The sequence below is a fragment of the Alteromonas sp. MmMcT2-2 genome (assembly GCF_022348305.1).
Lineage (GTDB): Bacteria > Pseudomonadota > Gammaproteobacteria > Enterobacterales > Alteromonadaceae > Alteromonas > Alteromonas macleodii.
Genome location: NZ_JAKRFA010000015.1, coordinates 1 through 57,671 on the forward strand (window position 1 = coordinate 1; position 57,671 = coordinate 57,671).

Genomic DNA, 57,671 nt, shown 5'->3' on the forward strand with positions numbered 1-57,671 from the left:
TGCCTTTTCTGTAACTGCGTGTATCTCGGCCTGCACTTCACTAAAAGCTTGTTGAGAATTAGATAATAAAGCTTTTAATTCCGCTTTATCACTGTCTGCTCGCTGGTTAACGCTCTCTAAAGTCTTCAACTGTGCGCTCAAACTTTCGATTTGGCGCTCTAGTGACAATACTTGTAGTGCTGCAGCCGCTTTATTCGCTTTTAGTTCTTCGTTCTCTAAGCAAAGCTGCTGTGAATTTTTCTGCTCTGCAAGCAATTGCCCTTCTTGCTTATGTATAGTGGCGTTATGTTGCTCAATTTCTTTATTGGCTTCGATTAATTGCGCACTCAACTCATATTTTTCGTTTTTAAGTGCACTGATTTGGGTTTCACTATTTTGCGCCTTTTCAGCAGCCTCGTGTATCTCGGTCTGCGCTTTACTAAAAGCTTCTTGAGAATTGGATAATAAAGTTTCTAATTCCGCTTTATCACTTTCTGCTTGCTGGTTAACGCTTTCTAAAGTCTTCAACTGTGCGCTCAAACTTTCGATTTGGCGCTCTAGTGACAATACTTGTTGTGCTGCAGCCGCTTTATTCGCTTTTAGTTCTTCGTTCTCTAAGCAAAGCTGCTGCGAACCTTTCTGCTCTGCAAGCAGTTGCTCTTCTTGCTGATGTATAGTGGCGTTATATTTCTCAATTTTTTTATTAGCTTCGATTAATTGTGCATTTAGCTTATCTTTTTCGTTTTTGAGTGCACTGATTTGGGCTTCACTATTTTGTGCCTTTTCTGTAACTGCGTGTATCTCGTGGCTTTCTAATAATGATATCTGTTGTGCTGTAGTTTTGTTTTCTTCGGTTAATTGTGCATTTAGCTCATCTTTTTCGTTTTTAAGTGCACTGACTTGGGCTTCACTACTTTGTGCTTTTTCGGCAGCTACCTGCAATTCAGTCTGTACGGCTTGCAATTCAACCCGTATTTCACGGAATGCTACCTGCGAATTAGATAATAGCGCCTCCATTTCTTCTTTATCACTTTCTACTTGTTGGTTAGCGCTTGCGACTAATTTTAACTGTGCAGTTAAATCTAGAACTTCATTCTGTAAAGCTGCGATTTGCTGCAACATAGGATTAAAAACGAATCTATATGTACATATATCTTCATCTTCACCAAGATCTTCCGTAAATTCGTAATATTCACTTGTTAACTTTTCTACTACCACTTGGATGTCGTTTGAATTCGCATATAAAGGTTTTTTACCAGCACTTACCACAATTGAGTTGAATAAGTTCAGTATGCCCTTTGATTTCAACTCATCAAGAAGGTCGCCAGACAAGCACGGCAACTCTAGAACTAATGTATTTGCGTTACCTGTAACATTATATTCTTTCACGATATCAGTAATAGTCGTGGTTTCTACACCTTGAACTTCTTCTAATGCTAAGTTTGGGTATAAGTTTTTTAATCCCTTGGGCTCTAAGAAGGAAGAGAACTCTTCATTGTTAAAAACTGTAAATGGCTTAACTTCAAACACATTTGGCGTTACTGCTTTATTTAGAAAAACAAATTTTTTTTCATCACCTAGGTTGCTGAAAGAACTCACACGCAATAAGGGATCAACGAAAATTACTTTGTTGAAGTCAGCGTAATTGAAGTTAAGGGATAGAGCCTCGCCAGCTCCAATCCATAAAAGGAATTTAGACATTGAAGCGCTCTTTTACTTTTTTTTGTTATGGGTAATCATTACAGGAGAAATGGATCTATTCTCTGCGCGACCAAACTTAAGGTAGTGAATTAATGGGTTCCTATTTTCTTTCGCAACATCAGGGTTTGCTTTTAAGTACCACTTCCCATCAAATTGAGGTGAGGGCTTCCTTCCCTCTTTTGCCCCGTACAACAAGTAATGCTCTGCTGGATCTAATCCGGCACCTGATACATCGGGATATGTATCTAAATACCAATCTGCATCGAAGAGGTCACTCGTGTACAAGAGCCCCATATCTTGCGACAACTTCTTGCGCTTTGCACCGTACTTATCAACAACATTTGAGAATTTTTCAACCTTACTAGAAATTTTCCAAAGTTTGGTAGACTTGATTGCTTTGAGTTCAGCAAGCTCAGCCCTCAACTGTTGCTCAGTTGCCTGCTTTCGTTCAAGTTTTGCCTCTAACTGCTTTATCTCGCGGTTTTTTGTTTTTTCATTTATCGTTGCTTCTTTTTTACTGGAATGAACAAAAGCCTCAAATTCTTTTTCTTTAGCAACAAACGCGTTTTGAACCGAAAGTAACTGTTCAGACAACACTGACATTTCCTTTTTCGAAGACTTGAGCTTATCATCTACATACTTCATATCTTGAGCATGCTGCGCTATTAAGGCTTGATTAGCTTCATTGTGTTTCTTCGTTAGTTTGGTCTTGGCTTCTTCATACAGTTTTTTTGCTGCACTTAGTTCTTCCACGTGTTTCTTGGCTGTTGAATTTAATTCAACCTCCTTACCCTCTAAACCCTCTAGCAACAAAAAGCTTTGCTCTATTACCTTGTCATTTTCTAGCTTTAGTTCTTGCCGCTCTATTGCTTGACGAACAAGCATTTCGTTTAACTTATTTAAATTTGGGTAGAAAACAGAGTCTTCATCCTTTAATTGAAAACAAGACTGCAATTTTTTATAGGCCCTAATTAGGTCAATATTTTGATTGTATAAACTATGGCTAATTACCGCGCCGATATTAACTTCTACTTCATTTTCATCAATAAGTTGTTCACACCAACCTGCAGTCTCGCTCTGCGCAGTGTATTGGCTACAAAACGCAGATAAAGGCACTAAACTAAGTTTATTTTTGTGCTTTTTATATAGGCTGTATAAGTCTTGAATTTGTTGAGTCAAACGATGTATTGACTCGCTTAAGTCGCTGTCATCGTAGGATTGAAGGGATAAAAAAGGTGGCGCTACTGCAACAATTACGCTATCACGCTGACTTAGAAGTGACCCTAGATCATCGATTAACAAGCTGTTCTTAACGTAAACCGTATCGATTAGCTTGTCTTTGAGGTCTTTATAGCTCTCTACAACACCTTTAGCGCTTTTTTTGCATAACTGCAGCCAGTATTCCGAACTATCCACTGTGCAAATCACAGACATCCGTTGCTCCAAACTTTTTAGTCTTATCTACTACCCAAGAAGGTATTTTAATATACGTGGATATATTATCAGACAGCAAAAAATATCTCACTTCCCAAAACGAGGTTAATTTTAGTAATCATGCCATTGACATAAAAAAGCGACTTTTTCGAAACACACAAATCGAAACCTAGTCGTTCAACAGATGTTCAGCGGAGAACAAGTTGGCCTCTACTGCGCAGAACTGGTTACGTTTCATAAAGGCTTGACACAACAACACAGCTACTTTTTCAAAGCGGAAGTTACCAAGAAAAATGGTGGAATAGCCTGGCTTTTCTAAGTTTATCCCAATACCGAATGGCATATTGAGCGGTGTGATATTTAAGTGCTGCGTTAAACGCAGAATCAGGTTTAAGTGACGAGCGAACAGTCTAGCTACGGTAAAGTTGTTTATACAAAAAAAGGGGCCTGAGTTTTCACTCAGGCCCCTTTTTCTAATCGAGTATTAATTACTCTTCAGTTGCTTCTACTGCTTCTTCTTCAGCTTCTACAACCGGACGGTCAACTAGCTCAACATATGCCATTGGGGCATTGTCGCCAGCACGGAAACCGCATTTAAGAATGCGAGTGTAGCCGCCTGGACGAGCTTCGTAACGAGGACCAAGCTCGTTGAATAGTTTACCTACAACCTCTTTGTCACCAGTGCGGGCGAAAGCTAGACGGCGGTTTGCAACGCTGTCTTCTTTAGCCATAGTGATTAGAGGCTCGATTACGCGACGTAATTCTTTCGCTTTTGGTAACGTAGTTTTGATCACTTCGTGCTTGACCAAAGAACCGGCCATGTTTTTGAACATAGCTTGACGATGGCTGCTGTTGCGATTCAACTGACGACCACTCTTACGATGGCGCATAGTTTTATCCTTCTCTACAAATCAGTTTGATAAAAACCTGATTAATCTTTTTCAGCGATGCTCTCTGGCGGCCAGTTTTCTAGGCGCATACCTAGAGAAAGACCACGAGATGCTAGAACATCTTTGATTTCAGTTAGCGATTTCTTACCAAGGTTTGGCGTTTTAAGTAGCTCAACCTCAGTGCGCTGTACCAGGTCACCAATGTACTGGATAGCTTCTGCTTTCAAACAGTTTGCAGAACGTACTGTTAGCTCTAGGTCATCTACTGGGCGAAGCAGAATCGGATCGAATTCTGGCTTCTCTTCTTTCGCTTCTGGCTCAGACACATCACGTAGGTCTACGAATGCATCTAGCTGTTCAGCTAGGATAGTAGCAGAACGGCGGATCGCTTCTTCAGGATCCAAAGTACCGTTCGTCTCCATGTCGATGATTAGTTTGTCTAGGTCTGTGCGTTGTTCAACACGAGCAGACTCTACACTGTAAGCAATACGTTCAACTGGGCTGTATGAAGCGTCTACTAACAAACGACCAATTGGACGATCATCTTCTTCAGAGGAGCGACGGGTAGAAGCTGGTACATAACCGCGACCCATTTCTACTTTAATGCGCATGCTGATTTCAGCTTCGCCAGTTAAAGTACAAATAACGTGGTCAGGGTTTGTAATTTCTACGTCGCCATCATGCTGAATATCACCAGCAACAACAGGGCCAGCGCCAGATTTCACTAGAGTTAGGGTTGCCTCAGTTTTACCTTCAAGGCGAACCGCTAAACCTTTAAGATTTAGCAAGATTTCAATTACGTCTTCCTGAACACCTTCTTTGGTGCTGTACTCGTGAAGAACGCCGTCAATTTCTACCTCGGTAACTGCACATCCTGGCATAGATGACAGTAAAATACGACGTAGGGCGTTACCTAGAGTATGGCCAAAGCCGCGCTCTAGTGGTTCCAAAGTTACTTTGGCACGAGTAGGAGAAACGTTTTCGATCTCAACTAATCTCGGTTTTAGGAATTCAGTCACAGAACCCACAATGCTTCCTCTTTAGTTAGCTTTACTTAGAGTAAAGTTCGACGATCAACTGTTCGTTAATTTCCGCAGACAGGTCAGTTCTTTCAGGAACGCGCTTGAAAGTGCCTTCCATTTTGCTGCTGTCTACTTCAATCCAGGTTGGCTTCTCACGTTGGTCAGCCAGTTCCAAAGCAGCAACGATACGCGCTTGCTTCTTAGCCTTTTCACGAACAGAAACCACGTCTTCGGCAGAAACGTTAAACGATGGGATGTTCACAACTTGACCATTTACCATGATCGCCTTGTGGCTAACTAGCTGACGTGCTTCTGCACGAGTGCTAGCGAAACCCATACGGTAAACTACGTTATCAAGACGCTGTTCTAAAAGCTGTAGCAAGTTTTCACCTGTGTTGCCTTTTAGACGTGCAGCTTCTTTATAGTAGTTGCGGAATTGCTTTTCCAGAACGCCGTACATACGACGAACTTTTTGTTTTTCACGCAGCTGAACACCGTAGTCAGACAGACGGCCACGACGGGCACCGTGCTGACCAGGCGCTGTATCGATTTTACATTTAGAATCGATTGCGCGAACGCCGCTTTTTAGGAACAGGTCTGTTCCTTCGCGACGGCTAAGTTTGAGTTTTGGACCCAAATATCTTGCCATGATCTTTCTCCAACTGTCCGTCGATTAAACGCGACGTTTTTTCGGTGGACGACAACCGTTGTGAGGAATAGGGGTCACATCGGTAATGTTTGTGATCTTATAACCTGTAGCGTTAAGAGCACGGATCGCAGACTCACGGCCTGGACCTGGACCTTTAACGAAAACTTCAAGGTTCTTAAGACCGTATTCTTGTGCAGCAACACCTGCACGCTCAGCAGCTACCTGTGCAGCAAATGGGGTAGATTTACGTGAACCACGGAAACCTGAACCACCAGATGTCGCCCATGCTAGTGCATTGCCTGAACGGTCTGTAATAGTCACAATTGTGTTGTTGAAAGACGCATGGATATGAGCCATACCGTCTGCAACCTGACGTTTAGCGCGCTTACGCGTGCTACGAGCTGGTGCTTTAGCCATAACTTACTCCCCGTTTACTTCTTAATTGGCTTACGAGGACCTTTACGGGTACGCGCATTAGTTTTAGTGCGCTGACCACGTAGAGGCAAGCTACGACGGTGGCGAATACCACGGAAGCAACCCAGGTCCATCAAACGTTTGATGCTCATAGAGACTTCACGGCGTAGGTCACCTTCAACGGTGAATTTAGCCACTTCGTCACGAAGCTTATCAATAGTAGCTTCGTCTAGCTCTTTGATTTTTGTATTTTCTGCAACACCAGCACCCGCACAAATGCTTTTCGCACGTGTGGGACCAACGCCATAGATCGCTTGGATAGCGATTACAGCATGCTTGTGCTCAGGAATGTTAATGCCAGCGATACGGGCCATTAACAGCACTCCTCTTGTTTATTTGTCGACGACCTAAAAAGCCCGATAGGATACTTACCCGTCGACTAAATTGCAAATTAAGGTTCAAAATACTTTAAAACAAAACTAGCAGAACCAGACAAGTACTATCTAGGTTCTGCTTACTTAGCTTTGCGAATATCTTGTTCCGCTTAGATTAGCCCTGACGCTGCTTATGCTTTGGGTCAGAACTGCAAATTACACGCACAACACCGTTGCGCTTGATAACTTTACAGTTACGGCAAATCTTTTTTACTGATGCACGAACTTTCATTACATCTTTCCCCTTTCTATCAATATTAAGGGGCTAACTTATCGGCCGTAGCCTTTAAGGTTAGCTTTCTTCAGCACAGACTCATATTGACTAGACATCAAATGTGTCTGTACTTGTGCCATAAAGTCCATGATAACTACTACGATAATGAGAAGCGACGTACCACCGAAGTAGAACGGCACATTCCAAGCAATTAGCATGAATTCAGGCACTAAACAAATAAAGGTTATGTACAGTGCGCCAGCCAGTGTAAGGCGAGTCATTACCTTGTCAATGTATCGTGACGTTTGCTCACCCGGGCGGATGCCTGGGATGAACGCGCCAGATTTCTTCAAGTTATCTGCTGTATCACGCGGGTTGAAAACCAACGCCGTGTAGAAGAAGCAGAAGAAGATAATCGCAGCTGCATATAACATCACGTACAGCGGTTGACCAGGAGATAGCATAAGCGCTACATCTTGCAACCACGCTGTTGATTCATTCTGTCCGAACCATCCTGCGATGGTACCCGGGAACAGAATTATGCTAGAAGCAAAGATTGGTGGAATTACACCAGCAATGTTGACTTTCAGCGGTAAATGGGTGCTTTGTGCAGCAAAAACCTGACGGCCTTGCTGACGTTTTGCGTAGTTTACCACAATTCTGCGCTGTCCGCGCTCTACAAATACAACTAGGTATGTAAGAGCGATAACAATCACGCCAATCAACAGTAGGAACAACAAGTTAATGTCGCCCTGCCTTGCTTGTTCCGCAGTCTGACCTATCGCTGTTGGCAGACCGGCAACAATACCAGCAAAAATCAATATAGAGATACCGTTACCAATACCTCGTTCGGTAATTTGCTCACCCAACCACATAAGGAACATAGTTCCTGTGACTAGGCTCACTACTGCCGTAAAGTAGAATCCGAAGCCAGGGTTTATCACCAATCCATTAATCAGGTTAGGCAAACCAGTCGAAATTCCAATTGATTGGAAGATAGCCAATACAAGCGTTAGATAACGCGTGTACTGACTAATTTTACGACGGCCTGCTTCGCCTTCTTTTTTAAGCTCCACCATCGGTGGGTGAACCACCGAGAGCAACTGCATGATAATGGATGCAGTAATGTATGGCATAATGCCCAAAGCCAGAACGGATGCACGCTCAAGCGCACCACCAGAGAACATGTTAAACATTTCTACAATGGTGCCTTTTTGTTGCTCGAACAAGTCAGCAAGTACAGCTGGATCGATGCCAGGGATAGGAACGTAAGAACCTAGTCTGAATACAACAATCGCACCAAGTACGAACAACAATCTTGCCTTAAGCTCACTCAAGCCGCTTTTAGCGCCTGAATCCAATCCTGGTTTAGCCATCTAGCTTATTCCTCTACTTTACCGCCAGCAGCTTCAATCGCTTCTTTAGCGCCTTTAGTAACCTTTAACCCGCTTACTGTAACAGCGCGTGAAACTTCACCGCTCTTAACAACTTTAACGAACTGGATTTCTTTCTTAACGATACCAGCTGCTTTTAAAGTCTCAAGAGACGCAGTATCACCATCAACCTTCGCGATTTCAGCAAGAGTTACTTGATCAGTAACAAAGCTCTTGCGTGAAGTGAAACCGAACTTAGGAAGACGACGCTGGATAGGCATCTGACCACCCTCGAATCCTGGCTTAACGCGGCCACCTGAACGGCTTTTTTGACCTTTGTGACCGTGGCCACTCGTTTTACCAAGACCTGAGCCGATACCACGACCAGAACGCTTACCAGTAGGCTTTGAACCTTCGGCTGGAGAAATTGTATTTAAACGCATGTCTTACTCCTCCACTATCTCAACCATGTAATATACACGGTTGATCATGCCACGAACGGCTGGGGTATCTTCCAGTTCACGAACATGGTTGATTTTACGAAGGCCTAAACCTTTAAGCGTAGCTTTGTGCTTTGGCAGACGGCCAATTGCACTTTTAGTTTGCTTTACTTTAATCGTTGCCATGTCTGATTACCCCAAAATTTCTTCTACAGACAATCCACGCTTCGCAGCAACTTTCGCCGGGCTGTTCATTTCTGTCAGCGCGTTGATTGTTGCACGTACAACGTTGATTGGGTTTGTAGAGCCGTAACATTTTGAAAGTACGTTTTGTACACCAGCTACTTCAAGTACTGCACGCATCGCACCACCGGCAATAATACCGGTACCTTCAGATGCTGGCTGCATGTAAACTTTAGAGCCAGAGTGACGACCTTTAATCGGGTGCTGTAACGTGTGACCGTTAAGGTCTACGTCAACCATGTTGCGACGTGCCTTTTCCATTGCTTTTTGGATTGCAGCAGGTACTTCACGTGCCTTACCGTAACCAAAACCAACGCGACCGTTACCGTCACCCACTACTGTCAATGCAGTGAAACTAAAGATACGACCACCTTTAACCACTTTAGATACGCGGTTTACGGCGATCAATTTCTCTAGAAATTCACCATTTTGAACGTCTTGTTTAGCCATTATAAACTCCTAGAACTGAAGACCAGCTTCGCGAGCTGCATCAGCTAATGCTTTAACGCGACCGTGGTATTGGAAACCACTGCGATCGAAAGCCACTGTTTTAATGCCTTTCTCAAGCGCGCGCTCTGCGATTGCTTTACCGACTACCGTCGCTGCTTCAGCGTTACCTGTAGACTTAAGATCTTTTGCAAGATCTTTCTCAACAGTTGAAGCCGCTGCCAACACTTCAGAACCGCATGGAGCGATTAGCTGAGCGTAGATGTGGCGAGGTGTACGGTTAACTACCAAGCGATGCGCGGCCAGTTCACGAATTTTTGCTCGTGCGCGAGTAGCGCGACGAATGCGAGCTGTTTTCTTATCCATCGTATCACCCACCTACTTTTTCTTAGCTTCTTTACGACGTACGTGTTCGTCAGCGTAACGTACACCTTTACCTTTGTAAGGCTCTGGTGGACGGTAACCACGAATGTTCGCCGCAACCTGACCAACCACCTGCTTATCGGCGCCTTTAACGACGATTTCAGTTTGGCTAGGAGTTTCAACCGTAATGCCTTCAGGCATTTCGTATGCTACAGGGTGAGAGAAACCTAGTGTAAGGTTTAGTTTGTTACCTTGTGCTTGTGCACGGTAACCAACACCTAACAACTGAAGTTTTTTCTCAAAACCTTCTGAAACACCTTGAACCATTGCGTTAAGGATAGAGCGCGCAGTACCAGCCTGTGCCCAACCGTCAACAAAGCCTTCACGTGGAAGTGCTTTAAGTTGGTTCTCTTCCTGTGCAACTTCTACAGCGTCGTTGAAAACGCGGGTCAAAGTGCCTTTACTACCTTTAACAGTAACTTCTTGACCAGAGATAGAAACTTCTACACCTGATACAACGTCTACTGGGGCTTTTGCTATACGTGACATTTCAACTCCTCCGTTATGCTACATAACCGATGATCTCACCGCCCATGCCAGCGTTACGCGCTGCACGGTCAGTCATCACACCTTTAGAAGTCGACACGATAGCTACGCCTAAACCACCCATAACCTTTGGAAGCTCATCTTTTTTCTTATAGATGCGCAGACCAGGACGGCTTACACGTTCGATAGTGTCAATTACTTGCTTGCCTTCGAAGTACTTAAGCGTAACTTCTAAAACAGGCTTAACGTCACCAGAAGCAGCGAAGTCAGTAATATAACCTTCAGCTTTCAATACTTCACAGATTGCAACGCGAAGTTTTGAAGAAGGCATAGTTACAGAAACTTTCTGTGCCATCTGGCCGTTACGGATGCGGGTAAACATATCCGCGATAGGATCTTGCATGCTCATTATCAGCTACTCCTTACCAGCTGGCTTTCTTAAGGCCAGGGACTTCACCGCGCATCGCTGCTTCGCGAAGCTTAATACGGCTAAGACCGAATTTGCGTAGGTAACCATGTGGACGACCAGTAACACGACAACGGTTACGTTGACGAGACTTACTAGAGTCACGTGGCAGTTGTTGTAGCTTCAGAACAGCGTCCCAACGCTCATCTTCAGAAGCGTTAACATCGCTGATAATCGCTTTAAGTGCGGCGCGCTTTTCAGCATACTTAGCTACTAGCTTAGTACGCTTAGCTTCACGTGCCTTCATTGATTCTTTTGCCATAACCCTACACCCCTACTTTTTGAATGGGAAGTTAAACGCGTCCAGCAGAGCACGTGCTTCTTCATTTGTATTCGCACTGGTAGTGATAGTGATATCCATACCGCGAACCTTATCCACTTTATCGAAATCGATTTCAGGGAAAATGATTTGCTCACGCACGCCCATGCTGTAGTTACCACGTCCGTCGAATGATTTAGGATTCAAACCACGGAAGTCGCGAACACGTGGGATAGCGATTGAAATCAAACGCTCTAGGAATTCCCACATACGCTCGCCGCGTAGGGTTACTTTACAGCCAATCGGATAACCTTCACGGATTTTAAAACCCGCTACTGATTTTCTAGCAACTGTAACAACAGGCTTCTGACCGGCGATAGCCGTCATGTCAGCTTGAGCATTCTCAAGTACCTTTTTGTCAGCAACTGCTTCACCTAAACCCATGTTTAGAGTGATTTTTTCAATCCGAGGGACTTGCATGACGCTTTTGTATCCGAACTGCTTAGCAAGTTCAGCTACTACTGTTTCTTTATAGAAATCATGCAGTTTCGCCATCGTACTCTCCAATATAATTAAACAAGTTCGCCGTTAGACTTGAAGAAACGTACTTTCTTCTCATCTTCGAAACGGAAACCAACGCGATCTGCTTTGCCCGTTGCCGGGTTAACAATCGCAACATTAGAAACGTGAATAGAAGCTTCTTTCTCAACGATGCCACCAGCTACGCCCAGTTGTGGGTTTGGCTTAGTGTGCTTCTTAACGAGATTAACGCCTTCTACAATTACACGGTTATCAGCAATAAGCACTTTAAGGACTTTGCCTTGTTTGCCTTTGTCTTTACCCGCTAATACGACTACTTCATCATCACGACGAATTTTATTAGCCATTATCGTGACTCCTTATAGTACCTCTGGGGCCAATGAGATGATTTTCATGAAGTTTTCACTTCTCAACTCACGGGTAACCGGGCCAAAGATACGCGTACCAATTGGTTGCTTGTTAGCATTAAGCATAACAGCCGCGTTACCGTCAAAACGAATGGTAGAACCATCTGCACGACGAACGCCTTTTCTAGTACGCACCACCACTGCATTCAGTACGTCACCTTTTTTAACTTTACCGCGAGGAATTGCTTCCTTAACAGTAACTTTGATGATGTCACCGATACCTGCATAACGGCGATGCGAGCCACCAAGAACCTTAATACACTGAACCCTGCGAGCGCCGCTGTTGTCTGCAACGTCCAGGTTAGTTTGCATTTGGATCATGTTAGTGCTCCGCTCTTAAAATTAAGACTCTCCCGAGTCGTTAGTGCTGCTAAAAACAACTGGATGTCGTTGCTTTTATGTACATACCCCCATAAAAAGGGCGCGAAATAATAACAGAAAACATTTGGAAGTGATAGCGGTAAATTGAATTATTTTTAAACTATGTGAGCAATAAAAAAGCCCCGACTAAAAGTCGGGGCTGATAACCACGTCATAGGTTATCAAGCAGGATCTTTTAGGCGATTTTCATTGCTTACAAGCTGCTTACTCAAGTGCCTGTAAAGGCACTCTTTCAACCGGCTTACACCAACAGGTTTTGATATGAAGTCATCCATGCCGGATTTCAAGCATTTTTCTTTGTCGCCGGTTAACGCATTTGCGGTTAATGCAATTATTGGGATGTCCCGTGCCTTGTCTCCCATTGACCTAATTAGCTTCGTCGCCTCTAATCCATCCATTACAGGCATATGGCAGTCCATCAAAATGATTGTGTAGGGTGACTTTCCTTTTAATGCGCCTTTAACTTTTTCTACTGCCTCTTCACCGTTTTCGGCTAAATCGGCGGTAATACCTATCTCTTTTAGTTGCTCTTTAATGACAAGCTGATTTATTTCATTGTCTTCAACTATTAGTGCTTTAAACGCGCTCAGTTCCTGTTTAGAAGGGATATAAACAGCATTATGGCCACATGCTTTTTCGGCTACCGTGCCAGCGTTAGCATCGTCTAGCATGAGGGTTACGATAAATCGCGCCCCCACGCCTAAATCACTGCACACCTCAATTTTACCACCGTAATGCTTCACGATTTGACTGACTATAGACAACCCTAAGCCTGTGCCACCATATCTTCGCTGCGTCGAGTTTTCTGCTTGAACAAACGGCGAGAAAATGAGCTTTTGCTGTTGCTCGCTAATTCCGATCCCTGAATCAGTCACGATTAGTTTTACTCTGAACCGCCCTTTTCCGTATCGGGTGCTTTTAGTTTCAACCGTTACCTTCCCCTCTTTTGTGAATTTAATGGCGTTATTCAATAGGTTAATCAGAATTTGCCCAATTCTTAGTTTGTCAGCTATGAAGGTTTTGCCCTCAACCCCCTTTGTGCTTACTGAAAGTTCTATACCTTTCTCGTGAGCTAGCCGCGTGAACATCGGCACTTGCTCTTCTATGGTGTCGGCAAGGTTGGTGGGCGATTCTTCAAACGACATGTTGCCAGAGTCGATTTTAGAAAAATCCAATATATCATTCACGATGTTGAGTAATGAATCTGCACTTTTCATAGCAATAGTGGCATGTTCTAGCTGGGTAGAATTTAGCGAGGAACTAATAAGTGCCTCAAGCATGCCCTGAACCCCATGAATTGGTGTTCTTATTTCATGGCTCATATTCGCAAGGAACTCACTTCGCGCTTTCAAGGCGCTTTCTGCCATATCCGTTTTTTGCTGCAGCATTGCCTTGTCCATGTGAAGCTGCGTAATATCAACTGTAGCACCAATTACCTTAACGCAACGGTCATTCTCCATGACCGGATGAGCGCGACTTTGTAACCAACGGGTTTCTCCCGCATCGGTGCGAACTTCAAGTTCATAGGAAAAGTCTTCGCCGGTTTTTATCATCTGATTGAACTGGGCGACGTATTTATTCCGCTGGTCTTCATCAACCACGAATTTGATCACGTCTTCTGGCTTTACTACTTTTTCACCATGCACATGCAGCATTCGCTTCAGTGCACCAGACCAAATCAATGCTCCGGTATCAATATTTAATTCCCATGTACCTACACCGGCAAGATTAGTCACTTGGTGTAATAACGAGTTTCTCTCTTCTAATATCGCTTTTTGCGCATTGAGATTACTTATCGCTTGTTGACGCTCTAATTCGTTGCCTATCCACGAAGCAAGCAAAAGTAAATAATCCATCTCTAATGGCGTAAAGGGTGTGTCCCGTGGACCGAGAGATGAGAAGTTTACTGTACCGAAAAATTCACCATGTACTCGCACTGGTGAAGCGAGATAACTCTTTAATGTGTATTTTTCAAAACACGGATGCGAGGCACCTGGCGCAGTATCTATATTGTGATAAGCCACAACAGCATCGCTGTTCACCACGTCTGCACAGTAAGTGTCTGGTAATGCGAAGGTCGTATTTAATGGTATGTCGTTGTCGGGCGTAATAACGCTAAGCACACGGTAATTATCGCCTTGCATGTTACTTACAATCCCTGTTTCCAACCCGAGTATTTCCGTACCTATGCTTAGCAAGCTCTCGAGCTTTTTATCAAATGAAAGTGCTTTGTCATTTGATATGGTTTGTAGATCTTTAATGATACTCATGAGGATTTTCGCCCTCCCGGACAGCAAGTAAAAAGGCCAACGTTTTTAGCGTTGACCTTTTAAACTTACGTGAAATACACGCAGATGAAAGTTTTCACCCTTATCAATTAGTATAATAAATGTACTAACCGATTAATAAAGCACGTTAATTTCATATCCCGTTGGTGTATCCGCTGGCTCAACAGTAACTATGTAGTTTTCTTCCTCTGTAAAGCCAAACAGCGCGGTTCTATCAAGCAGCACCTGCTCCTCGTTGTCATCTTCGTATACGGCAATCACTTCATAGTAGTCTGACGGCAGCACTTCACTGGTACTTTCAGCAAATTCAAGATTCTGTATATCGTACTCAGCAGTATCAATGGTTTCGTCATTTCTTACCAAGTAGAAGTCTACGTCATCAAAATCGCTAACTAGGTTGATGAAGTTTACTGTCTTATCGTAGGCCTGAGGCAAACCACTTTCTACAAAGGTTGCTGCGCCTAATTTATTGTTAGTGTTGTAGATGAGAATAGCCTTACTCTCACCCTGATTAAGCGTAATTAGCTTGTTGCTCAGTGACGCCACTGTACCTGATGGGTCGGTTACGGTAACGCGATAATCGCCATAGCGGATAGTACTAAACTCAGACAACTCGCCCGCCGCGAGTGTAAAACTGACGTCCTCTTCATCAGTGTTTCCACCAAAGGTAACCTGAAGCTCTGCATCCAGATTCGTAGAGTTGTAAATACGATACTGTGAATCTGCTTCTACATCTGTAAGCGCCGTAACTGATGAAGAGTTAAGAATAGTGTCTACAACTAGCCCTTCTTGAATGGCGCCACTGACATCGCGCAGTGTCATTAGATACTCAGTTTCGTATACAAAATCGATGGTTTGTGATTCAAAGACAACATCGTCACTTCCTGGTTCGGTCAAATAAATCGTGTACTCGCCCTCATCAAAGTATTCACTGTCATCATCTGCATCCCAGAAGTCAAATTCAATCATGTCGCCCGTTGTAACCGTGCCAAGGAAGTTGGCTGCTTCAAACGGGTCGCCAGACTCACTCATGTAGAAATCATAAGAAGATTCATCTACTGCTACCGACAAAGCGAATAGGCGGAAGTGATCTTCCAATGTTTCGCGCTTATAGGAATAGGTGGTAAAAACGGGGTTACTAAAGTCACCACTCATAACAACAATGGTCTTATAACCGGTTTTTAAGTTAACGGTAATCTCGTCAATAAATACTTCTTGGTCGTCTGAATCAGTTCGAATGAACTCGAGTTCTAATTCTCCATCATCCATAGAGTACATTGACGTAGTGTCACCAAATTGAGCAGAGCCAAAGCTATCGCCATCAACTTCACGCATTTCTACATTGGCACCGTTAGGCGAAGCGTTGTAAAACTGAATGTAAGCATACGAATAATCTGAGCTACTGCTGCCTGAGCCACCACAAGCGGTAAGCCCAAGCAGTGCAATAAGCCCAATTGCCACTGTTTGGAACCATGTTCCACGAAGCAAAGATTGAGAGGTCAATTGCATAAATTGAATGTCCTTTGAAGTTGTTCTTGGTTGGATAAAGCCTGCGTAAAAGCAAATAGGCACATGTAGAGAGTGCTGATCTTGGCACGCACAATACAGCGATATGGCTATGTGAATAGGGCTTAGTTCGCAGCTTTACGTCAACTTTGCAAAGCTGACCTTTCTTTATGGAAACTTGACATTCAAGCTTCTAAAAATGCTGGTAAAAGGCATAGATGTGCGAATAAACGTAAGCAAACCGCGCACAAAACTGAAACAAAAAAAAGCCTGCATAAGCAGGCTTTAACTGTGTCTTAGGGAGACGGGATTACTTACTCATATGAGTATGATAGTGTCACACCGCTGTATGACGAATAAGCGCGAATACCAATGTGCCATGTGCCTGACGCTGGCGCGTCGAATGTACATACTTCGCTGTTGCCATTTTGATAAGGACGACAATCATAGCTATTCGTTTCTGGCTGTGAGCCAAACTTCACGTATAGATCAGCATCGCCTGAACCACCAGAGGTACGAATAGTCATCTGCGTTACACCTTCAGGAATCGTCCAAGTGTAGCGGTCCCAGTTTCTGCGCGTACCAGAAAGGTCGGTTAGCTGACCTGATACTGGTTCTACGCCAGGCTCAGAGCCGCCACCGCCACCAGTACCGCCACCGGCACAACCGTTGGTGTTAAGGTAGTTGTAGGCATCAGCAAGCTGCATTAAGCCATAACCGTAGAAGTTATCACGACCCGCACTGCCTTTATCTTCTGCCGTTGCATTAAGTGCACTACGAATTTGGTTGTTTGAACACTGCGGGAAGTAACTCCATACTAGTGCTGCACCACCAGCTACGTGTGGCGTCGCCATGGATGTACCGCTGAGCGAAGCGTAGGTATTTGTTGGATAGGTAGACTGAACTGCACTGCCTGGCGCGGCAATTTCAACCTGATCGTTATATTGGCTGTAGCTTGCACGATTTTCGTTTGAGTCTACTGCGGCAACTGACATTACTGCATCATATGAAGCAGGATAAGACTTCGCACTGTTACCATCGTTACCTGCCGCCGCAACTAACAACATGCCTGCATCTGTGAAGCTCTGCATTGCATTTCGCTCGGTAGTTGACGAACTGCCGCCACCTAAGCTCATGTTAACAACGTTCGAGCCGGCATCCTGACATTGGGTGATAGCATCGATAAGGTCAGATGCGTAAGTCCATTGGCCATTGTCGTTAAAGATTTTAACGATATGCATATCCACGCCAGGATACACACCAACTACACCTTCGTTATTATCGTATGCTGCAATGGTGCCCGCTACGTGGGTACCGTGACCGTTACCATCGTTATACCAGTTACCTACAGCACTATTGTTTGCCTGACCTGTAACGCCATCGTTTGTTCCAGGCAAATCTGGGTGACCCAGGTTGTAACCTGTATCGATGATACATACTTTGCGAGCCGTAGTATCTGACTGTGCAAATTGATTAGCCTGAACCATGGTGTAGCCGTAAGGCGTGGTCTGCGCCATAGGCTTACGACGAACATCCACTTCAATACTTTCTACGTTTGGATTTTTACGAAGCTTGTTCAGCGCTGACTTACTCATTGTAGCCGCTACCATTTTATGCTTCTTAAGCTCTTTCTTAATTGCACCACCTGCTTTTCTTACTTCTGATTTAGCAGACGCGATATCGAAAGGCTTTTTACCTTTTACTTTGGCACTTGAGATTTGACCTTTACCTTTTAATGCACTCACTTCAACCGTTTCACTGGTCATCTCGTCTTTGAACTTGATGATGTAACGCTCTTGGTCAGTGGTGACAAGACGATCGACAGTCAATCGCTTACCTAGTGCTTGTTTTAGGGTTTGAGGCTTTTCTTTAACTTTTACCAGACCTTCGCCTGCTGCCATTGCAGAATTACCCATTAAGCCAAGTGATACAGCTAGAGCAGCTGCTGTTAGACATGTGTGTTTCTTATTTAATTTTGAGTTCAAAATTTATTTCCTGTTTTATCTGTCTTATTAACTTCAACACTGTTTTATTCCGTGCTTTGGAAGCTATTTGTTATTAAATGACATACAGGTATAACCATTACCTCATACGAAAAGCTCATCCATGACAACCGACGCAACTGCGTTGCAACGACCTACCCGTTTGTCAGGTATGCAAATAAACGGTATTACCAAATTATTTACAGAGCTCATATTAGGCGGCGAATCAGGCTGTTGAGTATGTTGCCTTAACCCTGGTGAGCATTTTTAATACCTTTAAAAATGCACAAAAAAACAACACAACTTATGAAGAGCGCGCCAAATGTGTATTACGAGCAGATTCATGGTAGGAATAAAAAACTATAATTAACATTAATTTCACAAACTCAAATGTAACAAAATATTAAACTCTTTATAAGTTTTACTTAAATATAAAAAAAGCGTGTACCCAAAGGTACACGCTTTTTTAAAAACCAATTGAAAACTCATTAGAGGCTCAATTCTAGCAACTTAGTCTCATAAACTGCGCTGTCTTACGATCTCGTATAAGCACACGCCGGTTGCTACCGACACATTTAAACTTGTCACACTGCCAGCCATAGGAAGCTTCACTAACTCATCGCACGTTTCTTTGGTAAGCCTACGCATGCCCTTACCTTCAGCCCCCATTACTAATGCAGTTGGGCCTTTCAGGTCTACATCATAAAGGGTCTTATCGGTTTCACCGGCTGTGCCAACAATCCAAAGGCCCTTATCTTGAAGGTGCTTCAAGGTTCTGGCCAGGTTCGTGATTTGAATAAGTGGAACCACTTCAGCTGCACCACAGGCCACTTTTCTTACTGTGCCGTTTAAGCTTGCTGATTTATCTTTCGGTACTACTACCGCGTGCACCCCTGCTCCATCTGCAGTACGCAGGCACGCACCTAGATTATGCGGGTCGGTAACGCCGTCTAATACCAAGATTAAGGGCTGCGCTTCGCTTTCTAAAATTTTGTCTAAGTCAGCTTCATCTAGCACGCGGGCTGGTTTCGCTCTTGCTACCACGCCTTGGTGTTGCTCACCGCTTACTTTGTCATCTAGCGCTTTGCGCTGACAAAACTGAACTGAAATACCGAAACGACGGGCTTGGTTAACAATGTTGGTTAGGCGCTCGTCATTGCGACCTTTTAACACTAGCACCTCCATTACACGCTCGGGTTCTTTTTCAAGTACCGACTGCATGGCATGTAAACCGTATAACCATTCTTGCTGCGCCATTTAACGCTTACCTCTTTTATTCAATGACAGTGTTTTGCCGCTACTACCGCCTTTGGCGCTGCCGCGACTTGACGATTTTCCACCGCTACGACTAGACGAGCTTGAGCCGCCTTTGCCTTTGTTCCCTTTTTTATCAGAACGCGAGCCTTTATCAGAGCGTGATTTGTTATCAAAACGAGTAGGTTTATCTGAAGCCTTTTTCGCAGACCTCACTTTTACCTTCTTACCCTTAGTGCCGCGCAGCATAGACTTATCGAGTAATAAATCAATCTTTCTTTCATCAAGGTTGACCGCTGCTACGGTTACTTCAACCGTATCACCCAATCTGAACTGGCGGTGGCCCGACTCACCAACCAGCGCTTGTTTTACGTCGTCATAGTGATAATAGTCATCATCTAGCGATGTAATGTGTACTAGGCCGTCGATGTGGTATTCGGTAAGACGAATAAATAAGCCAAAGTTTGTAACCGAGCTGACCACACCTTCAAAAGTGTCGCCGACGTGGTCGAGCATAAACTCGCACTTGAGCCAGTCAGCCACGTCACGGGTGGCATCATCGGCGCGGCGCTCTGTCATTGAACACTGCTCGCCTAACTGTTCAATTTCATCAACGGTGTAGTTTTTCGCGCCACTGACTGCTTTTTTGCCCTGCTGTTTAGCAATAATGCCTTTTAGCGCACGGTGCACGACCAAGTCTGGGTAGCGACGGATAGGTGACGTGAAGTGCGCGTAAGCTTCTAGCGCCAACCCAAAGTGACCTACGTTGTCACCGTCGTAAACCGCTTGCTTCATTGAGCGCAGCAGCATGGTTTGAATTAGTTCTTCGTCCACTCGACCGCGGGTTTTAAGCACCACATCGGTAAACGCGGCAGGCTCTGCGTCTTCAACTATGCGATGAGGAATACCGATTTCACTTAAGTAACTGGTAAATGCGGTAAGCCTGTCGGCGTCTGGTTTGTCGTGCACACGATATAGCGCTGGCGCCTCATGCTTTTCAAGCATAAGAGCCGCACTCACATTTGCCATGATCATGCACTCTTCAATAAGCTTGTGCGCGTCGTTACGCACCAGCGGCACAATATTTTCAATCTTGCGCTGGGCGTTGAATACAAACTTCACTTCTTGGGTTTCAAATTCAATCGCCCCACGCTTAGCACGGGCTTTTTTAAGCGCGCGGTACAAGTCGTGAAGATTACGTAAATGAGGTACATGAGGCTCGTAACGCTGATGAAGTTCTTTGTCGCCCTGCAGAATACTCCACACTTTAGTGTAGGTTAAACGGGCGTGTGAGTTCATGACCGCTTCGTAAAACTGGAATTCTTCTAGTTTGCCATTTGCACTGATGGTCATTTCACACACCATACATAGGCGGTCGACTTCAGGGTTTAATGAACACAAGCCGTTTGACAGCACTTCCGGTAGCATAGGAATTACTTGGTCAGGGAAGTAAACCGAGTTACCGCGCTGCTGCGCTTCATCATCAAGGGCTGAGCCTGTTCTTACATAGTGACTTACATCGGCAATGGCTACCCACAGCTGCCAGCCGCCATCGTCTAGCGGTTCACAATATACTGCGTCATCGAAGTCGCGGGCGTCTTCACCATCGATGGTGACCAGCGGAAGCTGGCGTAAATCGATGCGACCTTTTTTGGCTTCATCGGGCACCTGATCGGTAAGCTTTTCCACTTGTTTGGTTACGCCATTTGGCCACTGGTGCGGAATATCAAACGTGCGAAGTGCCATTTCTATTTCCATACCTGGCGCCATATGTTCACCAAGTACTTCAACAATTTTGCCCACCGGACTCATTTTACGGCGTGGACGCTGGGTAAGCTCTACCACAACCACCTGCCCCATTCGAGCACCGTGTGTGCTCTCTGGTGGAATGACAATTTCGTGCTGCAACCGACTGTCATCTGGCACGACCATGCCAAAACCTTGCTCAACAAAATAGCGGCCAACTATTGGCTCGCTGCGTGGCTCAATGACTTGCGTAACAAACGCTTCTTTTCTTCCACGGCGATCGGTACCACTAATACGTGCTTCTACCACATCGTCGTGAAGGAACAGGTTCATTTGCCCAGCACTGATAAATAAATCACCGCTTTTATCTTCAGGACGCAAAAAGCCGTAGCCATCACGGTGACCAATAATTCTGCCTTTAATGAGTTCATCACGGTTTTGGAGAATGTATTTTTTCTGCTTGGTAAATTGCACCTGACCTTCGCGCTCCATGGCACGTAGTCGGCGCTGAATTCCAATTCGCGCTTCTTCGTCGAAGGCGTTCACCAAGTTACAGATATCAAGAAACGACAACGGCTTGTCGTGCTCTTTTAATAAACTCATTAAATATTCGCGGCTGGCTACCGGATTTTCGTACTTCTCTTTCTCGCGCTGATAATGCGGATCATCACTCATGTATTTTAAATTTACCTTTCGTTTTTTGTTCAACGTGTTTTCGTTTGTGGCTTAGTTCTTTAAATCCCTGTAGAAAACATAAATATGATTGTTTAGACACACAAACCATTTTTGGTTCATGTGGTTATTTGCTGCACAGTATAACAGTATTTGCAGTAAAACATTGACTGTTATTATGGATTCTCAGCCTGACATCTCTATGTCACAAACACTCAGTATAAAAATGGGTTTTCGTTTTTGTTGCATGAGCGTTCAACAAAACAATACATCATCGGATACCTTACAAACCTTATAAAGAGCAGGCATATGGATAGAAGATCGTTTATAAAGCTGTCGTCACTCGCAGGCGCGAGCGTAGCAGTGTCTACAGGGCTAGCAGGCTGTACCGTTAGCACTTCAGCAAACAGCCAACCACAAACTAACGCAACCTTTACCCATGGTGTGGCGAGTGGAGACCCATTAAAAGACGCCGTGATTATTTGGACGCGCGCCGTGCCCACAGCAAATTTGGGCTCAGGTTCGGGCTCAAAGTCAGGTTTAGCCAAGGCCGATATTTTATGGGAAATGGCAAGCGATGCTGATTTTGCCAATGTGATAAGTAGCGGTATTGTTGAAGCCAAAGCAATCCATGATTTTACCGTAAAAGTCGATGTAGCAGGACTTAGTCCGGCTAACCGTTATTTTTACCGTTTTAAAAGTGCCAATAATATAAGCCCTGTGGGCGAAACCCGTACGCTGCCTGAAGCCGATGTGTCTGACGTTACGTTCGGCATATTTTCCTGTTCTAACTACCCTGCTGGCTTTTTCACGCCATACATGGAGGCAGCGAAAAACGATAACATCGATTATGTATTGCACCTTGGTGACTACATTTATGAGTACGATGGCGAAGGCTACGCAACTGAGCACGCCAAGGAAATTGGCAGGACCTATGCGCCTGATAACGACACCGAGCTTTACACTCTCACTGACTATCGCAACCGCTACGCGCTATATCGTACGGATGAAGGCTTGCTGTCGTTACATCAATATAAGCCATTTATTGTTGTGTGGGATGATCATGAAATTACTAACGACACCTACAAAGACGGTGCTGAGAATCACCAAGAGGATGAAGGAGATTTTTATGCCCGTCGTGCAGCGGCCGTACAAGCTTTTTATGAGTGGCTACCCATTCGCCCACCTTTTGGCACCGAGCGCTTAGAAATTTATCGTCAGTTTACCTTTGGTAAACTTCTTGACTTATATATGCTCGACACCCGCGTTCTTGCCCGCGACAAACAGCTTGAATACGCCAACTATCGCGATGCTGAAACTAAAGCATTTGACCAAGCACGCTTTATGAAAGACATCGGCAACCCTAACCGCGGTTTACTCGGTGAAACCCAACGCAACTGGCTACATTCGTCTATGCGGCAAAGCCAGGCTAAATGGCAGGTGTTAGGGCAACAGCTATTAATAGGCCGCATGCTTTTCCCTGTATCTATTTTTAACGGCGTTGAACGCAAAGCAATACCTGATCATGTACATAGGCTCGCGAATATCAAACGCAAACAAAAGCAAGGTGGTGCACTTAGTGAGCAAGAGCTTGCGCTTATCAATACCGTAATGCCTTACAACTTAGACGCATGGGATGGCTACCCTATTGAGCGGGAACAGGTTCTGATGCAGCTTAAATCTGTCGGCAAGCCAGTTATTGCCCTTGCAGGTGATACACATAACGCATGGCATAACAAATTAACCCTGAAAGATGGTACAGAGGTAGGGGTTGAACTTGCCACACCAGGCGTGACGTCACCCGGTATGGAACATTACCTAAGTATGGATGATGACATGGCAGAAACGCTTGCCAACGATCTTCCGCTTCTAATTGAAGATTTGCAGTACTGTAATCTGCACAAGCGCGGCTTTATGACATTGACCGTCAGCGAAGACAGCGCAAAAGCCACGTGGCACTATGTGGATGCAATTTTAACCAAAGCTGGAAAAGTAGTTAACACGCATAGTTTTGAGATTGAGACATAGCGTTCTACAAGTTTATAAGCGTGTATAGGCTCTAGCCTATGCACGTTATTTATAAAGTTAAAGGCTACAAACGCTACCTTACAAGTCTGACAACGAGCTTAGTGCTTTCCACAAATAGTGTGTTTTTAATCTGCGCTGGGCCATTGCTGTGCATCATGAAGAACACGTAGTATTTCGATGCAATTTGTAATGATGTTTTCTCGATATATAACGATAAACGGCAGGCCATTAATCACAAGTTCCCGCGTATTCTTCAATCGGCCATGACGGCCCGCTCTAGGATGTTCTGATAAGACTAGGTGCGAACTATCAATAATGTTCATTATAACGTCGATAGCTACAGAGGGGCCATTTTCTTGCGCAATATGAGCTTCAATTTTCTCTAAATCGGTACCTGCAAGATCAGTCCATTTGAGCTGCACGCTTAGCCTCCCATTTAGCTTTGACATCAGCATGGTCGGTCAAACGTCCCTCATCAGCGGACTTCACTCCTTTTTCCACCTCTTGGATAAACCACTCTTCGCGAGCAACAAACTGCTTGATAGCTTCGGCCATCAGCCAAGCCCTAGGCCTGTCCATCGCCTTAGCCATCTCGCCTACACGTGCAAGTGTTTCGTCATCTAATCTTACTGAGGTAGCTTTTAAAGGCATGTAGATTCTCCGAGGTTCTTTGAGAATCTTTATTGTAGCTGCACTAGCATTAAATGTCTTCTTTTGCTTTTCATCACCAAAGACAGAGTGCAAGACGTTATAGTTAAATCGCACCGAATAAAATCAGAGTCTCTGATACTCCTTCTTGTGACCCATACAATTTAAGTTACGTCCTATTCCCATCAAGATAGGGGCATATTGACGGGAATAGGTACTCTCTTATTCTTTACTTCTAAAACTCGTAATAAACACGCACACCAGCAATGCGTGGCATGCCGAGTACGAAGGTAGGTATACCCAATCCACCGCCCGTATTACCAGCATCAATCAAGAATTCTTTATCAAACAGGTTGTTCACGTAAAGCTCATAGGCAAACTTGCTGTTGTCTTGAAGCAGCTTCACCGATACATCAGTCAGTGAGTAAGTATCTTGAGAAAGACCAGGGTAATTGCTGCTTTCAAAAAACACTTCTGACTGGAAGCTGGTAAGCCAGTTAACATCAATGTCAAAACTGTCCATATTGAATACTTTGTTGATGTTTATCGCGCCGCTAACCTCTGGCGCTAAGCGGAACTTATTGCCACCGTATTGGAACTCAGACCCATCAGCAGTATTGTCGGCAAATTCAGCATCAAGGAAACCAAGGCTTGCTGTTAGCGTCAGCGTTTCGCTGTAGTTATAGGTCGCCATGCCTTCAATACCCGACATGGTCGAGTCGCCTACCGTTACAGTAATAGACTGTAAGGTTTCTGCGTCGGTAAAGCTTTGCTGATAATCGCTGTATTCGTAGGTGAAAATGGCACCTGAGAACAGGAAGTTCGCGCTTTGGTATTTAATACCTAAATCGTAACTGTCTACTATTTCAGGTTTAGTCACATTAACGCCACCTGCATTAGCATCCACAACTGGTGAACGTCGTCCCCTAGCGTAGTTCGCGTATACGTTCCAGTTGTTATTAACATCATAGCTTACGGCAAAGCGCGGCAGGGTATCGTCAAAGTCGCGCTCGGCATCGAACGTAAATGCACCATCTGCAGTAGTATAAGTATTACGGGTATAACGTGTTTCGTCGATATAGCGAATGCCAGCAGTAATGTTGATGTCGTCGGTAACAAAATACGACACCTCAGCAACATAAGACGCTATATCAAGTTCAGCTTCAAATATAAACGGCCCTTGTATCAGAATAGGCGGCAATGCAGGATTAGAAATAGGAGAGCCATCTTCATTAAACAGTTGCGACACTAACATCGCACGCAGTGCTTCTATTTCTTCTAACGATGCGCCGGTAGCGATATTCTGATTTAGTGGAATATTCGAACTAGCCTCTAACTGTGCTTTTACTGCATCAAACGTTCCGCGTATAAAGGGGTCTACCATTACATAGTAAGGCAAAATCGATTCGTCTTGAGTAATGGATGCGCCAACAAAAGCTGCCAGCTTGTCTCCAGAATCAAATACCAAACGCATTGATGCGCCTTGAAGCGTAGCGTCGTTATCAAAATAAGCATCTTGAATACGCAACGCTGAACCATCAGCATCAAAACCTTCGCTTACTTCTACATCTTTATAGTAGGCATCGGCATGTAGGCTAAGCATTTGGTTGAAATCGTAGTTTACGGTTAAGTCATAGGCTTGAAGCGTACGCTCAATACCTAATTCACCACCCAAGCTGAACTCAGCATCGGTAAAAGGGCTAGTATCTCCACCGTTTGGTGCGATAGAGCCAGATTTGAAAGCGATGCCCGGCTGGTCGTTATACTCCATGGCTGCGCGCGCAATGATTTCAAGCTGATCGTAATTCGCTCGCCATGTTGCACGTAGTGCTTGTACTGAAACACCCTGAAGATCTTCGCTGTTGCACGGCACTTCTTCACCAAGATGGTTGTACATATTTGCATTACCGTAATAGGAGTCAGCACTACAGGCATCGTTTTCTACAATGCCGTCCATTTCGCGATAAAGACCTGCTATACGAAAACTGTGGTTGTCGTTAATAGGCTGGTTATACATGAATTCAAGTTCTTGCCCTTGCTCTGAGTTATAGCCAACCTGTACCTTGCCTTCTTGTTCGAAGGTGGGAAGATTAGAATGAATACTTACCGCACCATTGGCTGCCGCCACACCAAACAAGGTTGGCTGGGGGCCTTTTAAAACCTCTACGCGCGCAATATCAAAAAGCGCGACGCTGGCTACCGTCTTTTTACTGATATCAAAGCCATCTTGATATACAGAGATGCGAGGCGTTGCCGACACCGAAGATACGTCGTCAGTCACGCCCCGAATATTAAAAGACGGTAAGCTTACGGCCTGCTCTTGAATTTGAACGTTAGGTAAAATTCGAGAAAGCTCATCAAGTTCCATGATATTTGTGCGCTCTAAGAACTCGCTACCTATTACATCCATAGTAACAGGCACATCCATAACGGACTGCTCACGCATTTGTGCGGTTACCGTAATCTCTTCTATATAGTTATGTTCGTTTTCTGTGTCGGGCGCTACTTCTTGTGCAATTGCGGCGCTTGATAGTGCAAATGCAATTGTTGTGGCAAGCAGAGAGCGTGGATAAACCGTTCGTGGGTACAGAGGACGCATCAAATCATTCCTTTTGTGTGCTTATTGGGTGTTTTATGTATTTTTTTAAACATTTCGCCGACAGATTGGCGACATTGCCTAGTGTTTAGAAATATCAAAGCCCAAAAATGTAGAATCCTTTTGAGACGGTTCGATGAACTATCCGTGACATGTCGGAGGCAATTTTATGACAAGTATTCTGTGCCCCGTTATGAAACCAAACAGAACTCAATTCTGTACAACAAAGTTGTGCAACCTCTATGCACAAAAGAACAATGTCAGTACAATATTTAAGTAGGATAGAAAGAACTTTTAAATAAAAAGCGAAACGGAGACTGCAATGAAAAAACTAATGATGGCTACTGCTATTGGCGCCGCGACCTTATTAAGCGCATGTAGTGCAGAGCACGGCACCACTCAGTGTACTACTGCGCCGGAAGCTGAATGGCAAAACCAAGATGCGTTTCAGGCTCAGCTGTTAGCGCAAGGCTACAAAATCAACGAATTTAAAGTGACAGGCGGTAACTGCTACGAAATCTACGGCTTCGATAAAGAAGAGAACAAAGTAGAGATTTACTTTAACCCTGTTGATGGCAGCATTGTTAAAAAAGAAATGCACTAAATTCTGTTTAGCAAACGGTTCATCGAACGTTTGCTTTAAAACTTGATAAAAACGCTGCAAACTATTGCAGCGTTTTTGTTTTACCCTGAGAAAGTCACGTAATGCACAAAGCTAAAGACACGGGTTCAGATATTTATGTTTGGGATTGGGTAGTGCGCGTATGCCACTGGGGCATTGTTGCAAGTTTTATCACCAACTACTTTATTGTAGAGCCGGGCCGGCTTTTTCATGAAATAGCGGGCTATGTGGGCGTAGCGCTTATATCTATGCGCGTTGCTTGGGGCTTATATTCAGCTAATACCAACAAAAAGGGCTCCACAGCTTACGCTAGCTTCTCCACTATTTCGCTAAGCAAACAGGCCTTTAGAGAACATCTTCAGCACTTAAAGCATAAACAAATCCCACGTACTAATGGCCACAATCCTTTTGGCTGGCTTATGGTGATGGCAGTTATTGCCCTTTTGCTTGGGTTAGGTATTACCGGTTTTATGATGGAAGAAATAGACGCACTGTTTGGAAATAGCACGCTGGAATGGATACACAGTATTATGGCTGATGTATTGTACGGCTGTGTGTTGGTGCATATTGCTTCCGTGTTTGCTGTACAACGTATGGGTAACATTCAGTTAGTTCGCCCTATGCTTACTGGCTGGCGTAAGCGTTAAGCCTACGTAAAGACATAGATGTGCTACGGACATAAATACGCTTTTGCCGAAGCTGGCTTATTGTGTTTGCCAGCCTTTCTGCCCTTAAGATTTTAGTTGCCTGCAGGTGTTCGTTATCACCTCGCCGCTTGTAGCTTTTAACTATCCAAAGGCCGCTTTGCCTCTCGCACGGCTTTCGGGTGCATTAATTTTTCCAAACGAGCAAGATATGACGCTATTTTCTGATGCTGCTTTTTATCGTTGGTTACAGAGTTATACAGCCAGTGGTAGGCGTCTTCATAATCGTAAGGGCTGCCATAACCGTCCAAAAACAACTCAACCAAGTGAATTTGCGCTTTTAGGTTTTTAAGCGCAGCGGCTTCTCGTAAATACACTACGGCGCGAGATTTATCTTGCTGTACCAGTGTGCCTTTTGCGTAATAACGTCCAAGCTGCTCAAGTGCTGCAGGCAAACCTTGATTCGCGGCATCTTCCATATAGCCAATTCCACGGACAGGTTCAGCATCTACGCACACGCCCCACGCCAGCATATCTCCCCATAAAAACTGGTAGGCCGGTACTTTCAACACGTTGGCACGCGCTTCAATGTCTTGCACTAATTGGCATCGATCAGCCACTACTTTGTCTAAATGCGTATTAGCATTAATCATATCGATTAAGGCATCTTGGCTGTAAAGCTGAACTGCGCGAAGCTCTTCAATCGTTTCCCCTTCAAGAGCATGAGCGCAAAAACCCGTGACAGTCGCGCAGATAAATAAGGCTGTGTGTAGAATACGTTTCATAGCAAAAGAGTATGTGTTGATTACAATGTCTTAGTTAAGGTATCGACTAATTATAGATTATCTTAACCAAGACATGCTTTTCTTTACGAATGGACACATGAGCGTCTGCGGCCAGCTAATATCTACTTTCAACTTTATGCTGACCACATGCATTTAACCGTACGCTAGCATCTTGCTTTTAGTGGCTACTTTTTCTTGGGCACATGGCCGATTGGATATGGCGGGCGTGATCGGCTAGGTCAATACCTAGATCAGTTAGGTAACCACCGTCTGGCTGGGTGATTAGGCCTTTGGAGTATAGCCTGGATGCTGCGTTCACCATGCTTTGGCTGGCATCGTGATGAATTTTTAAACCTTGAAGTAGGCTGTCTGTTGGAAACTTCAGTAACAAATTTAATTCGTCTAACATGTCCTGATCGAATGAACTCATGTAACCACCTTAGGCAAAAGGGTTAGTAGGGATTTAGCACGCTGGCCACTGTAAAACACCTCAGCAAAGCACTATGGTAACAACCTATACCGAAGCGCACACACCAAAGCACTATTAGCCCTAGATTTGTTAATATTTTTAACGCTTTCTTATATCACACCCAAATGGCACCTCTGTAAAGCGTAATTTATCTGTAAAACGTTTAATCGTGTAAACACAGCGCTTACTGATCGGACTTTGGCGCTAAATAGTATATTCTTGCCATAAATTGAGTTTGTGGATGCACCTGCACTGATGAAGTACAAAGATTTACGCGACTTTATTCGCCAGCTAGAAGCTAAAGGTGAATTGGTACGCATTACCCAGCCCATTGATACCGACCTTGAAATGACAGAAATTGCCGACAGGACGTTGCGTGCCGGCGGCCCTGCACTGTTATTTGAAAACCCTAAAAATCACGACATGCCCGTATTGGCAAATTTGTTTGGTACACCAGAGCGCGTAGCTATGGGCATGGGTCAAGAGTCTGTTGAAGCACTGCGTGAAGTAGGCAAGCTACTGGCTTATTTGAAAGAGCCAGAGCCGCCTAAAGGGCTGAAAGATCTTTGGGAGAAGCTGCCAGTATTTAAGCAGGTGCTTAATATGCCTGCCAAAGTCCTTAAAAAAGCCCCTTGTCAGGAAGTGGTGCTTACCGGTGACGACGTAGACTTATCGAAAATTCCGGTACAGCGCTGCTGGCCGGGTGACGCTGCGCCGTTGGTAACATGGGGTTTGAGTGTTACTAAAGGGCCGCATAAGAAGCGTCAGAATCTGGGCATTTACCGTCAGCAGGTTATCGGCAAAAACAAACTTATAATGCGCTGGTTATCACACCGTGGTGGCGCCCTTGATTTTCGTGAGTGGTGTCAAACCCATCCGGGCGAGCCTTACCCTGTCTCTGTGGCACTTGGCGCAGATCCCGCTACTATATTAGGTGCGGTTACTCCTGTACCAGACACCCTTTCCGAGTATGCTTTTGCAGGTTTACTACGTGGTGATAAAACCGAAGTAGTTAAGTCTATTAGTAACGATTTACAAGTACCTGCCAGTGCCGAGATTGTGCTTGAAGGCTATATTGCACAAGATGAAACTGCGCCTGAGGGCCCTTATGGAGATCACACCGGTTACTACAATGAAGTCGACGACTTCCCTGTATTTACCGTTACTCATATTACCCATCGTAAAGATCCTATCTATCATTCGACCTATACAGGCCGTCCACCAGATGAGCCAGCTATTTTAGGTGTTGCGCTAAACGAAGTGTTTGTGCCCATTTTGCAAAAGCAGTTCCCTGAAATTGTCGACTTCTACTTACCGCCTGAAGGATGTTCTTATCGCATGGCAGTGGTGACGATGAAGAAACAGTATCCAGGGCATGCGAAACGGGTGATGATGGGTGTGTGGTCGTTCTTGCGCCAGTTCATGTACACCAAATTTGTGATAGTGTGCGATGACGACGTCAACGCGCGTGACTGGAACGATGTTATTTGGGCCATCACCACCCGTATGGACCCAGCCCGCGACACGGTAATGATAGAAAATACGCCTATCGACTACTTGGATTTTGCGTCCCCCGTTTCAGGGCTAGGCTCTAAAATGGGCATGGATGCAACAAACAAGATGCCGGGCGAAACCGACCGAGAATGGGGCGTACCTATTGTAATGGACGAAGACGTTAAAAAACGCGTTGATGATATTTGGGACAGTCTTGGTATTATGTAGCGACTATTTTTAGCGCTATTTATTTTGTATTGAAGCATGCGCTTTTTTTTAAGCGCATGAAAAGGCGACACGCTAAGCAAGAAGGTTAGAAGAGAATACATGTCAGAAATTAAGTGTAAGGTTGCAAGCATCACGCCTTTAACCGAAGTGGTTCAAAAAGTTGAATTAACGCCAGAAAGCCCTGTTGAGTTTAAGGCGGGTCAGTACGCCATGGTGGTAATGGGCGAAAAAGATATGCGTCCGTTTTCTATTGCCAATGCCGCATTTGATAATAGCCGCATTGAATTACACATTGGCGCTGAGCCTGGCAACAGCTACGCTGGTGAAGTGCTTGAGCGCATGCGTACAGATGGCGAAATTACCGTAAACGTAGGTAATGGTAATGCTTTTTTGCAAAGCAATGGCCTGCCTATGGTACTCATTGCAGGTGGTACTGGCTTCTCGTATACCTATTCAATTCTGCAAGAGCATCTTAACAGCGGTGACAAGACCCCAGTTACACTCTATTGGGGTGGTAAACATGCGGCTGACTTGTATTTAGCCGACAAGCTAACTGAGCTCGCTGAAACTAACGATCACTTCACTTTTGTGCCGGTTGTAGAGTTTGCATGCGACGAATGGAAAGGCAGAACGGGCTGGGTACACCATGCGGTAATGGCAGACCACGCTGACTTTGCCAATATTCAGGTTTACGTTGCAGGTCGTTTTGAAATGGCCAAAGTTGTACGCGATGATTTTACACAACGCGGCTTAAAAGTTGAGAACCTATTTGGCGACGCGTTTGCGTTTATTTAAGCGCTAGCGTAAACCCATATTCTGAAAGCCGGCGAATGCCGGCTTTTTTGTTTTTTTTAAAGTCATTTTTCATTCCCAGCGCCTTACTCCGTTTTTCAATCGCGATGCCTTGCGATGACCAACCATTAAACACGTTTACTCTAATTGTAGCTTTGCCACGTATTCGTTACGGTGAAAAATAAAAACAGGAGATAACAATGATAAAAAACCGACCCGCACTAGCTAGTATAAGTGCAAAAATAAGAACTGAATTAACGAAAGTACTGGCATCAGCTGTATTGGTAAGTAGCACAGCGTCATTCTCCGCTCACGCACAAAGCGAGCAGCAGCAAGCACTTTATGATATTGCCAAAAATGTTTCCGCTGAAAACATTGAAAAAGACATTACTACGCTGGTGAACTTTGGTACACGCCATACCCTTTCTGAGACCGAGTCCGATACTCGTGGTATTGGTGCTGCGCGACGTTGGATTAAATCTGAATTTGATAAAATTTCAGCCGAGTGTGGTGGCTGCTTAGAAGTGTACTACCAGTCGGAAGTCATCAGCGGAGAAAAACGTATTCCCGAGCCGGTAGAAGTGGTTAGTGTTATCGCTATTCAGCGCGGTAGTACTGACCCTGATCGTTACGTGATAATGTCTGGCGACATTGATTCACGGGTGTCTGATGTGATGGATTTTACGTCTGATTCACCAGGTGCAAACGACAACGCCTCTGGTGTTGCCGGTACCCTTGAAGCTGCACGAGTACTATCCAAATACAAGTTTAACGGCAGTATCGTGTATGCTGCTTTATCTGGCGAAGAGCAAGGGCTTTTCGGCGGGCGTATTATGGCAAACCAAGCCAAGGAAGACGGCTGGCGAATTAAAGCCGTGCTCAATAATGACATGATAGGCAATATCGAAGGGGTTAACGGTGTGATTAACAACACCACCGCTCGCTTGTTTGCTGAAGGTACACGCGTAACCGAAACGGATAAAGAAGCGCGCATGCGACGTTTCACCGGGGGTGAAGTTGACTCACCAAGCCGTAACCTTGCCCGTTACATCGATAAAATTGCCGATCAGTATATTGAGAACTTAGACACAATGGTGATTTATCGCTTGGACCGTTTTGGTCGTGGCGGCCATCACCGCCCGTTCAACGACTTGGGCTACCCGGGTATTCGTATTATGGAAACTAACGAAAACTACACCCGCCAACATCAAGATCTTCGCGTAGAAGACGGTGTTGCCTATGGTGACACCTTGGATGGCGTCGACTTTGATTACGCAGCCAAACTTACTGGCCTTAATGCTGTTTCTCTTGCTGCGATGGCGTGGGCACCGAACCCACCTGCAAATGTAGAAATTGCCGGTGCAGTTCAACCTTCAACATTTTTAAAGTGGGATGCACTAGACGCTGAAGAGAACCCGCAGCTTAAAGGGTACAAAGTATACTGGCGTCATACTGATGCTCCGCAATGGGAATACAGTAAATATGTGGGTAACGTCACCGAGGCCATGCTTGAGAACGTTGTTATCGACAACTACTTCTTTGGCGTAGCCAGCGTGAACAAGGACGGTGTTGAAAGCGTAGTAGTTTATCCAGGTCCTGCGGGAAGCTTTGGAGAATAAGCGTTTAAATTGAGCGTTTATATTGAGCGCGCTTATACGCATCCAATTACGCATGCAATCAAGTTCGTGACGTTAAGCTGGCAATGAAACCGGCTTATCGTCACGAATGACTTTACTTAATAAAAGCTAGTATAAACGTGGACACTACACTCAATATATTGATGTCGCTTACATTTTGTTAATTTAAGCCAGTACGTGTTTATTGGAATTAAGCGACTAACTGCATTACAGTGTAGTAAATGTATGACGGCAGTTCGGAGTTCACCTTTGGTAAGATTCAGCGCGTTCTCGCTCTCTATTTTCACTCAACGTCTTTCTTTATTAGGCATAAGCCTAGCCCTTTGTTGTTTTAATGTTTCGCAATTACATGCCGCCCCTACCAAATTAGGTGCAGCTTCCTTCGAGACCTACATAAGCGACGATGGGGAGCCTGCTCGAGTTAACACACTGCTCGAAAAGGTGTTTCAGAAGGCGGAGTTGGATATCCAACTTCAGGTTATGCGACAAGCTTTTTTGGGCAGTTCTGTACTGACAGGTAAGCTAGACGGTGAATTTGCCTACGTTAATTTGGGCGAGGATAGCAGCAACTATGTTCTATCCGATATCTACTTACCCATTTACCTTTACGCGGTAAGCAAAGAGGCGGACGTTGAGGCAATAAAGCTTTTTCCTCATTTAAAAGACAACCGGGTCGCTATTGAAAATCGCTTTGCGAATACGCCCTCATTCAGACTGCTGAAAGATATAAAGTGGTCACGCAACCCCACTACGTTTGATGCATTTCGACAACTTGCCGACGATAGAGCGCCTTACTTAATTACCACCCAGCTGCTTGCGCGAGAGCTAAACATACTGCTGGCTAACGATAATGAAGAAACCTTGCACTTTTCAGCAAAACCTTTAGCAAAAACCGGATTTCAAATAGCTATCAGCAAAAATGTTGCTAACGCTGAAAGGATTATTGCGCAATTCAATCAAGCTGTGTCGACAATGCAGAATTCGGGGGAATTGAATCAGCCACTTGAGCTAGCTTGGCTCACCAAAGATGTGAATGGCGATGGCGTTGCCGACTTTATCGGGCACAGCAACATAACTACCACGTCAGACTTGTTAAACACCACCTATTCCCTAGACGGTAAACCTACATCTGAAGCCAGCGCGTTTTATATTGACGGGGATAGATATGCATCGCTTGAGGAAGCGCGTGCTGCCCTTCCCGATAAAGAAAGTTCGTCGCCCCGCGAGTCGCTGTTAGATAAAACCACCTACCAGCTATTACTCCGCCGCTGGTAGATGAATTTTGACTTCGGTGAACTTTGAAAGCAATGAGCGTTGAAAGGCATTAAATTAGGTAGAGAAGCACGAAGTCGACTACGCGACTTCTACACTACAAAGCATACCTGTCGTTGCTTAAACTAAACGACCTATTCAAAGATATGCGTCAGCTTTGTTAACGTTCTATCTTCGCGCTCTATCTTCGCGCTCTATCTTCGTAATACCGCTGATCAAAGGTTGCAAAGAAGACGGGGAGTCGTCAGAGTTAGTGTGACGTTTCTGGTAAGTACATTTCCAGAATTGTCAGCAATTCTTCGCCATCGACTGGCTTTGACACATAGTTGTTAAAGCCAGCTTTAAGTGCTTTAACGCGATCAGATGTATAGGCATAAGCGGTCAGTGCTACGGCATTAAGCTTTGCAATTTCTGGTATTTCACTGGCTCTTATTTTTAGAACTAAACCCAGCCCGTCGATTTCCGGCATACCAATATCCGATAGCAGAAGATCGAAGGCTTCTGGCATATCGTTAATTTCTTTCCATGCTAACAGGCCGTTCTTTACAACATTAACTCGCGCGCCGTTAGATTCTAGAAACAGCTTTATAAAATCACGGGCGTCTTGCTCATCTTCTGCGACTAAAATCCGTAAGCCGTTCAAACGCAAAGACTCAGTCAGGTCGCTAATTTCAGAGTTCTTAGTTTCAATAATGTCGTCGTGCAAATTAAGCGGCGCAATGGGCAGCGTTACGTAAAACGTTGTTCCCGTGTTAGGTCCGTCGCTTTCAGCATAAATTTCACCACCGTGCATCTCCACTAAACTTTTCACAATAGACAGGCCTAAGCCCAACCCATGTTTGTTGTGCTCGTTTTTACCTTGATAAAAACGTTCGAAAACATGAGATAGCTGCTCGCGCGTCATACCTTTGCCATTGTCTTTAACGCGGAAAAGGTAGTTTGAATGCTCTCTTCGACCTCTTACATGCACAGTACCGCCTTTCGACGTGAACTTAAGCGCATTGCTCAACAGGTTATTGATAACCTGTTTTATACGGAGATTGTCACCCAGAATTTGCGTGTGATCGTCTTCGCAATTTATCGATAGCTGAATATTCTTGCTCGCAAACCCAGCCTCAAAAGATTTGGCAACTTCAGATATGGACCCTGCGATATTAAGCGAATGGGTACTGAGCTTCATCGTACCTGAAATAATACGGGATAAATCGAGAATGTCGTTGATCAGTGCTGCCTGAGTTGATGCCGCGCGCTTTATCACGCCAAGGGCATCAGTCATTCTGTCCACATTGCCGACATCCATAAGCGCTAAATCGGTCCACCCCACAATGGAGTTAAGTGGTGAACGTAGCTCGTGAGAAATGCTGGCAAGAAACTGATCTTTCGCTTTATCCAGCTCTTCTAATTTACTAATTTGCTTATCGAGCGACGCTTTTAAGCTTAGCGCGTAAGGTATAAACAGATGATCAAAACCTTCAATGATTAGTTGGTCATCTTCGGTCCACTCTACCGATTCATCAGCGACACTTTGCAAATACATATCAAACGAATTACGAGGAGTAAGAGACTTTCCAATATCTTTTCTGGCTGCATCGCGACCCGCCCAACGAATGGTCTTGTCTTTCTGCTCCCTAAACCAAACCGTGTAGTAGCCCAGTTTTGAAGACACGCAGGAAATATACATGCCTCGAATGCCGTTTAGGTCGCCACTATCTAAAATTTCGTTTGTTAATCGGTTTATAGCAATGGACTGCTCAGAGCCGCTAATGGCAAATTTTTCGAGTAATTTTGCCAAGGTTTTCTCTGTGGGAGTCTTACCAACCAGATAGTTGCCCGTAGGGGTAACCACCACCATTCCGCACGAATCAGCAACATCCAGTAAGTCTCTTTCTTTCTGCGTAATGGCCTCAAGCGGGTTCGTGTATGAAGTAAGCTGGTGAACAATATAGTTCAGCTTGCGTTGGCGAATTTGAAATTGCTCTTTCTTTTTATGCAATGCTTTCGTGTGAAGCTGCCAGGCATAAAGGTGACCTAATGATTCGCAAACTAAACGTTTCTTCTGGTCGATGTAAGCAGGTTCACTATTGTGGCATGCTAACAATCCCCAAAGCTTACCCTCGAAAACAAGCGAAACTGAAAATGAAGAGCGGATCCCCATGTTTTTAAGGTAGGCAATGTGCATAGGCGAAACAGAGCGAACCATCGACATTGATAAATCCAATGGCGGACGTTCGGCCTCTTTAACCGAAGGCTTAAGGCCTATAACTTGCTCTTCTACATCGTAGACACAGCGCACTCGATTTTTTAGATACAGTTCACGGGCCTGACTGGGGATGTCCGAAGCCGGAAACTTCAACCCTTTGAATGAGCGAGAATCTGTACTTGCGGCTTCACCAATTACTTCACCACAGTAGGTTTTGTCAAACTGATAAACCATGACCGAGTCGAAACCTATGTATTGCTTAAATACCTGAGCGATAGCATCGGCAACATCGCCTATGGAGTCGCGGTCATCGACATTGGGTAACAATGCGCGAATATCTACATCCATTGGCACCCATTGCTGCGCCGCCTCAAAGCTTAGTTGAGGGGTTGGCTCAAGCTCAATAACTAACAGCCCATTAGAATCGAAGGCAACGCCACTCCCTTCTTTCTCCCAATCTTTGAGATGGAGCGCATTTTCAGCAAACTTCCACTGGTAGGCGTGGCGTACATTTCCGCCTTTTACAGCATCATGAATAGTCTGGAATGTGCGCGCTTCAGGAGTGGGAATGTCAATTAGTTCAGTGATAAGTGTTTCACCGGGAACGACGTCTACTTTGAACATGTCATTAATGTTCTCGCTCACTACCTGAATTTTTTTAGTACTAGGATTGATGGCAATGACATACCCAAAACTCTGCACGCTTTCAATCAAGTGAATTGCTTCATCTTCACAGTTTTGAAGCGTTGTAGGGGTATGGTCAATTGTTTGCATTACTTTGCGCCAAATATCAATAAAGCGAATTTTCGCAGTGTGTTCCTAGACTTACTCTATAAGATACCAATTTTCTATTGAAGAAGCATGTCAAATCACTGCAGCGCTTAATAAGAAGAATATTAAATTTTCAAAAATTCGTACGCAATATCACGAATAAAACTTGTGTTTCTTGATCCTAAGCAATAAACTTTCAGTAATTTCTGAAACTTCTGGAAGGCAAAAATGAAAATGACGCCTTTAATTACATCTGCGGTTATGCACTTTGGTGAAATGGGAAGTCGTTGGGGTTTCAACAGAACAGTTGGGCAAATTCTAGCGCTTATTGTTTTAAACGAAGAGCCCATTTCGGCGCAGGAAATTGCGGATGCGCTCAACATATCCAGAGGCAATACCAGCATGGGTTTAAAAGAGCTTCAGTCATGGCGCTTAGTTAAACAGCATCTTGTTCCTGGTGAGAGAAAAGAGTTCTTTATTCCGGCTGGCGATATTTGGACACTGGCCAATAGAGTATTTGAAGAACGAAGAAAGCGCGAGATAGACCCAACCATGAGTCTACTGCGTGATTTGTTGCTTGACGCACCTGCCAATGAAAAAGAGGCAAATGCACAACATAAACTGAACGAAATTCACGATTTACTCGAATCAATTACGGCATGGTCTGAAGAGCTTCAAAATCTTGGGCCTGAAAAGTTAAACACGTTGATGAAGTTGGGTTCTGGCGTGGGCCGTATGCTTGAGCTTAAGGACAAGCTACTTCCGGGGAAAAACAGCGTTAACTAAGGGGGCCTTCTGTGGATGCATTCTTGCTGTCTCGTTTACAATTTGCGTTAAATATTAGTTTTCATATTTTGTTTCCAACCATCACCATGGCGATGGGCTGGTTTCTATTTTACTTTAAGCTGCGCTCTAATATTTCAGGTCACCCTGTGTGGATGCGTATGTATCGCTTTTGGGTACGTGTCTTTGCCCTAAGCTTCGCCTTGGGTGTAGTAAGCGGCGTCACCATGTCATTTCAGTTTGGTACTAACTGGCCTGGATTTATGGAGAAAGTAGGTAATGTGGCGGGGCCACTGTTAGGTTATGAGGTACTTACCGCCTTTTTCTTAGAAGCCACGTTTTTAGGCATCATGCTGTTTGGCATACGCCGTGTTCCGAACTGGCTGCATACGGCTTCAACCCTTATTGTTGCACTTGGCACCACTACTTCTGCGTTCTGGATATTAGCCTTAAATAGCTGGATGCAAACACCGCAGGGTTTTGAAGTGGTCGACGGTGTGGTGTATGCCACAAACTGGAAAGAAATTATCTTTAACCCATCTTTCCCTTACCGCTTTGTACATATGATGTTAGCGTCTGGACTGACGGCCAGCTTCCTGATAGCTGGGCTTTCGGCCTACCGCATGCTTAAAGGCGACGACAAGCTTGCGCCTAAGCTCGCGCTTAAAACCGCCACCTATACGGCGGCAGTGTTAATCCCGCTACAAATTTTTGCTGGCGACATGCATGGTCTAAATACCCTTGAGCATCAGCCTCAGAAAGTAGCGGCGATGGAAGGACTTTGGGAAACCACTGAAGGTGCACCTTTGTTACTTTTTGCAATTCCTGACGAAGAAAGCAAAGAGAATCATTTTGAAATTCCCATTCCCTATGGCGCAAGTTTAATTCTTACTCACGAACTTAAGGGCGAGATTAAAGGGTTAAATGAGTTTGAAGGAGAGCATCCGCCCGTTGCTCCTGTTTTCTTCGGTTTTAGGGTTATGGTGGGTATGGGCATGTTGATGCTCGCTGTGTCATGGCTTGGCAGTCTTTATCTTATGCGTAACAAAGACTTCCCAATTTGGCTTAAACGCACGTTTGCAGGCATGGCGTTTAGCGGCTGGATTGCTACGTTAGCAGGCTGGTACGTAACGGAAATAGGCCGTCAGCCCTATTTGGTAAGCGGTGTATTAAGAACCGCTGATGCCGTTACCCAATTGCCACCGGCGAATATTGCTCTGTCGTTCACGCTTTATCTTGTTATCTATACGGTGCTTCTAATCGCATACATGGGAACACTTATGTTGATGTGCAGAAGAGCCGTTGAAATTGAAGAGATAACGACGGAAGAGCGCGAAGTTGCCAAGGCAAAAATGCAACCTACTGACCCAGACCCAAGCACGGTTTAAGGAGAGCAAACATGTTTGAAAATGTATCAGCAGAAATGCTCGGAAATATTTATGTGGGTTTACTTGGTCTATCTGTATTGCTGTACGCCATTTTAGATGGCTACGACTTGGGTGTGGGTGTACTTATTCCGCCAAGAACAGAAGCGTTTCGCGATGACATGATAGCCTCCATAGGCCCTTACTGGGATGCTAATGAGACGTGGCTTGTGCTCGCCATAGGTCTACTGCTTATTGCTTTCCCTGAAGCCCATAGTGAGTTTTTACAAACCTTGTACTTGCCTGCAACCTTCATGTTATTAGGGCTTATTTTGCGCGGCGTAGCGTTCGATTTTCGCGCCAAGGTTGTACAGGTGAAAAAGCGTAAGTGGGACATGGTATTCAAATACGGTTCGCTTTTAACCACATTAGCTCAAGGGTATATGTTAGGTATATACGTGACGGGGCTTCGCACAGATATTTGGGCGCAAGGCTTTGCACTTCTCGCTGCATTTGGTGTTACGGCTGCTTATGCGTTTATTGGCTCGTGCTGGTTAATACTTAAAGGCGAAGGTGAGCTTCAACAAAAAGCGTATTACTGGGCCAGAAGAGGTTTAGGGGTACTGGCAGTAGGGATTGTCGCGGTAAGTATCGCAAACCTAACCTTACACGATGACGTGCGAGACTTATGGTTGTCTGCTCCTTGGGGCTATGTGCTTTTCGCTATTCCAGTAGCGTGTTTTGCGCTCTTAGCACTATGTGGTGTGTTGCTTAAAAAACTGCCTGATGCACAAGGGAAAGGCGAATGGCTTCCGTTCTTTATTGCCCTTCTAGTATTTTTACTTTGTTTCACCGCATTTGGCATAAGCTACTATCCGTTTATCATCCCTGGACAGATGACGGTGATGGATGCGCTTAGTGATGCAAGCTCTCTGCGCTTCTTGCTTGTTGGCGTAGTTATTGTTGTACCTATTATTTTGGCTTATACGGCCATGGTATATAAAATATTCTCCGGTAAATCAGAGAAGCTTTCTTACTACTAGCCTTTGTTGATGGGATCGCAACAGATCCCAATTACTTAAAACAATAGTGAACATCATTGAAATTCAATGGTGTTCACTTTCTATTCAGCGCTATACTAAACGCTTTACATTGCGAGTTTCTTGCGGTTCCCGCGGCCTTTCCTGTGCTTGGGGCATTTGCGGTGACCAGTATCACCTACCCACGAACTCGATCTGAAAACCTGCGATCAAAATATGATCCTTTCCCTCGAACAATGTATACCAATGACTAGAGGATGTTTAGCGTTAGCTAGTCTCCCCTTAAGGTGTGATCAAAATTTAAACGTTACTTACCGTTAAATATTTTGTTGACATCAAACTGTAATATTACTATATTTTATTTGGGGCAATTTTTAATAGAAGGAGCCAATACCATGGAAAATGTATTCCATTCGTTCTCACGGTTCTTCAAGCGCGCGCACCCCTACACAGTCGCTCACTATATCGGCCGTAAAAATGCGCAGCGTATCTTAGGATGTAAAATCAAAAAGAAATCCAAGATATTCGCCGACCAGCACGTTGAAGACCAAAATCATTAATTTATATGGGGCCCATCAAACCGGCCCCTTTTTTTTGGATTTTAAATGTGGTTTAACGGTACCGAGGTTGTGTACTTAATCTGCTCCATTGCAAAGCTTGAAGTGACGTCGGAAAATTCTATACCGTTAACCAATCGCTTATAAAAATGATCAAAGCAATCCATATCGGTAACGAGGACTTTTAGCAGGTAATCGTATTCGCCAGACATACGATAACATTCAACAACTTCATCAAATGATGCGGCGTGTTTAGCGAAACTTGCCAGCCACTTTCCATCATGTCTGCCCGCTTTTACTTGCACGAAAACGGTCATGGCCAGCCCCAGGTGTTTTGCTTGCAACAGCGCTACTCGCCTAGAGATTATGCCCTTCTCTTCTAGCTTTTGAATACGTCGCCAGCAGGGCGTTACCGTAAGCCCAACTTGCTCAGCGATTTCTGCGACAGGCGTGTCAGCGTTATTCTGTAGCATGGCCAAAATGGCTTTATCTATTGTGTCTATACCGCTTATTTTTTCACTACGCATAGTGAGATGTTGCCCTTTATTTCCATGTTCTTAGTTTTTCAGCGAATTACGTCAGGCGCTTTACTTTTATGGAGGCTATTTAAAGCCACCAAGGCTGATTAAAGTCAACATTTTCTGGTGTAATTTCGTACTGAAAGGGAGGCGTGAATACATCCCAAAATGCATCCCGCAAGTCCTCGTCTATTATGCTAAGTTTACCTGCATCGCGATAGCGAGATAGCAGTGTATTGTAAGCGTCAATCGGCATTTGCGGGTTAGACTGGCGAAAGATAACACGCCCTCCAAATTCTTCATACATCGCTTTTTCTGTTTGAAACTGCATAACCTGCTTGGTCGCTATCTCTTTAATGGGTTTCGTGGTCGTTTCACTTGAAACCTGACCTTCAAACTTCTCGATAAACTTGCTTACCAGTGTTTGATTAACAGTTATGCCTTTTTGTTTTGCATAGTCCTCTAAAACAAGCTCATAAATTCTGTTAGACGCATTTACACGGACCACATAATCAAGCATACCTGCGTAATTGTCTTTCGCTTGCTGCTTCAAGTTTTTACGTTCTTCTTCACTAGGCACGACATCTGCCATTCGGATTTCGGTATTAAGCACCATTGCTAAAACACCCTGCTCATCAACTTGTCCATTTGCCTGAGCAGCATAAGCAAGGTTTGAACTAAGAATAAGTAGCGCGGTGGCCAATGAAGATCGAATAGTTGATGTCTTGCGCATTAAGCACTCCCTGTAGACGTATTTATCGCCGCGATTACGAACACTTTGAGTCTCGCCGAGTGGGTAATTAACTGTGCGGACTGGTATTACCCAAATGGGCGTTGTAATGAGTAAAGCATTAAACGCTATGACTACGCAATACCGTGGCGTATTGATATTAGGAATATGCTGCGAGCTTCAAATTTATTGGGGTGAACGAGTGCTTATGTGGTGTAGCCGAGAGAGAAAAGCGATAGCTACGCAGTAGACTAGCTATTGATGAAAAGCGTTATTCGTTGAACATGAAATATACCGAAGCGGTATGGACTAAAAGCTTTGTCGCGCATTAAGTGTGGGTGTAGAAATACAGACATTAGAAAGAAAAACAGCGGTCAAATGACCGCCGTTTTTGAATTCTTAGATAGCTTGCACGTTAGCAGCTTGAAGACCTTTTTGACCTTCTTCAACTTCAAATTCTACTCGCTGACCTTCTGGAAGCGTTTTGTAACCGTCAGAGATGATCGCACGGAAATGAACGAATACGTCCTTACCGCCGTTATCTTGAGTTAGAAAACCGTAACCTTTATCAGCGTTGAACCACTTAACTGTGCCTGTAACTTTAGACATGTCGTATAGACCTCAAATATCGTATTAAATTGCGCATAAGCGCGTGTAACTAAGTTCTTTAGAGTCTTTAAATTGGCGGAGTATTGGGTCTTACTTACGAATGGACAAACAACTTACAACAAATTACCGGGTAACTCGAGTGGTTTAACATATAGCAAATAATACAAAATCGCGTCTATTTAAAGACTTTGGCTTAGAGCCATAGCCACTATAACACTCTTCGGGACGATTACTATACAAATTAATTGATAAACTACGGATTTCATAAATATTTCACCGCAGCGTAACAAAAATTAATGCCCTTTCCGCCAGGCCAAATACCAGCAAATTGCGCCAATTACACCTGTACTTGCAGGGAAATACCATGATAAATCGTACATTGGCAGTATTGCTGTCATTAACACAAAAGTGGCGCCCACTACGCTTAAATGAGTGGTCTGAGTTGTTTTCTTTTGCTCTTGGAGCAGTGCCAAATGTGCCCTTTGTTGTTGCAATGGCAAGCGCTTCATCTGCTGTAAACTGTCGTACAGCAGATCTGGCATTTCAGGTAGTTTTTCAGACCAGAAAGGTAAGTTGTCTTTCACCTTCCCCATCATGGCGGTAAAGCCAATCTGCTCTTTCATCCAGTTTTCAAGAAACGGCTTAGCGGTTTTCCAAAGGTCGAGCTGAGGATACAACTGACGGCCTAATCCTTCGATATACAGCAATGTTTTTTGCAGTAGCACAAGCTGTGGCTGAACCACCATATTGAAACGTCGTGCTGTATTAAAAAGCTGTAGCAACACGTTACCAAAGGATATTTCTGCTAATGGCTTTTGAAATATCGGCTCACATACGGTTCGAATGGCCATCTCGAACTCATCGATATTGGTATCTTGCGGTACCCAGCCTGAGTCGGCGTGAAGCTGCGCGACTTTGCGATAGTCGCGGTTGAAGAAGGCAATAAAGTTCTCAGCCAGATAGCGCTTGTCTTCACGGTTGAGCGTACCCACAATGCCAAAATCGATGGCGATATATTTGGGGTTTTCAGGGTGTTCGGTAGATACAAAGATATTGCCCGGGTGCATGTCTGCATGGAAAAAACTGTCGCGAAATACCTGAGTGAAGAATACTTCCACACCGCGCTCGGCCAATTTTTTCATATTGGTATTTTGGGTAAGTAATGCGTCTATATTTGAGATTGGCAGACCGTAAATACGCTCCATAACCAACACATTATTGCGGCAATAGTCACTGTAAATTTTAGGTACATAAAGCGCGTCTGAACCTTCAAAATTACGCCCTAACTGAATACCGTTTGCAGATTCACGCAGTAAATCCAGCTCATCAACAATGGTCTTGCGGTATTCCACAACCACTTCTACAGGACGCAGTCGTTTGCCATCAGGAAGCCAGCGTTGAAGCACGTTAGCCAAGCTAAACAATAGCTCCATGTCCGCCACGATGGTATCGCGAATATCTGGGCGCAACACCTTTACCACAACGTCTTCATTGTTAAGCTTTAACTTTGCCGCGTGAACTTGGGCGATAGAGGCAGACGCCAGTGGCGCCTTTTCAAATTCACTGAATAATTCGCTTAAGTCAGAAAGCCCCAACGCTTGCTTGATAATGTCTTGTGCAGCGTCAGATGAAAACGGCGGAACTTTGTCTTGTAAACGGGCAAGTTCGTTAGCAATGGCAGGGGGAAGCAAGTCTCGGCGGGTAGAGAGCATCTGGCCGAATTTAATAAAAACAGGCCCAAGGTTTTGTAGTGCAAGGGTAATACGCTCGCCGGCTGACTTGCCCTTGTGCTTGTTTCGCACCCAAAAAATGGTATGACGCATAGCCCGCGCGTACCAGGGTAACCACTTTGCTGGAATAAGTTCGTCTAAGCCGTGTTCCAACAATACCTTGTTAATTCGGTATAACCTAACAATACGCATTTATGAGCCTGTTTCTCTCAATCTTACTTAAATTTTTCTTCTAGGCGGCGCAGTCTCGCATCTGCACTTTCTGCTCGATCGCGAAGCGCATTAACTTCGTCACTAAAGTGCATAACCGCCAGCTTGTGTGCAGCAAGCTGCTTTTCTTCTACTACGGCGTTGCCGAATACCTTCGCCATGGACGCTAGCGCTGACATCGACTTCTCATGCACGGATTTCACCGTTTTCACGGTCTGATGGGCAATAACATCGTTAGTCTTTTGTGCCAGCAACTCTTCAATGTCAATATCGAGCTGCTGAAACAAGGCACTGACCTGCTGAGCAACATTGAGCTCTCCTTCCAAAAAGAGGGCCTTTTGCTGAATAAGACGAGTCAACTGGCTGGTTTCTTTTAACTCTGGCAAGGTTTGTAGCGACGTTTTAATACAACAGTCTTTCGGCCCAAGGGACGCGACGGCGTCTTCAAACGAGCCTTGTTCGCTGAGTACGTCAATACGGTCAGAAAACGACAGCGTAATACCATAAGGAAGCGGCGAAATGAACGCGGTAAGCCTGGCGCCAGCAAGCGCTTTTAGCCTTACTTCGCTGTCTTCGTCTAAAGACAGCAACTTGTTTAAAACCGATTCAGCCGTTGCGGTAACCAGCGCAGAAGTAGGCATTAAAACTTATAACCTCTATGTAGCGCTACAATACCGCCAGTCAGGTTTTGGTAATCACATTGCTCGAAGCCAGCCTGCTCGAACATCCCCTTCAAGGTTTCTTGATCTGGGTGCATACGTATGCTTTCCGCAAGGTATTGGTAGCTTTCTGCATCGTTCGCCACTAGCTGACCCATTTTTGGCAAAATGTGAAACGAGTACATATCGTAAAGTTTGCTGAGCTGCTCTGACGTAGGCTTAGAAAATTCTAATACCAGTAAACGGCCGCCTGGTTTTAACACGCGAAAAATAGAATTAAGCGCGTTTTGCTTTTCCGTTACGTTGCGAAGGCCGAATGCCATGGTCACCACATCAAAATGGTTGTCGGGGAAAGGCAGTGCTTCCGCATCAGCTTGCACATAGTCGATATTGCTTACCAAGCCGCGGTCGCGCAGCTTATCACGGCCTACTTTCAGCATAGACAAGTTGATATCGGCAAGGGTTACGCGTCCTGTCGGCCCTACCAAACGTGAAAACTTAGCGGTTAAATCGCCAGTACCACCGGCAATATCCAATACTTTATTGCCCGTGCGAACACCGCTGCAGTCTATTGTGAAACGCTTCCATAAACGATGCACTCCCATCGACATAAGGTCGTTCATTACGTCGTACTTTGCTGCAACAGAGTCAAAAACATTAGCAACTAAAGAGGCTTTTTGCCCTTTATCCACCTGTTTGAAACCAAAGTGCGTTGTATGCTCAGTAGCATTGTCGATTGCAGAGTCTGCTTGCGTAGCGGGAGTTTGATTGTCGCTCATGACAGTCCTGTAATTTGAATATTTTTATTAATGCCGAAGTGTATAGGATTGTGTGCTCAAGCAAAAGCTTTATGCCTGACTGTCTCCTGATGTAAATCAAGCCTTTGACCTTTACAAAAGCGGAGCCTGCAAGGCACAAGCTCGCATGTTTAGAAAACTAGAGCAGCTTGCTCTACGCTACCTGATTGTTTGTGCCCCAACTATAGGCAACAATGGCACTGATCTCTTGCAAAGAACGGCCGCTTTCCTCATGCCATTGCGCAAATGCCGCATTGGCCGCCGACAGCGACTTTTTCGAGGTTAAGCCACCGTCGATAATTTCATTCTTTCGCAAGTAATCTTCCACGTCACGAGAGAATAAAAACGTGTCTATGCCGAGTGCACGAAGCATGTAGGGGCCGGTGTTGCCACCTAATCGCGCACCGCGTTTTTTCAAAAACGCCCAAAGCTCAGTGATATTGTCTTTTTCAAAGCCTGCTACGAACTTACCAAAGCTACCGTGCTCCAGGGCTACGTCTTTAATCATCATGGCATTGTCACGCACTGTCATCACTTTTTTATAGTTGCGAACAATGCGCTTATCTGACGCTTTTTGCTCTAGCATTTCATCGGGCATCAACAACACTTTATCAATGTCGAACCCGAAAAATACGGTTTCAAAGTCGGGCCATTTTTGCTCGATAACTCGCCACACGAAGCCCGACTGGAACACTTTTTTGGTCATCGCCGCTAAAAAGCGGTCGTCAGGAATTGCTTCAATTTGCGCTTTAGAAAGTGGCGCTTGGAGCATGGCTTCAAGCACCCTTTCACCGCCTTTGCGCTCGCACGCTCGGCGGTAGATAGATTGAAAAGACTCTAACTTAGACTCTTTCATGTGTGCCTAGCCTTTAATACCGCTGTGACGAAGCAAAGCGTCAACTTGGGGCTCGCGCCCTCTAAAAGCAACAAACAAGTCCATAGGAGGCTTACTACCGCCCATTTCTAAAATGTTTTCTAAGAACGCTTTGCCCGTATCGCGGTTAAAGATGCCATCCTCTTCAAACTTGCTGTACGCGTCGGCAGAAAGCACCTCGGCCCACTTATAGCTGTAATAGCCCGCTGCGTATCCACCAGCAAATATGTGACCAAAGCCGTTTTGGAAACGGTTAAACGATGGAGGAATGACCACGGCCACCTCTTCACGCACTTTATCCAATGTGCCCTGTACGTCTACCTCACTGCCTTTTTCGCTATGCAGTAAGAAGTCGAAAAGACTGAATTCAAGCTGGCGTACCATCTGCATCGCTGACTGGTAATCCCGTGCAGCAAGCATACGCTCCAGTAAATCAGCAGGAAGCGGTTCGCCAGTTTCATAGTGACCAGAGATAAAGTTAAGTGCGTCTTCTTCCCAGCACCAGTTTTCTAAAAACTGACTTGGCAGTTCAACCGCATCCCATGGCACACCGTTAATACCGGATACACCCGCTACGCGCATTTTAGTAAGCATGTGATGGATCCCATGACCAAACTCATGGAACATGGTCACCACTTCATCGTGGGTGAATAGCGCTGGCTTATCCCCTACAGGTGCGTTGAAATTACAGGTAAGGTACGCAACGGGTAGCTGCAATTCGCCATTCATTTTTTCACGACGAACTCGACATTCATCCATCCACGCGCCGCCACGCTTTTTAGCTCGTGCGTATAAGTCTAGGTAAAAGCTGCCGCGCATCACATCAGCATCGTCAGTAATGGTGAAGTAACGTACATCTTTATGCCATGTATCAATGCCAGGCTGCTCAATAATTTTTAAGCCGTACAGGCGATGTACAACTTCGAATAAACCAGACAGCACTTTATCTTCAGGGAAATAAGGCCGAAGCATTTCATCAGAAATCGTGTACTTTTCCTGTTTCAGTTTCTCGCTGTAATACGGTAAATCCCATGCCGCTAGCTCGCTGACACCATGCTTGTCTTTCGCGTACGCTCGTACTTCTTCAAGCTCTTTCTCTGCCTGAGGCTTAGACTTAGCCGCCAAATCACGTAAGAAACCGATGACCTGATCGGTAGAGTCTGCCATTTTAGTCGCTAGTGAACGCTCTGCATAACTTGAAAAGCCTAACAATTCAGCCAATTCAGTACGCAGCGTTAAGGTCTCTTTGATTATATCGGTGTTATCCCACTTACCCGCATTAGGGCCTTGATCGGACGCTTTTGTTGCATAGGCGCGATACATTTCTTCGCGAAGTTCGCGATTATCGGCGTAAAGCATGACTGGCAAATAAGACGGAATGTCTAACGTAAACAACCAGCCTTGTAAGTCTTTTTGGTGCGCAGCTTGCGCCGCTGCTTCAAGGGCTGACTCTGGCATACCGGCAAGTTCAGTTTCATCGGTAATGTGTTTAGTCCAGCCCATAGTGGCGTCCATCACATTATTGGAAAAGGTTGACGATAGCTCGCTAAGCTTTGCCTGGATCTCTGCAAAACGCTTCTTTTGCTCTGCGGGAAGCGCTACGCCTGACAATGTGAAATCGCGAACGGCGTTTTCAATCATTTTCTGCTGCTCTTCGCTTAAGGTCGCAAATTCGTCAGACGCTTTAAGGGAAGCGTAAGCATTGTAAAGGCCTTCGTGCTGGCCTACCCAAGTTCCATATTCAGATAGTAATGGCAAACACGCATCGTGAGCTTCACGCAATTCATCGCTGCTCACTACACTATTCATATGCGAAACGGGTGAAAATATTTTACTTAAACGATCATCGGCCTCTTCAAGGCGCAGCACTAAATTCTGGTAAGAGTAATCTTTCGACGCCACGACCTCTTCTATTTCGCTTTTGCACGCCGCAATGGCTTTTTCAATTGCAGGCTTAATAGAGGCAGGTTCAATAGCAGAAAAAATTGGTAGACCATCTACCATTTCAATTGCAGGGGTTGTCATAATCTTTTTCACTCTTAACACGTTGATAGAATAATGATGGGGCTTCGCTGATTAAAAGCAAGCTATTGTTTTAGCCACTGTTGACCTATTTTGAACTTACTTGCCGTTAACGTGCATGGATCATGATTATTGCCTATATTTACGAATTCAATGAATGCCGCTGCACCGTTTTTCTTAATGCCCCTCATAAAAACTGAACAACACAGTCAGCTCCGCCAAGCTCTGTCACAAATGTCACATTTCATCCTTTTGTCTACTTTGTCCCTTCGCTGTTCAGCGTCTATAATTTCGATTAATAAATCTACAAGGCATAGATATGAAAACGTTGACCTCAGGCGAAATAGCCTCGTATTGCGATGTAAATCTGCGCACCGTAATTCGATGGATCGAAAGCGGCAAGCTGAAAGGCTTCAAACTTCCTGGGCGTGGAAACAACAGAGTATTAGTAGAAGATTTTGTCGCCTTTCTTGAACGACACGACATGCCAATTCCCGATTCATTGAAAGGCATTGCCACGCCCTCAATATTAATTGTTGACGATGAAATGCCAGTTGCCAAGTCTATTCAGCGCGTGGCCATACGGGCGGGTTATGAGTCGTATATCGCTACAGGCGGCTTCCAAGCGGGGATTATGTTGAGCCAATACGAGCCCAAAGTCATGACCCTTGATTTAAGTATGCCAGGCATGGACGGTTACAGCGTTATCGAATTCACGCGAGATCAAAGTAAATATAAAGATCTCAAAATTGTGGTCATATCGGCACTCGATGAAATTAGCCTGGAGCGCGCGCTTGAGATAGGGGCTGATGCCACCTTACAAAAGCCGTTCTCAAATCATGACTTAACAATGGTCCTTGAGCAGTTTATGTCGATGTAAATCGATTTAAAGGGAGTGACATTATGGCTTGGTTATCGCGATTCGCTCTTTTAAGTTTGCTTGTAGGTGTTTGCGCATTACCGACAAATGCTAAACCCCTTACTTTTGCTGTTGTACCTCAGCAGTCTGCCAAGAAAATGGCTGAAACATGGCAACCCTTAATCGACTATGTGAGCAATTACACCGGTTTTAAGATTGATTTTAAAACTGCAAAAGACATTCCCACCTTCGAGGCTAATCTCGCCGACGGCAAATATGATATTGCCTACATGAACCCCTACCACTTTGTGGTCTTTAATGAATCTGCGGGATACCGCGCGCTTGCGCGCCAACGCGATAAAGAAATTCGCGGCTTACTTGTTGTACATAAAGACAGCCCCATACGCTCTCTGGATGACTTAAGCGGTACCGAAGTAGCCTTCCCAGCGCTAGCTGCGTTTGCTGCCACAATTATCACAAGCGCTCACTTGCGGATGAAAAGCATTGCTTTTGTACCGCGCTACGTCAATTCTCATGACTCTGTGTACCTCGCAGTACAAAGGGGCTTTTTCAATGCTGGGGGTGGCATTGTCCGTACGCTTAACAGTTCACCTGACGACGTTAAACAAGAATTACGTGTCCTTTGGAAGAGCAAAGGTTATACGCCTCATGCTATCGCAACCCATCCAAATATGGCACTCGCTGACAGACAAGCTATTCTTAATGCATTACTTGCTTTGTCGAATGACACAAGTAAGTCTTGGATTTTAAAAGGTATTGGATTTAACGGCTTTATAGCGTCAAACGACAGTGATTGGGACGACGTGAGAGCATTGGGAATAGCATCGCTATCGAGGCCGCATTTATGAGTAGACTCGTATGAAACTGTCGTTGCGTATAAAAACAATAACAGGCATCGCATCAATAGCAGCGCTTTTGCTGCTAGTGCTCATTGTGACGGTGTTTCAGCTACTTAATGACCTTGTCGACAGTAATATAAAGAAGTCAGCCGACACCACAGTTGCCCTTTTTGTTTCGACGACAAAAAATGCCTTTTTAAGTTATGACCTTGCAGCTCTAGATGCCGACGTCTCAGAAATTCTTACCAACCCCAATATTGCTTACGTCAAAGTTAAAGACAAATTAGGCAGAGTTTTCGTAGAAAAGGGTAACACCAACGCACTAAACCGCCCTTTTACTGCCGACACAAGTGTTTCGGACGCTGATGATGGTATTTACAACACCCGAGCCCCCATCATGGTGAACAGGACTTTGTACGGATATGTAGAGATTGGGCTTAACATTGCTTCAGTAACTGAATCTGTATCAAGGGTGAGAAACTGGACAGTTACACTGGCTTTTCTAGAATTTATTTTGGTCGGATTGTGCTCTTACTTACTTGGTTCTTACCTGATGTCGCAGCTTCATCAATTACACGAAGGCGCTAAACGTTTAGGTGATGCAGTGAAAAACAACAGCTATCAAGATGTTTTTGTTCCCGTGCGCGGCACTGATGAGTTAAGCGAACTGGCAGAGGCATTTAATCAACTGGTTGAGCGTTTAAAAGAAGAACATGCGCAGCGTCAATACGCGCAAGATGAGCTTAAAGAGCTTAACACGCTACTTGAAGAAAAGGTTCAGGATAGAACCGCATTGCTGCATCAGAAAAACTATCAACTCCAAGAGGCCAATAAAGATCTAAAAGAGACCCAGGTACAACTACTTCAAGCTGAGAAAATGGCGTCAGTTGGCCAGCTAGCAGCGGGGGTCGCCCATGAAATTAACAATCCTGTCGGTTTTGTCAGCAGCAACATATCCACCTTAAGCGAGTACGTTGCTACCTACCAAATGATATTCTCACAAATTAACGCGGTGCTTAATGAGCAAGACGAGGGTAAGCGTGCTTCTGCCTTATCAGAACTAGAAAAAATGTTAGCTAATCAGGATATGGCGTTTATCAATGAAGATATCACCGACCTCCTCAGCGATTCGAGAGACGGTTTAAGTCGGGTTGCTGAAATTGTAAAAGGGTTAAAGCTATTCTCTCGTGTAGACAGTGACCACATGCAGCAGCACAACATTAATGATTGTGTACGCACTACCCTTGCCATGGTGAACAACCAATTAAAGTATATTTGTACTGTCGAAACGCATTTAGGCAAAGTCCCTGACGTTGCCATGAATGTAGGCAAGGTTTCTCAGGTTGTTACCAACTTACTCATTAACGCGGGTCAAGCGATAGAGAGCACGGGTAAGAACGGTAAGATAACTATTACCACCTGTACTGCGGGCAAGTTTGTCGAGCTTCGTGTAGAAGACACTGGCTGCGGTATTCCATCAAGTCATTTAGACAAACTCTTCAATCCATTTTTTACAACTAAACCTGAAGGGCAAGGCACTGGCTTAGGTCTTTCAATTTCGTTTGGCATTGCTCAGGAGCATGGCGGCACGCTCTCAGCCACCAGCAAAGAGGGGGAAGGAAGCGTATTCACCTTAGCGCTCCCCATTAATTCAGATTCAGATAAAAAGTCAGAGAGCGAAGGATGAAGCAAGTAATAGTGTTATCAAGCAGCATTGCGTGTAATAGTTGTAACGTCGCTTATAAGGATAATAATTCATGACAGAGCGTACTACGGAACAAGCCACGACCTACACGGTTCTATTTGTCGACGACGAACCGAATATCCTTCGCGCTATTAAGCGTGCTCTGTTCACTATGGATATCACCTTACTGCTTACTGATAGTGGTGCCAAAGCGTTAGATTTAATGAGTAAACACGATGTTCACGTTGTTATTTCTGACATGAAAATGCCGCAGATGTCAGGTGCGGAATTACTCGAACAGGTCGCTACCAATTATCCTGAAACCTTTAGAGTTGTACTAACGGGCTATGCCGACATTGAATCGACCATTAAGGCTGTAAACCAAGGCAAGATACACCGTTACCTGCAAAAGCCATGGGACAACCAAGAGCTTATCGCTGTTGTAGAAGAAGGCTTAGAACGCGTTAAGTTAAAGGCGGAAAACCTTCGTCTTCAAAAACTAACACGACTGCAAAATAAAAAGCTACGCGACGTAAATGCTTCACTAGAACAAGTGGTTAAAAAGCGCACGCGCCAAATAAAAGCGGCGCTAAATAAAATCGAAAAACACAACCTTGCAATGGAGCAGGTGCTGTTCAACGTGATAAGCATTAACCCTGACATTAATGGTAAGTTTGCCATTGAGGTTAGCGAGTTGGCATCAAAACTAGCGCGTATTGCTCGGTTAGAGAAAGAAGAAATCAAACAGGTGCGTTATGCGGGCCTTATCTGCGAGCTTGGGTTACTAGGGCTTGAAAGCGAAGATTTTAAGGCGCCATTTTCAAAGCTTAAATATCAACAGCAGCAAAACTATCTATCGCAAACCAAGCAGGCTGCGTTAATACTTGCTCCGGCTCATGAACTACATCAAGTTTCTGACATTATTGAATTTCAGTTCGAGCACTATAATGGCTCAGGCTTGTATAACAAAGTTGCAAAAGAAATTCCTGCTGGCGCGCGTATCTTGGCCATAGCCCGAGATTACTGGCGCTTAGTAACCGGCAGAATGAGCGGTATCGAAATGAGCCCTCGCGATGCCAAACTAGAAATGAAAAAGCACAGAAACACCCGCTATGACGGTGAATTTTTGGACCTGTTACTCGAAGCAGAAGATGTAACGACATCTAAACTGCTTTCTACATCATTGAAAGCCTCGCAGCTCAAAGCAGGCATGGTACTAGCCCAAAATTTGTATAACGATAGTCACATCCTTATCCTTCCCGAGGGACATGTGTTTAGTGATGCCACCATTCAAAAACTCGTACACTTTGAAGAAGAACGTGGAAAAGCGTTTAGTATTCAAATAGAACCAGAAGAGCTTTCTGCTACTATAAGTGAATAAGTTCTACAGGTTACGTGCTGAAAGCAGGATGAGCGATGCATGAATATGCTTCGCTTTGTCTTAGCCTTTTAATTAGGCTGCACTGTCCCCATTGATAAACTAAATGAAATTCCCTAAAGCAAATCTCGGTCTTTTGATTATTCTTTATGACAAGACCGATAGAGAATGATTTGCTGTGCGAACCTTCCGAAGGCATTTATGCTTATCGTTTACGTTCGCCTAACCGACAAAGAAGGCTTTTTGAATGACACATTTTGATTATATATGTATTGGCGGTGGCAGCGGTGGTATCGCATCTGCAAACCGTGCAGCTAAACACGGAAAGAAGGCCGCCATCATTGAAGCGAAAGATATTGGCGGTACTTGCGTGAACGTTGGCTGCGTGCCTAAAAAAGCCATGTGGTACGGAGCACAGGTGGCTGAAGCCATACATCGCTATGCACCTGAATACGGGTTCGATTTGTCGGTAAATCACTTTAGCTGGGACAGCCTAATTGCCAGCCGCCAGGCTTATATTGAGCGTATTCATGCTTCTTACGACCGCGCTCTTACCGCAAATGACGTTACCTTAATTCGCGGTTTCGCGAAGTTTATCGATAACAACACGGTAGAAGTCAACGGCGAAAAGTACACGGCTGACCATATTACGATTGCTGTAGGCGGCCGCCCAATCATCCCAGATATTGAAGGTGCTGAGTACGGTATTGATTCTGATGGTTTCTTTGCCTTAAAAGAGCAGCCGAAGCGCGCTGTCGTGGTTGGCGCAGGCTACATTGGAGTTGAACTGGCCGGCGTTCTTCACGCCCTTGGCACAGAATCGCATTTGGTAGTTCGCAAACACGCTCCACTTAGAAATTTCGACCCTATTATTCACGAAACCTTAGTGGATATGATCCACGCTGAAGGTTGCAAATTGCACGACCATGCTAGCGTAGAGAAAGTGGAAAAAGCTGACGATGGCGAGCTATCAGTACACTTAACCAATGGCGAAGTGTTAAAAGCTGACTGCTTGATTTGGGCGATTGGCCGTAAACCCTCTACTGACAAAATTGATATTGAAAATACCGACGTTGAACTGAACGACAACGGCACGGTTAAGGTCGACAAATATCAAAACACCACGGCAAAGAATGTCTACGCGGTTGGTGATATTACCGGTGAAGCAGAGCTTACTCCAGTGGCAGTTAAAGCAGGTCGCTTGCTAAGCGAACGCTTATTCAACGGCAAAAAAGACGCTCACATGGATTATTCAATGATTCCAACCGTGGTCTTTAGTCATCCACCCATTGGCACTATTGGCTTAACCGAGCCAGAAGCTATTGAAGAATACGGTGAAGACAACGTTAAAGTGTACACCTCTAGTTTTGCGTCTATGTACACCGCGGTAACCCGCCACCGTCAAATGACCAAGATGAAGTTGGTATGCGCGGGTAAAGACGAAAAAGTGGTAGGCCTTCACGGTATTGGGCACGGCATGGATGAAATTCTGCAAGGCTTCGCCGTTGCCATAAAAATGGGCGCGACTAAAGCTGACTTTGATGCGTGTGTAGCTATTCACCCTACCAGTGCAGAAGAGTTTGTTACTATGTAGATCGCGTTCTGGAATGTTAGACTGTAGCTGAGCACTTTCTCACAAAAGCCGGCATTAGCTTTTTAGTTAATGCCGGCTTTTTTATGTGTTTAACTTACTTTTTCTAGCTCCACGGGCACGCCATTTAGCACCGCATTTCCCGATAATTCGTCTACCTGTAAATCGTCAGTAAGAATATTGGTGTTTACCCCAGGGTGCTGACTTGCCACAGACAACTTTATGCCTTTTTTGTTGTGCCCCCATCCATGGGGAATAGATACCACGCCAGGCATAATTGCATCTGTGATTTCAGCCTCTATGGTTAGCCGGCCAACCCGCGATTTCACACTTACCTCATCGCCATCTGTAATGCCATATTTAGCCCCGTCATCAGGGTGAAGCTGCAGCGTACAGCGGTTATTACCTTTCACCATACGAGGGCTGTTATGCAGCCACGAATTATTAGTTTTAATATGCCGGCGCCCTATCAAAACAACGGGCTGATTTTGCGGCGTACCATGGTTCGCTTTTCCAAAAAAATGCGTGTTAACCCTGTCTAAATCAGCCATGAAGTAATCAAAATCTAAGTGAATCTTCTTATCTTCATGGAACAAGGCATGAGGCAAAGACGGCTGTAGCGGCCCCAAGTCGATACCGTGTGGGTGTGCTTTAAGCGTATCAATCGACAACCCGCCTTCCGGGATAGCGGTTGAAGTTTCGCTTAAGTTAGCATCAGCGCCCTCTTTTTTACTTGCTGCTCGACCATAAAGACCTGCTTGCAACAAATCATCGACCACACCTTTAGGCTGCTTGTCCCAAAGCGCAGCATAGTGTGCGGTGTTTTTTCCGTTTAGCGCATCGAGCCTTTCTGCTAACGAAAGGTATATTTGCCAGTCGCTAAGCTGGTATTCGTCAATGTCCACCACCGCTTCCGAATACTTAGCGAAATTTCGCACGGCAAAGTTGTGAAAAACAATGTCGTAGTGGTCGCGTTCTAGCGCGGTTACCGGAGGAAGGATCACATCTGCATGTCGGGAGGTTTCGGTAACGTAAAAATCCACCGCAACCATAAAATCGAGTTGAGGAAATGCTTTATCAAGCTGTTCTGCATTTGGTGTAGTGACCACGGGATTACCTGCACCAATTACCATGGCCTTAATTTGTCCTTCTCCCGGGGTTAAGATTTCCTCGGCTAAACACGCCACCGGATACTCACCAGCAAACGCCGGAAGCCCTCTTACGCGAGAGGTAAATCCGCCCATGCTGCCCTTGCCTGATACAGGTAATACGTCGGCGGCTGGCTGAGTAAACATCATGCCACCCCGCTTATCTAGGTTTCCGGTGAGCATATTAAACAGCATGATGAGATACTGAGTGAGCGTACCAAACGCTTGTACGCTAGCCCCCATCCTTCCATAACAAACTGCAGACTCAGCATTGCAGAAGTCCAAAACAAGCTGAGTGATTTGTGAAGCTGTAATACCGGTAAGCTCGCTCACCTTTTGTGGTGAATAATCGCGAACGTATTTTTCGACCGCTTTTATATCCTCGGCATAAGGTAAAATTTCATCCGCCTTGTATAACTGCT

At 44.8% G+C, this 57,671-nt stretch carries 56 protein-coding genes (1 of these 56 running past the window's edge); 17 read left to right on the top strand and 39 right to left on the bottom strand.

What is annotated here, in order from left to right; genetic code table 11:
- From MHM99_RS10470 to rnr, 24 genes are all read right to left on the bottom strand, one after another.
- Positions 1 to 1,680 (bottom strand): hypothetical protein (locus MHM99_RS10470; protein WP_239219237.1); only part of this gene is annotated, 1,680 nt, incomplete at its 3' end.
- A gap of 12 nt (positions 1,681 to 1,692) precedes the next feature.
- Positions 1,693 to 2,859 (bottom strand): hypothetical protein, encoded by a 1,167-nt coding sequence (locus tag MHM99_RS10475; protein WP_239219239.1) that lies wholly within the window; start codon positions 2,857 to 2,859, stop codon positions 1,693 to 1,695.
- Between the two features lie 743 nt (positions 2,860 to 3,602).
- Positions 3,603 to 4,004: a 50S ribosomal protein L17 gene (gene rplQ, locus MHM99_RS10480; RefSeq protein WP_012519212.1), complete on the bottom strand. Its 402-nt coding sequence runs from the start codon at positions 4,002 to 4,004 to the stop codon at positions 3,603 to 3,605.
- Positions 4,005 to 4,045: 41 nt separating this feature from the next.
- A complete protein-coding gene (gene rpoA / locus MHM99_RS10485) occupies positions 4,046 to 5,035 on the bottom strand; it encodes a DNA-directed RNA polymerase subunit alpha (protein ID WP_039226687.1) in 990 nt (329 codons plus the stop codon).
- A 19-nt stretch (positions 5,036 to 5,054) separates the two neighbouring features.
- A complete protein-coding gene (gene rpsD, locus MHM99_RS10490; protein ID WP_012519214.1) occupies positions 5,055 to 5,675 on the bottom strand; it encodes a 30S ribosomal protein S4 in 621 nt (206 codons plus the stop codon).
- 24 nt (positions 5,676 to 5,699) lie between these two features.
- The gene (gene rpsK, locus MHM99_RS10495) at positions 5,700 to 6,092 is read right to left on the bottom strand and encodes a 30S ribosomal protein S11 (protein ID WP_012519215.1); all 393 of its coding nucleotides are present in this window, start codon (positions 6,090 to 6,092) and stop codon (positions 5,700 to 5,702) included.
- A 14-nt stretch (positions 6,093 to 6,106) separates the two neighbouring features.
- Positions 6,107 to 6,463, bottom strand: a complete 357-nt coding sequence (gene rpsM / locus MHM99_RS10500) for a 30S ribosomal protein S13 (RefSeq protein ID WP_012519216.1) — start codon at positions 6,461 to 6,463, stop codon at positions 6,107 to 6,109.
- A 175-nt stretch (positions 6,464 to 6,638) separates the two neighbouring features.
- Complete coding sequence (gene rpmJ, locus MHM99_RS10505) at positions 6,639 to 6,755, bottom strand: 50S ribosomal protein L36 (protein WP_012519217.1); 117 nt, start codon at positions 6,753 to 6,755, stop codon at positions 6,639 to 6,641.
- 38 nt (positions 6,756 to 6,793) lie between these two features.
- Complete coding sequence (gene secY, locus MHM99_RS10510; RefSeq protein WP_014977524.1) at positions 6,794 to 8,113, bottom strand: preprotein translocase subunit SecY; 1,320 nt, start codon at positions 8,111 to 8,113, stop codon at positions 6,794 to 6,796.
- 5 nt (positions 8,114 to 8,118) lie between these two features.
- Complete coding sequence (rplO, locus tag MHM99_RS10515; RefSeq protein ID WP_014950906.1) at positions 8,119 to 8,553, bottom strand: 50S ribosomal protein L15; 435 nt, start codon at positions 8,551 to 8,553, stop codon at positions 8,119 to 8,121.
- 3 nt (positions 8,554 to 8,556) lie between these two features.
- Positions 8,557 to 8,736 (bottom strand): 50S ribosomal protein L30, encoded by a 180-nt coding sequence (rpmD, locus tag MHM99_RS10520; RefSeq protein ID WP_014950907.1) that lies wholly within the window; start codon positions 8,734 to 8,736, stop codon positions 8,557 to 8,559.
- A 6-nt stretch (positions 8,737 to 8,742) separates the two neighbouring features.
- The gene (rpsE, locus tag MHM99_RS10525) at positions 8,743 to 9,243 is read right to left on the bottom strand and encodes a 30S ribosomal protein S5 (protein ID WP_012519221.1); all 501 of its coding nucleotides are present in this window, start codon (positions 9,241 to 9,243) and stop codon (positions 8,743 to 8,745) included.
- A 9-nt stretch (positions 9,244 to 9,252) separates the two neighbouring features.
- A complete protein-coding gene (gene rplR / locus MHM99_RS10530; RefSeq protein ID WP_014950908.1) occupies positions 9,253 to 9,606 on the bottom strand; it encodes a 50S ribosomal protein L18 in 354 nt (117 codons plus the stop codon).
- A gap of 12 nt (positions 9,607 to 9,618) precedes the next feature.
- Positions 9,619 to 10,152, bottom strand: a complete 534-nt coding sequence (gene rplF / locus MHM99_RS10535; protein ID WP_014950909.1) for a 50S ribosomal protein L6 — start codon at positions 10,150 to 10,152, stop codon at positions 9,619 to 9,621.
- A gap of 13 nt (positions 10,153 to 10,165) precedes the next feature.
- A complete protein-coding gene (gene rpsH, locus MHM99_RS10540) occupies positions 10,166 to 10,558 on the bottom strand; it encodes a 30S ribosomal protein S8 (RefSeq protein WP_012519224.1) in 393 nt (130 codons plus the stop codon).
- A 13-nt stretch (positions 10,559 to 10,571) separates the two neighbouring features.
- Positions 10,572 to 10,877, bottom strand: coding sequence for a 30S ribosomal protein S14 (gene rpsN, locus MHM99_RS10545; RefSeq protein WP_014950910.1), 306 nt, complete (start codon positions 10,875 to 10,877; stop codon positions 10,572 to 10,574).
- A 12-nt stretch (positions 10,878 to 10,889) separates the two neighbouring features.
- Entirely contained in the window at positions 10,890 to 11,429 is a 540-nt protein-coding gene (rplE, locus tag MHM99_RS10550) for a 50S ribosomal protein L5 (RefSeq protein ID WP_014950911.1), read from the bottom strand.
- 17 nt (positions 11,430 to 11,446) lie between these two features.
- Positions 11,447 to 11,761, bottom strand: a complete 315-nt coding sequence (gene rplX, locus MHM99_RS10555; RefSeq protein ID WP_014950912.1) for a 50S ribosomal protein L24 — start codon at positions 11,759 to 11,761, stop codon at positions 11,447 to 11,449.
- Positions 11,762 to 11,773: 12 nt separating this feature from the next.
- Positions 11,774 to 12,142 carry a 50S ribosomal protein L14 gene (rplN, locus tag MHM99_RS10560; protein ID WP_012519228.1) on the bottom strand — a complete coding sequence of 123 codons (369 nt, stop codon included), beginning with the start codon at positions 12,140 to 12,142 and terminating at the stop codon, positions 11,774 to 11,776.
- Positions 12,143 to 12,363: 221 nt separating this feature from the next.
- Complete coding sequence (locus MHM99_RS10565; RefSeq protein ID WP_239219241.1) at positions 12,364 to 14,472, bottom strand: ATP-binding protein; 2,109 nt, start codon at positions 14,470 to 14,472, stop codon at positions 12,364 to 12,366.
- A 132-nt stretch (positions 14,473 to 14,604) separates the two neighbouring features.
- Positions 14,605 to 15,999, bottom strand: coding sequence for a DUF4397 domain-containing protein (locus tag MHM99_RS10570; protein WP_239219243.1), 1,395 nt, complete (start codon positions 15,997 to 15,999; stop codon positions 14,605 to 14,607).
- A 311-nt stretch (positions 16,000 to 16,310) separates the two neighbouring features.
- A complete protein-coding gene (locus MHM99_RS10575; RefSeq protein WP_239219245.1) occupies positions 16,311 to 17,981 on the bottom strand; it encodes a S8 family serine peptidase in 1,671 nt (556 codons plus the stop codon).
- Between the two features lie 513 nt (positions 17,982 to 18,494).
- Entirely contained in the window at positions 18,495 to 19,235 is a 741-nt protein-coding gene (gene rlmB / locus MHM99_RS10580) for a 23S rRNA (guanosine(2251)-2'-O)-methyltransferase RlmB (RefSeq protein WP_014950916.1), read from the bottom strand.
- The gene (gene rnr / locus MHM99_RS10585) at positions 19,236 to 21,653 is read right to left on the bottom strand and encodes a ribonuclease R (RefSeq protein ID WP_239219247.1); all 2,418 of its coding nucleotides are present in this window, start codon (positions 21,651 to 21,653) and stop codon (positions 19,236 to 19,238) included.
- Between the two features lie 306 nt (positions 21,654 to 21,959).
- Between rnr and MHM99_RS10590 the strand changes: the two genes are divergently transcribed.
- Positions 21,960 to 23,678, top strand: a complete 1,719-nt coding sequence (locus tag MHM99_RS10590) for an alkaline phosphatase D family protein (protein WP_239219249.1) — start codon at positions 21,960 to 21,962, stop codon at positions 23,676 to 23,678.
- Positions 23,679 to 23,803: 125 nt separating this feature from the next.
- On the opposite strand, the gene MHM99_RS10595 is transcribed toward MHM99_RS10590, so the two are convergent.
- From MHM99_RS10595 to MHM99_RS10605, 3 genes are all read right to left on the bottom strand, one after another.
- Positions 23,804 to 24,100 carry a type II toxin-antitoxin system RelE/ParE family toxin gene (locus MHM99_RS10595; protein ID WP_239219251.1) on the bottom strand — a complete coding sequence of 99 codons (297 nt, stop codon included), beginning with the start codon at positions 24,098 to 24,100 and terminating at the stop codon, positions 23,804 to 23,806.
- On the bottom strand, positions 24,081 to 24,329 hold the full coding sequence (locus MHM99_RS10600) for a ribbon-helix-helix protein, CopG family (RefSeq protein ID WP_239219253.1): 249 nt from the start codon (positions 24,327 to 24,329) through the stop codon (positions 24,081 to 24,083). Before MHM99_RS10600 ends, MHM99_RS10595 begins: the two co-directional genes overlap by 20 nt.
- A 232-nt stretch (positions 24,330 to 24,561) precedes the next feature.
- Positions 24,562 to 26,925, bottom strand: a complete 2,364-nt coding sequence (locus tag MHM99_RS10605; protein ID WP_239219255.1) for a TonB-dependent receptor — start codon at positions 26,923 to 26,925, stop codon at positions 24,562 to 24,564.
- 319 nt (positions 26,926 to 27,244) lie between these two features.
- Between MHM99_RS10605 and MHM99_RS10610 the strand changes: the two genes are divergently transcribed.
- Positions 27,245 to 27,526, top strand: a complete 282-nt coding sequence (locus tag MHM99_RS10610; protein WP_014950922.1) for a PepSY domain-containing protein — start codon at positions 27,245 to 27,247, stop codon at positions 27,524 to 27,526.
- Positions 27,527 to 27,627: 101 nt separating this feature from the next.
- The gene (locus tag MHM99_RS10615) at positions 27,628 to 28,191 is read left to right on the top strand and encodes a cytochrome b/b6 domain-containing protein (protein ID WP_239219257.1); all 564 of its coding nucleotides are present in this window, start codon (positions 27,628 to 27,630) and stop codon (positions 28,189 to 28,191) included.
- Between the two features lie 137 nt (positions 28,192 to 28,328).
- On the opposite strand, the gene MHM99_RS10620 is transcribed toward MHM99_RS10615, so the two are convergent.
- Positions 28,329 to 28,973: a flagellar protein MotX gene (locus tag MHM99_RS10620; RefSeq protein ID WP_239219259.1), complete on the bottom strand. Its 645-nt coding sequence runs from the start codon at positions 28,971 to 28,973 to the stop codon at positions 28,329 to 28,331.
- Positions 28,974 to 29,151: 178 nt separating this feature from the next.
- Positions 29,152 to 29,403: a TIGR02647 family protein gene (locus tag MHM99_RS10625; RefSeq protein WP_014950925.1), complete on the bottom strand. Its 252-nt coding sequence runs from the start codon at positions 29,401 to 29,403 to the stop codon at positions 29,152 to 29,154.
- 294 nt (positions 29,404 to 29,697) lie between these two features.
- On the opposite strand from MHM99_RS10625, the gene ubiD reads away from it, so the two are divergent.
- The 4 genes from ubiD to MHM99_RS10645 all read left to right on the top strand — a co-directional run bounded on the left by ubiD (position 29,698) and on the right by MHM99_RS10645 (position 34,868).
- Positions 29,698 to 31,164: a 4-hydroxy-3-polyprenylbenzoate decarboxylase gene (ubiD, locus tag MHM99_RS10630; RefSeq protein WP_014950926.1), complete on the top strand. Its 1,467-nt coding sequence runs from the start codon at positions 29,698 to 29,700 to the stop codon at positions 31,162 to 31,164.
- Positions 31,165 to 31,263: 99 nt separating this feature from the next.
- The gene (fre, locus tag MHM99_RS10635) at positions 31,264 to 31,959 is read left to right on the top strand and encodes an NAD(P)H-flavin reductase (protein WP_239219261.1); all 696 of its coding nucleotides are present in this window, start codon (positions 31,264 to 31,266) and stop codon (positions 31,957 to 31,959) included.
- A gap of 197 nt (positions 31,960 to 32,156) precedes the next feature.
- Complete coding sequence (locus MHM99_RS10640) at positions 32,157 to 33,575, top strand: M28 family metallopeptidase (protein ID WP_239219263.1); 1,419 nt, start codon at positions 32,157 to 32,159, stop codon at positions 33,573 to 33,575.
- 267 nt (positions 33,576 to 33,842) lie between these two features.
- Positions 33,843 to 34,868 (top strand): transporter substrate-binding domain-containing protein, encoded by a 1,026-nt coding sequence (locus MHM99_RS10645; RefSeq protein ID WP_039226834.1) that lies wholly within the window; start codon positions 33,843 to 33,845, stop codon positions 34,866 to 34,868.
- 247 nt (positions 34,869 to 35,115) lie between these two features.
- Here the strand turns inward: MHM99_RS10645 and MHM99_RS10650 are convergent, their stop codons facing one another.
- Positions 35,116 to 37,839, bottom strand: a complete 2,724-nt coding sequence (locus MHM99_RS10650; protein WP_239219265.1) for an ATP-binding protein — start codon at positions 37,837 to 37,839, stop codon at positions 35,116 to 35,118.
- Positions 37,840 to 38,064: 225 nt separating this feature from the next.
- On the opposite strand from MHM99_RS10650, the gene MHM99_RS10655 reads away from it, so the two are divergent.
- The 4 genes from MHM99_RS10655 (at position 38,065) to MHM99_RS10670 (ending at position 41,583) form a co-directional block, all read left to right on the top strand.
- Positions 38,065 to 38,622: a MarR family transcriptional regulator gene (locus tag MHM99_RS10655; RefSeq protein ID WP_014999724.1), complete on the top strand. Its 558-nt coding sequence runs from the start codon at positions 38,065 to 38,067 to the stop codon at positions 38,620 to 38,622.
- Positions 38,623 to 38,633: 11 nt separating this feature from the next.
- Positions 38,634 to 40,007, top strand: coding sequence for a cytochrome ubiquinol oxidase subunit I (locus MHM99_RS10660; RefSeq protein WP_014980453.1), 1,374 nt, complete (start codon positions 38,634 to 38,636; stop codon positions 40,005 to 40,007).
- 11 nt (positions 40,008 to 40,018) lie between these two features.
- Positions 40,019 to 41,026: a cytochrome d ubiquinol oxidase subunit II gene (locus tag MHM99_RS10665; protein WP_014950934.1), complete on the top strand. Its 1,008-nt coding sequence runs from the start codon at positions 40,019 to 40,021 to the stop codon at positions 41,024 to 41,026.
- A 392-nt stretch (positions 41,027 to 41,418) separates the two neighbouring features.
- Positions 41,419 to 41,583 (top strand): hypothetical protein, encoded by a 165-nt coding sequence (locus tag MHM99_RS10670; RefSeq protein WP_014950935.1) that lies wholly within the window; start codon positions 41,419 to 41,421, stop codon positions 41,581 to 41,583.
- A 41-nt stretch (positions 41,584 to 41,624) separates the two neighbouring features.
- Here MHM99_RS10670 and MHM99_RS10675 read toward each other — a convergent pair whose 3' ends face one another.
- Together MHM99_RS10675 and MHM99_RS10680 are read right to left on the bottom strand one after the other, a co-directional pair.
- A complete protein-coding gene (locus tag MHM99_RS10675) occupies positions 41,625 to 42,107 on the bottom strand; it encodes an Lrp/AsnC family transcriptional regulator (protein ID WP_080752387.1) in 483 nt (160 codons plus the stop codon).
- 79 nt (positions 42,108 to 42,186) lie between these two features.
- Positions 42,187 to 42,831 carry a hypothetical protein gene (locus MHM99_RS10680; RefSeq protein ID WP_239219267.1) on the bottom strand — a complete coding sequence of 215 codons (645 nt, stop codon included), beginning with the start codon at positions 42,829 to 42,831 and terminating at the stop codon, positions 42,187 to 42,189.
- Positions 42,832 to 42,937: 106 nt separating this feature from the next.
- Here MHM99_RS10680 and MHM99_RS10685 point away from each other — a divergent pair, with 106 nt between their 5' ends.
- Positions 42,938 to 43,078, top strand: coding sequence for a hypothetical protein (locus tag MHM99_RS10685; protein WP_239219269.1), 141 nt, complete (start codon positions 42,938 to 42,940; stop codon positions 43,076 to 43,078).
- Positions 43,079 to 43,227: 149 nt separating this feature from the next.
- Here the strand turns inward: MHM99_RS10685 and MHM99_RS10690 are convergent, their stop codons facing one another.
- The 6 genes from MHM99_RS10690 to prlC form a co-directional block, all read right to left on the bottom strand.
- Complete coding sequence (locus tag MHM99_RS10690) at positions 43,228 to 43,437, bottom strand: cold-shock protein (RefSeq protein ID WP_012519905.1); 210 nt, start codon at positions 43,435 to 43,437, stop codon at positions 43,228 to 43,230.
- Positions 43,438 to 43,730: 293 nt separating this feature from the next.
- Positions 43,731 to 45,359 carry a ubiquinone biosynthesis regulatory protein kinase UbiB gene (gene ubiB, locus MHM99_RS10695; RefSeq protein WP_239219271.1) on the bottom strand — a complete coding sequence of 543 codons (1,629 nt, stop codon included), beginning with the start codon at positions 45,357 to 45,359 and terminating at the stop codon, positions 43,731 to 43,733.
- A gap of 23 nt (positions 45,360 to 45,382) precedes the next feature.
- Positions 45,383 to 46,018, bottom strand: coding sequence for an SCP2 sterol-binding domain-containing protein (locus MHM99_RS10700; RefSeq protein WP_014977549.1), 636 nt, complete (start codon positions 46,016 to 46,018; stop codon positions 45,383 to 45,385).
- Positions 46,018 to 46,815, bottom strand: a complete 798-nt coding sequence (gene ubiE / locus MHM99_RS10705; RefSeq protein ID WP_061486661.1) for a bifunctional demethylmenaquinone methyltransferase/2-methoxy-6-polyprenyl-1,4-benzoquinol methylase UbiE — start codon at positions 46,813 to 46,815, stop codon at positions 46,018 to 46,020. The genes MHM99_RS10700 and ubiE overlap by 1 nt, the downstream gene beginning before the upstream one ends.
- Positions 46,816 to 46,987: 172 nt before the next feature.
- Positions 46,988 to 47,689: a DNA-3-methyladenine glycosylase I gene (locus tag MHM99_RS10710; RefSeq protein WP_014977550.1), complete on the bottom strand. Its 702-nt coding sequence runs from the start codon at positions 47,687 to 47,689 to the stop codon at positions 46,988 to 46,990.
- Positions 47,690 to 47,695: 6 nt separating this feature from the next.
- On the bottom strand, positions 47,696 to 49,732 hold the full coding sequence (gene prlC / locus MHM99_RS10715) for an oligopeptidase A (RefSeq protein ID WP_239219273.1): 2,037 nt from the start codon (positions 49,730 to 49,732) through the stop codon (positions 47,696 to 47,698).
- A 316-nt stretch (positions 49,733 to 50,048) separates the two neighbouring features.
- Between prlC and MHM99_RS10720 the strand changes: the two genes are divergently transcribed.
- The 5 genes from MHM99_RS10720 (at position 50,049) to gorA (ending at position 56,104) form a co-directional block, all read left to right on the top strand.
- A complete protein-coding gene (locus tag MHM99_RS10720; RefSeq protein WP_239219283.1) occupies positions 50,049 to 50,609 on the top strand; it encodes a response regulator in 561 nt (186 codons plus the stop codon).
- A 23-nt stretch (positions 50,610 to 50,632) separates the two neighbouring features.
- On the top strand, positions 50,633 to 51,457 hold the full coding sequence (locus MHM99_RS10725) for a phosphate/phosphite/phosphonate ABC transporter substrate-binding protein (RefSeq protein WP_168533330.1): 825 nt from the start codon (positions 50,633 to 50,635) through the stop codon (positions 51,455 to 51,457).
- A 10-nt stretch (positions 51,458 to 51,467) separates the two neighbouring features.
- The gene (locus MHM99_RS10730) at positions 51,468 to 53,135 is read left to right on the top strand and encodes an ATP-binding protein (RefSeq protein WP_239219285.1); all 1,668 of its coding nucleotides are present in this window, start codon (positions 51,468 to 51,470) and stop codon (positions 53,133 to 53,135) included.
- 70 nt (positions 53,136 to 53,205) lie between these two features.
- Positions 53,206 to 54,513 (top strand): response regulator, encoded by a 1,308-nt coding sequence (locus tag MHM99_RS10735; RefSeq protein ID WP_239219287.1) that lies wholly within the window; start codon positions 53,206 to 53,208, stop codon positions 54,511 to 54,513.
- A 244-nt stretch (positions 54,514 to 54,757) separates the two neighbouring features.
- Complete coding sequence (gorA, locus tag MHM99_RS10740) at positions 54,758 to 56,104, top strand: glutathione-disulfide reductase (protein WP_239219289.1); 1,347 nt, start codon at positions 54,758 to 54,760, stop codon at positions 56,102 to 56,104.
- Positions 56,105 to 56,193: 89 nt separating this feature from the next.
- On the opposite strand, the gene MHM99_RS10745 is transcribed toward gorA, so the two are convergent.
- A protein-coding gene (locus MHM99_RS10745) for a molybdopterin oxidoreductase family protein (RefSeq protein WP_239219291.1) crosses the window boundary here: on the bottom strand, positions 56,194 to 57,671 show its 3' portion. Its footprint extends 769 nt past the window's final position; only the last 1,478 of its 2,247 coding nucleotides appear in the window; the start codon falls outside the window, past its right edge — the gene reads right to left on this strand; it ends in the stop codon at positions 56,194 to 56,196.

Bases quoted from the DNA above. Each gene is read 5' to 3' on its own strand.
- rplQ (WP_012519212.1), bottom strand. From the start codon at position 4,004: ATGCGCCATCGTAAGAGTGGTCGTCAGTTGAATCGCAACAGCAGCCAT.
- rpsD (WP_012519214.1), bottom strand. From the start codon at position 5,675: ATGGCAAGATATTTGGGTCCAAAACTCAAACTTAGCCGTCGCGAAGGA.
- rpsK (WP_012519215.1), bottom strand. From the start codon at position 6,092: ATGGCTAAAGCACCAGCTCGTAGCACGCGTAAGCGCGCTAAACGTCAG.
- rpsM (WP_012519216.1), bottom strand. From the start codon at position 6,463: ATGGCCCGTATCGCTGGCATTAACATTCCTGAGCACAAGCATGCTGTA.
- rpmJ (WP_012519217.1), bottom strand. From the start codon at position 6,755: ATGAAAGTTCGTGCATCAGTAAAAAAGATTTGCCGTAACTGTAAAGTT.
- secY (WP_014977524.1), bottom strand. From the start codon at position 8,113: ATGGCTAAACCAGGATTGGATTCAGGCGCTAAAAGCGGCTTGAGTGAG.
- rplO (WP_014950906.1), bottom strand. From the start codon at position 8,553: ATGCGTTTAAATACAATTTCTCCAGCCGAAGGTTCAAAGCCTACTGGT.
- rpmD (WP_014950907.1), bottom strand. From the start codon at position 8,736: ATGGCAACGATTAAAGTAAAGCAAACTAAAAGTGCAATTGGCCGTCTG.
- rpsE (WP_012519221.1), bottom strand. From the start codon at position 9,243: ATGGCTAAACAAGACGTTCAAAATGGTGAATTTCTAGAGAAATTGATC.
- rplR (WP_014950908.1), bottom strand. From the start codon at position 9,606: ATGGATAAGAAAACAGCTCGCATTCGTCGCGCTACTCGCGCACGAGCA.
- rplF (WP_014950909.1), bottom strand. From the start codon at position 10,152: ATGTCACGTATAGCAAAAGCCCCAGTAGACGTTGTATCAGGTGTAGAA.
- rpsH (WP_012519224.1), bottom strand. From the start codon at position 10,558: ATGAGCATGCAAGATCCTATCGCGGATATGTTTACCCGCATCCGTAAC.
- rpsN (WP_014950910.1), bottom strand. From the start codon at position 10,877: ATGGCAAAAGAATCAATGAAGGCACGTGAAGCTAAGCGTACTAAGCTA.
- rplE (WP_014950911.1), bottom strand. From the start codon at position 11,429: ATGGCGAAACTGCATGATTTCTATAAAGAAACAGTAGTAGCTGAACTT.
- rplX (WP_014950912.1), bottom strand. From the start codon at position 11,761: ATGGCTAATAAAATTCGTCGTGATGATGAAGTAGTCGTATTAGCGGGT.
- rplN (WP_012519228.1), bottom strand. From the start codon at position 12,142: ATGATCCAAATGCAAACTAACCTGGACGTTGCAGACAACAGCGGCGCT.
- MHM99_RS10565 (WP_239219241.1), bottom strand. From the start codon at position 14,472: ATGAGTATCATTAAAGATCTACAAACCATATCAAATGACAAAGCACTT.
- MHM99_RS10570 (WP_239219243.1), bottom strand. From the start codon at position 15,999: ATGCAATTGACCTCTCAATCTTTGCTTCGTGGAACATGGTTCCAAACA.
- rlmB (WP_014950916.1), bottom strand. From the start codon at position 19,235: ATGGCGCAGCAAGAATGGTTATACGGTTTACATGCCATGCAGTCGGTA.
- rnr (WP_239219247.1), bottom strand. From the start codon at position 21,653: ATGAGTGATGATCCGCATTATCAGCGCGAGAAAGAGAAGTACGAAAAT.
- MHM99_RS10590 (WP_239219249.1), top strand. From the start codon at position 21,960: ATGGATAGAAGATCGTTTATAAAGCTGTCGTCACTCGCAGGCGCGAGC.
- MHM99_RS10600 (WP_239219253.1), bottom strand. From the start codon at position 24,329: ATGCCTTTAAAAGCTACCTCAGTAAGATTAGATGACGAAACACTTGCA.
- MHM99_RS10605 (WP_239219255.1), bottom strand. From the start codon at position 26,925: ATGCGTCCTCTGTACCCACGAACGGTTTATCCACGCTCTCTGCTTGCC.
- MHM99_RS10610 (WP_014950922.1), top strand. From the start codon at position 27,245: ATGAAAAAACTAATGATGGCTACTGCTATTGGCGCCGCGACCTTATTA.
- MHM99_RS10615 (WP_239219257.1), top strand. From the start codon at position 27,628: ATGCACAAAGCTAAAGACACGGGTTCAGATATTTATGTTTGGGATTGG.
- MHM99_RS10620 (WP_239219259.1), bottom strand. From the start codon at position 28,973: ATGAAACGTATTCTACACACAGCCTTATTTATCTGCGCGACTGTCACG.
- MHM99_RS10625 (WP_014950925.1), bottom strand. From the start codon at position 29,403: ATGAGTTCATTCGATCAGGACATGTTAGACGAATTAAATTTGTTACTG.
- ubiD (WP_014950926.1), top strand. From the start codon at position 29,698: ATGAAGTACAAAGATTTACGCGACTTTATTCGCCAGCTAGAAGCTAAA.
- fre (WP_239219261.1), top strand. From the start codon at position 31,264: ATGTCAGAAATTAAGTGTAAGGTTGCAAGCATCACGCCTTTAACCGAA.
- MHM99_RS10640 (WP_239219263.1), top strand. From the start codon at position 32,157: ATGATAAAAAACCGACCCGCACTAGCTAGTATAAGTGCAAAAATAAGA.
- MHM99_RS10650 (WP_239219265.1), bottom strand. From the start codon at position 37,839: ATGCAAACAATTGACCATACCCCTACAACGCTTCAAAACTGTGAAGAT.
- MHM99_RS10655 (WP_014999724.1), top strand. From the start codon at position 38,065: ATGAAAATGACGCCTTTAATTACATCTGCGGTTATGCACTTTGGTGAA.
- MHM99_RS10665 (WP_014950934.1), top strand. From the start codon at position 40,019: ATGTTTGAAAATGTATCAGCAGAAATGCTCGGAAATATTTATGTGGGT.
- MHM99_RS10670 (WP_014950935.1), top strand. From the start codon at position 41,419: ATGGAAAATGTATTCCATTCGTTCTCACGGTTCTTCAAGCGCGCGCAC.
- MHM99_RS10675 (WP_080752387.1), bottom strand. From the start codon at position 42,107: ATGCGTAGTGAAAAAATAAGCGGTATAGACACAATAGATAAAGCCATT.
- MHM99_RS10680 (WP_239219267.1), bottom strand. From the start codon at position 42,831: ATGCGCAAGACATCAACTATTCGATCTTCATTGGCCACCGCGCTACTT.
- MHM99_RS10685 (WP_239219269.1), top strand. From the start codon at position 42,938: ATGAGTAAAGCATTAAACGCTATGACTACGCAATACCGTGGCGTATTG.
- MHM99_RS10690 (WP_012519905.1), bottom strand. From the start codon at position 43,437: ATGTCTAAAGTTACAGGCACAGTTAAGTGGTTCAACGCTGATAAAGGT.
- ubiB (WP_239219271.1), bottom strand. From the start codon at position 45,359: ATGCGTATTGTTAGGTTATACCGAATTAACAAGGTATTGTTGGAACAC.
- MHM99_RS10700 (WP_014977549.1), bottom strand. From the start codon at position 46,018: ATGCCTACTTCTGCGCTGGTTACCGCAACGGCTGAATCGGTTTTAAAC.
- ubiE (WP_061486661.1), bottom strand. From the start codon at position 46,815: ATGAGCGACAATCAAACTCCCGCTACGCAAGCAGACTCTGCAATCGAC.
- MHM99_RS10710 (WP_014977550.1), bottom strand. From the start codon at position 47,689: ATGAAAGAGTCTAAGTTAGAGTCTTTTCAATCTATCTACCGCCGAGCG.
- prlC (WP_239219273.1), bottom strand. From the start codon at position 49,732: ATGACAACCCCTGCAATTGAAATGGTAGATGGTCTACCAATTTTTTCT.
- MHM99_RS10720 (WP_239219283.1), top strand. From the start codon at position 50,049: ATGAAAACGTTGACCTCAGGCGAAATAGCCTCGTATTGCGATGTAAAT.
- MHM99_RS10725 (WP_168533330.1), top strand. From the start codon at position 50,633: ATGGCTTGGTTATCGCGATTCGCTCTTTTAAGTTTGCTTGTAGGTGTT.
- MHM99_RS10730 (WP_239219285.1), top strand. From the start codon at position 51,468: ATGAAACTGTCGTTGCGTATAAAAACAATAACAGGCATCGCATCAATA.
- MHM99_RS10735 (WP_239219287.1), top strand. From the start codon at position 53,206: ATGACAGAGCGTACTACGGAACAAGCCACGACCTACACGGTTCTATTT.
- gorA (WP_239219289.1), top strand. From the start codon at position 54,758: ATGACACATTTTGATTATATATGTATTGGCGGTGGCAGCGGTGGTATC.